We start from the raw sequence: 57,671 nt of genomic DNA, 5'->3' as shown, positions 1-57,671 counted from the left end.
AACGCGTCGTCCAGGACGGTGACGTTCTCCACGTCCGGCGCGAACCGCAGGCCCTTCTCCGGGGTGGACCCGGCGACCGCCTCGGCCGTCGAGCCCGACTCGGTGGAGCCGAAGCGGTCCAGGATCATCGTGTTCGGCAGCAGCTTCTGGATGCGGTCCCGGACCGTCCCGGTGAAGATCGCGCCGGTCGAGACGTAGGCCAGCAGGGACGAGGTGTCGTAGTCCCCGCGCGCCAGCTCCTCGGCCATCGGGATCGCCATCGCGTCCCCGGTGATCGTCACCGAGTTGACCTTCTCGCGCTCGATCGTCCGCCACACGTCGGCCGCGTCGAACTTGCGCGTGTAGACGAGCGTCGCGCCCATGAACCAGGCGATCCAGGTGGCCATCTGGGCGGCGCCGTGCATGAGCGGCGCGATCGGCATCATGGTCATCGGCCCGCCGTTGCGGGCGTTGTCGACCACGTCCTCCGGCCTGGTCGGGCGCGGGTACGTCGGGTTCCAGAACGCGAGCAGCATCTGCTCGGTCGTCCACATGACGCCCTTGGGCATCCCGGTCGTCCCGCCGGTGTAGATGATGTAGACGTCGTCCTTGGAACGCGCCGGGAAGCCGCGCGCTCCGGAGGCGTCCTTCAAGGCCTCGTCGTAGGCGACCGCCCCCGGGATGGACGGCGTGCCGCCCACCGCGACGAGGTGCCGCAGCTCGGGCGCGTCCGGGACGGTCGCCGCGACGCGGTCCTCGAACTCCACGTCGTACAGCAGCGCGACGCTGTCGGAGTCCCGGTACACGTAGAGCAGCTCGCTCTCCACGTACCGGTAGTTGACGTTGATGGGCACGGCCCGGATCTTCAGCGCGGCCAGCAGCGCGGCGGCGTACTCGACGCCGTTGTAGAGCTGGACGGCGACGTGCTGGCCGGGGCGCACCCCCGCGTCCGCCAGATGGTGCGCGAGGCGGTTCGCGTGCTCGTCCAGCTCGGCGTAGGTGAGCCGCCGGTCGCCGCACACCAGGGCGAGGCGGTCCCCGATCGCGTCCGCGACACCCTCGAACAGGTCAGCGTGGTTGAACTCCATCGGACGGACCTCCGGGAATCAGGGTTTGTCGCTGCCGACGATCCACATGGCGAAGAACTGGGCTCCGCCGCCGTAGGCGTGGCCGAGCGCGCGCCGCGCGCCGTCCACCTGGTGCTCGCCCGCCTGGCCGCGCACCTGCAGCGCCGCCTCGGCGAACCGGATCATCCCGGACGCCCCGATCGGGTTGGACGACAGGACGCCGCCGGACGGGTTCCACGGGATGTCGCCGTCCAGTGCCGTCGCGCCCGCCTCGGTGAGCTTCCAGCCCTCGCTCTCGCCGCAGAACCCGAGGTTCTCCAGCCACATCGGCTCGTACCAGGAGAACGGGACGTACACCTCGGCGCAGTCGAGTTCGCGGCGCGGGTCGGAGATGCCGGCCTGCCGGTACACGTCCGCCGCCGCGTCCTTGCCGCCCTGCGGGCTCACGGTGTCGCGCCCCGCGAACTGCATCGGCTCCGAGCGCATCGACGTGCCGTGCACCCACGCGGGCGGGGCGGGCGCCTTCTTCGCCGCGTCCTCCGAGGCCAGAACCATCGCGCACGCGCCGTCGGACGACGGGCACGTCTCCAGGTAGCGGATCGGCTCCCACAGCATGGGCGTCGACTCGACCATCTCGCGGGAGATGCCGGGGATCTTCAGGTGCGCGTACGGGTTCTTCAGCGCGTTCTGCCGGTCCTTGACCGCGACGAGCGTCCCGATGTGGTCGGGGGCGCCCGACCGGCGCATGTAGGCGCGGATGTGCGGCGCGAAGTAGCCGCCCGCGCCCACGACCAGCGACGTCGTGAACGGCGAGTTCACGGTCAGCGCCCACGTCGCGTTCGACTCCGACTGCTTCTCCCACGCGATCGTGAGGACGCGGTCGTGCACGCCGCCCTGGATCAGGCCCGCCGCGACGATGGCCGTGGAGCCCCCGACCGACCCCGCGGTGTGCACCCGCATGATCGGCTTGCCGGTCGCGCCGAGCGCCTCGGCGAGGAACGTCTCCGGCATCATCACGCCCTCGAACAGGTCGGGGGCCTTGCCGACGACGACCGCGTCGATGTCCTTCCAGGTGAGCTGCGCGTCCTCCAGCGCCCGCCGGGCCGCCTCGCGCAGCAGCCCCGCCATCGACACGTCCAGCCGCTTGGTCTTGTACGCCGTCTGCCCGACGCCGATGATCGCGCAACGGTTAGCCATGGTTCTCTCCCGACAGGACGCAGACGAGGTTCTGCTGGAGGCAGGGGCCGGACGAGGCGTGCCCGAGCGCGCGGGACGCCGACCCGTCGTGGATGCGGGAGGCGGCCTCGCCGATCCGGATGAGGCCGGCGGCCATCATCGGGTTCGCCGACAGCGGCCCGCCAGACGGGTTGACCGCCACGTCCTCGCCCAGGCCGAGCGCCTCCCGGAGCATCAGCTCCTCGTGCGTGTACTGCGCGTGCAACTCGGCGACCTCGATCCCGGTCGCGCCCGCCTTCTCGCCCGCGAGGCGCGCCGACTCCGAGCGGCTCAGGTCGCGGACGCCCGGCGCGTGCGCCTCGGTGCGGTGGTCGATCCCGGTGATCCACGCCGGGCGCTCGCACAGCTCGCGGGCCCGGTCGCCCGCGGCGAGGACGATCGCGGCGGCGCCGTCGGTGATGGGCGCGACGTCGTAGGGGTGCAGCGGGGCGACGTCGTAGTCGTCGCCGTCCGGCTCGGGCAGGTGCAGCGCGAACGGGTTGCCGCGTCCGGCCTCGCGGGACCGCGCCGCGACGGCGCGCAGGTCGTCCTCCTTCGTACCCGACCGCTCCATGTAGGCGCGGGCCTGGAGCGCGGCCAGGGACACCGCGTCGATGCCGAGCGGCGCCAGGTGGTACGGGTCGAGCTGCTGGGTGAGGACGGCCCGGAGGTTGCCCTGCGACGACTTCCCGAACCCGTACACGAGCGCGGTGTCGATGTCGCCGTGCTGGAGCTTCACCCACGCCTCGTACAGCGCCCAGGCCGCGTCCATCTCGACGTGGCTCTCGGAGATCGGCGGCCACGCGCCGAGGGCGTCCAGCGCCGACACGAACGCGAACGGCGCGCCGGCGAGGTAGTCGCAGGACCCGGAGCAGGTGAAGCCGAACTGCTTCTGGCCCGTCCGCTCCTTGATCTCGGTGATGACGGGGGCGAGGATCTCGATCTCGGCCGTCCCCCGGTCCTCACCGCTGTGCTCGGTCTGCGCGAACGCGACCACGGCTACGGGACGAGGCATCACATGAAGTCCTTGATCTCTTCGAAGGGGACGTCGGGCTCGTCGATGGGCTCGAACCACTTGATGTTGCTCATCGACCGCTCCCACTCCTCCCGGGGCCGCCACGCCGCCTTCACCCGCATGCCCATCCGCACCTGGTCGGCCGGGATGCCCGCCACGAGCGTCAGCATCGTCAGGCCCGCGCCGTCCAGCAGGACGTAGGCGGACACGAACGGCACCTCGGGCGCGCGCGGGTCGGGGATGTTGTTGACCGCGAAGGTGGTGACGGTGCCGGTGTCGGGCAGCTCCACCTCCTCGGCGGTGGGGACGCCGTCGCGCGGGCACAGCCCCTTCATCGGGACGATGACCTGCTCGCACACCGGGCAGCGGTGGCCGAGGATCCGGCCTTCGGACATGCCCTCCAGGAAGCGCCGCAGAGCCTGGCCGCCCTTCAGCCGGTACTCCAGCCGCGTCGGCGCGTTGATCATCGTGACCTCGGGCTGGAAGCACTCGATGTCGCCGATCCCGCCCGTGCGCTCGGCCCGCCACCGGGGGCGGACCCGCATGCCCGTCTTGAGGAACTTCGGCGGTTTCGCGCCCTGCTCGAAGACGCCGAGGTCGAGGGCGTGCAGGAGCGCGGTGTCGGCGCCGTCCGGCCGGATCAGCGCCCAGGCGAACGGGCGGTCCAGCGGGTGCTCCTTCGCCGGGTGCGCCACCCACGACCAGGTCGTGACCGTCCCGACCGGGCCGACCTCGACGAACTCGTCCGTCACGTCCTCGCCGGTCTCCGGGTCGTACTCCGACGGCGGGACGAGGACCCTGCCGTCCGCCGTCCGCACGCCGACCAGCCGGCCGTCGCGCAGCTCGCTGAAGAAGCGGCCGATCACCGGGCCGACCGAGCGCGTGTAGCCGCCCGGGAACTCCAGGACGTGGTTCGGCTCAGACTGCGCGGTGGCTGCCTGCGCGGTGCTGCCTGCGGGCGCCGTGTCAGATGGCGCGGTGTCAGATGGCACTGTCGCGGTCCTTCCAGTACGGGTCCCTGAGCTTGCGCTTGAGGAGCTTGCCGTTGGGTTCGCGCGGCATCGTCTCGATGAAGTCGATGGTCCTCGGCCACTTCATCTTGGCCAGCCGCCCCTCAAGCGACGCGAGGATCTCCTCCGCGAGCGCCGGACCGGGCTCGACGCCCTCGGCGGGCTCCACGACGGCCTTGATCTGCTCGCCCCACTCCTCGTCCGGGATGCCGAACACGGCCACGTCCCCGACCTTGGGATGCAGGATGATCTCGTTCTCGATCTCGGCCGGGTAGATGTTCGCGCCGCCCGAGATGATCATGTCGGCCTTGCGGTCGGACAGGAACAGGAACCCGTCCTCGGTCAGGTACCCGATGTCGCCGACGGTGAAGTAGTCCTTGAGACGGTTCTTCTCCGTCTTCTCCTTGTCGCCCTTGTACTCGAACTCGACGCCGGCCATCTTCATGTAGATCGTGCCGTGCGTCCCGGTCGGGACGGGCTCGCCGTCGTCGTCGACGATCAGCAGCTCGCTGATCGGCCACGCGTTGCCGACCGTGCCGGGGTGGGCGCGCCAGTCGGCCGGGCTGGCGATCGTCCCGCCGCCCTCCGTCGCCGCGTAGTACTCCCAGATGCAGTCGCCCCACCAGTCGAGCATCTGCTGCTTGAGGGGCACCGGGCACGGCGCGGCCGCGTGGATCGCCCACTTCATGCTCGACACGTCGTACCGGGAACGGACGTCCTCCGGCAGCGACAGGAGCCGCTTGAAGTGCGTCGGCACCATGTGGGTGTTGCTGACGCGGTGCTCCTGGATCAGCCGCAGGGTCTCCTCGGCGTCCCACTTGTCCATGTAGACGAGCGTGTGGCCCATCTGGAGCGCCGTGCCCCCGAACTGGGTCACGGCCGTGTGGTAGTTCGGCGAGGTGACCAGGTGCGCCTGGTGCTCTCCACCGGCGGGGAGGCCCGGCGGGATGCCGAACATGCCGAGCAGGAACGTCATCAGCTCGGCGCTGTCGTCGGGGTCGATCCCGGCCAGCGCCCGCTTGACGCCCTTCGGCCGTCCGGTCGTCCCGGACGTGTAGTGCATCGTGGCGCCGTTGCTGCGGTCGTCCGGCAGCGTGTCGGGCTGCCCGTCGACCAGCTCCGCGACCGGCCGGAAGCCCTCGACCTCCCCGAACGCGAACCGCCGGTGGGCCTCGATCTCCTCGCCCGCCCGCGCGCCCTCGGCGGCGTACCGCTCGTGGACGAAGAACGCCTTGGCCTCGCTGTCGGCGACGATGTAGCCGATCTCCGGGCCGGTCAGATGCCAGTTGATCGGCGTGTAGTACCAGCCCGCCTGGAGCGCCGCCAGGTAGAGGACGACCCCGTCCGCGCCGTTCGGGACGAGCCCGCAGATGCCGTCGCCCTTCTCAAGGCCCAGCGCACGCAGGCCGTGGACGAGCCGGTTCGCGCGGGACAGCAGGTCGCCCGCCTTGTGTCGCGTCCCGTCCGGATCGACGGCGGCGACCCACTCGGGATCGGCCTGCGCCAGCCGCCAAAAGCCCAATGACCCCATCGGATCTCCCTACGTGAGCACACGGAGCACTGAAACCACAGAGAGCACAGAAACCACAGCGCGCCGACACCCGCTGAGGGCGTCCGGCAGCCAAAGTAGATCACGTTCTCGTTTTGCAGTTCAACCCCTACCGGTAGGGCAACGGCTTAACTAGAATCTGTTCTCGTTTGATATCTGAGCTGGAGGAACCATGACGGAACGGCTGCCGATCAGCACCGAGCACTGCATCGTCGAGCGGGACGGCCACGTCGTCATCGTGACGATGAACCGCCCGGAGGCGCGCAACGCGCTCAGCTCGTCCATGCTGGTCGGCCTCGCCGACGCCTGGGCCTACATCTCCGACACCCCCGAGGTCCGCGTCGGCATCCTCACCGGGGCCGAGGGCACGTTCTGCGCCGGCGCCGACCTGAAGGCGATGGGCCAGCAGCCGTCCGATCCCCGCGTCCAGGAGCGGATGGCGCAGATCCCCGACTTCCACTGGAAGGGGCTGCTGCGCGAGGGCCAGCCGACCAAGCCGTTGATCTGCGCCATCGAGGGCTACGCCGTCGCCGGCGGCACCGAGCTGCTCGTCGGCACCGACCTGCGCGTGGTCGCCGAGGGCGCCACCCTCGGCCTTTACGAGGCGAAGCGCGGCCTGTTCCCCATGGGCGGCTCCGCGATCCGCCTGCCCCGCCAGATCGGCTACGCCAACGCGATGGACATCCTGCTGACCGCCCGCTCGGTCACCCCGCAGGAGGCCCTCGCGATGGGCCTGATCAACAAGATCGTCCCGGACGGGCAGGCGCTCGCCGCCGCCCGCGAGCTCGCCGACCAGATCGCCGAGTGCGGCCCCCTCGCCGTCCAGGGCATCCTGCGCACCTACCGCGAGACCCAGCACCTCTCCGAGGAGGACGCGCTCAAGATCTCCGACGAGATCGGCTGGCCGGTCATCGGCTCCGAGGATGCCAAGGAGGGCTCCCGCGCCTTCAAGGAGAAGCGCCCGCCCGTCTACCACGGCAAGTGACCGCCCCCGGCACGCACCGCCGGCCCGGCACCCGACCAGCGAACGCGACCCGTAACCGGGCCCCGGCACGCGACCGGCGAACCCGGCGCGTGACCGGGCAGCCCGCACGCGGCCGGGGAGCCCGGCCCCTGGAGCCGGAGAGCGGATAACGGGCTGTCCGTAAACGGGGGTCGGGTTTGCGGGATTCCTTGCGTGGCACCGCCTGGGGCGAAGGCGAGCACGGAAGGACGAGGCCATGGCCTTGCATCTAGGACGCAAGCAGCACGAGACCCCGGAGCAGACGGCCGAGCGGCCGCCCCGGCGGGCGCTCTGGCGGCGGACGGACGGCACGGCCGTCGAGCGCAAGCCGCCGCGGTGGCGGCGCAGCAGGGCGAACCCGGTCAGCGCGATGATCATGGCGGCGGGCTGGGCGGCGGTCGCGATCCTCGCCCTCGGCATGCTGCTGACCTGGGGCGACGCGAATCCGGGGAACACCCTGGTGGACGCGACCCTCGACGCGGGACGCTGGCTCGCCACGCCGTTCCACGACGTGTTCACGCGGCCCGACCCCGACGAGCAGCTCTACATCAACTGGGCCCTCGCAGGCGCCGTCTACTACGTCCTGGCGCGCGCCCTGTCCTGGATGACCCGCTTCTGATCCGCAGCTGAGAAAGCGCGCGGCCCCGGCCGGCGTCGGGAGGAACGACGCCGACCGGGGCCCGCGGGCGGTCAGCCCTCGGTGATGGTGTTGAGGCGCTCGATCGCCTCCACGTACTCCTCGATCAGGTCGTAGACGACCTGGGCGGCCGGCTTCACCTGGTTCATCGAGCCGACGATCTGGCCGACCGGGAAGGTGACCAGTTCGCCGTCGCCGGACCGCTGGATGCGGGGCAGGGCGTCCGCGATCAGCATGAACTGCATGGGCATCGGCAGGTAGCCCGGCGAGTTCTCGCTCTCCCACGCCTCGGTCCACGCGGTCTTGAGGAAGCGCGCGGGCTTGCCCGTCCAGGCCCGGGAGCGGACGGTGTCGCGGGACGTGGCGTTCAGCAGCTTCGGCAGGGCGCGCTCGGGGGTGTCGGCCTCGTCCACCGTCAGCCAGATCGAGCCCGTCCAGACGCCGTCCGCGCCGAGCGCCATGCCGGCGGCCATCTGCCGGCCCCGGCCGATGCCGCCCGCCGCGAGCACGATCGTGTCCTCGCCGACGGCGTCCACGACCTCGGGGATGAGGACCATCGTGGCGACGTCGCCGGTGTGCCCGCCCGCCTCGGTGCCCTGCGCGACGATGATGTCCACGCCGACGTCGACCTGCTTGCGGGCGTGCCGGGCGTTGGAGGCCAGGCCGGCGACCTTCACCCCGTGCTCGTGCGCCTGCTCGACGACGTCCGCCGGGGGCGGGCCGAGCGCGTTGGCCAGCAGCGCGATCGGGTGCTTGAGCGCCACCTCGACCTGCGGCCGCGCGGTCACGTCCGTCCAACCGAGCAGCGCCTTGCCGGCCTGCTCGCTGGGCGGGTCGACGCCGTGCTCGGCCAGCAGGTTCTCCAGGAAGTCCTTGTGCTGCGCCGGGATCATGCCCTGGAGCTTGCCGAGCAGCTCCTCGGCGTCGCCCACGTCGGCGCCCTCGTACTTGGCGGGCATCACGACGTCCACACCGTACGGCTTGCCGCCGACGTGCTCGTCGATCCACTTCAGCTCAAGTTCGAGCTCCTCGGGGGTGAAATGCAGGGCGCCGAGGACGCCCATGCCGCCGGCGCGGCTCACCGCCGCGACCACGTCGCGGCAATGACTGAACGCGAAGATCGGGTACTCGATGCCGAATAGTTCGGTGACTCGTGTCCGCACAGCCTCGACCCTAGGCGCGCACCCGCAAAACTGCAACAGGTTCTAGTTAGGAATCTCATCCCGCACGCCCACGAGCCTTGCTTCTAGAACACGTATCAGCCCGTATCCCGAGCAACGGACCGCTCCCGGTTCCCACCACGCCCCACCCCCACCGGCACGGGCCCAGCACGCGGCACGGAAGCCTGCACACAAGGGCGATACACGAGTCGGTGCGCGGGACCGCAAGACTGTCGCCACGCGGGCCGACGCCCGACCCGCCCGACAGCGCCAGTCGGCAGGGCGCACGGGGCAGCAGCCGGCCAACCCGCGGCAGGTCAACGCGAGGCGATGGGGCGCTGGCCGCCACGTCGGGCGCGGCCCTGAGCGCGGGCGGACCGGCGGCGCAGGCCGCTGAATGCGGCGCGGGCCAACCAGACGACACGCGGACGGCGAAAGGACTGCGGAGGGCGATACAGGCTGTGCAGGGCGGCGGCCAGGAGCACGCGGCGAACACGCGGACGGCGGAGGGAGAACGTCGGGGGACGACCTGGAGCACCCGCCGGTGCCAGGCAAACGGGCGGCGGACGGCAGCGCAGGGTGGAGCGCGGCATCTCAGGGCGGTGGGCGGGCCGTGTGGGGCGATGCGCGCGGGAGGGGTCGTCGCGCGGCTCAGCGGCGTTGGCGGGGCCGGCGGCCTTCCGTTGCCGGCGCTGGCCGCCAGGGACCCTGCGGCGGAGCCGGGGGTGTGGGCTCGGTCGAGGCCCGGGCGGCGAGCGGATGGGAGGGCAGCGCGGGAGGGGTCGTCGTGGCGGCTCAGCGGCGTTTGGCGGGGCCGGCGGCCTTGCGTTGCTGGCGTTGGCTGGTGGGGGGTGTGCGGCGGGGCTGGGGGGTGGGGTCGGCCTGGGCCGCGGGGGCGGCGGGTGGGGCCGGGGGCTTGGGCGGGCCGGGCGGGGTCATGTCGCCGAACTTGCCGTCGGGGCGGCGCGGGGCCGCCAGGGGCGGGGGCTCGCGGCGGGCCATGCCGAGGTAGCCGCCGACGAACAGCAGGACCAGGCCGAGGAGGACGCCGGCGGCCGGGATGTAGCTGCGCACCATGTCGATCTTCAGGGCCTCGCCGTTCGCCATGTCGACCAGGGCCTTCTGGTCCTTGTCGACGGTGATGAGGTCGGCCTGGGCGACGATCATGGAGCCCTTGCCGTCCGGCGTGCGGACGCTGCTGCGGATGTTCTGGCGGTGCTTGACCGGGATGCCCGTGCGCGGGTCGACCCAGACGGTGTTGTAGGCCTCGGCGTACCGGTCGACCTTCTGGTCGCCCGCGTCGTCGGGCAGGCCCAGCATCTTCGGCGGCAGCTTGGCGTCCAGCGCGGCCGTCTTGGTCAGCGGGATCGTCTGGGTGAACCGGTACGTCGTCAGGCCGTGGACCGTCTCGACGGCGTTGAACTGCATCGGCGCCGTCTGCTTGGTCGTCATGTCGAAGAACGGGTAGTCCCGCTTGTGCACGTTCGCGACCGGGAACAGCAGCCCGTACCCCGACATCCTCACGCCGTTGTCGCCGTCGACGTTGGTGCCGCAGCAGTTGGTCAGCGCGCCCGTCCGGCGGTCGAAGGCGATCCGGAAGCCCTGCATCTGGACGGGCTTGTCAGGCTTGTCCTGGTTGTAGATGTTGGTCGTGGAGTCCCAGACGGCGATCTTGTCGTTGCCCTCGTTGGCCCGGACGTCGCCGCGCACGGTGTTCCTGGCCAGCAGGGTCACCCCGGACTTGAACTTCCGCTCGGCCTCGTCGAAGTACGTGGAGTCCTTCGACTCCAGGCTCGTCACCTGGTAGCGGTTCAGCGGTGCGACGACCACCTGGTCGGCCACATAGAAACGGACGAGCGGCGCGAGCGTGAGGAAGAACGCGCCAAGGCCGATCAGGACCAGGCCGACCGGTCGCCGCATGAACACCTCCGGGGCTGCCGTCGTTCTCACGGCGGGCGGGGGCCTCGCCGTGCCGCGGGCCCCGCACCTCCAGCATGTCCGGGTCACCCTACCGGACGTGTGTACTGGTCGGTAAGCTCCCCGTTACCTCGGCGGCCTATCGAGGGCCCCCGGTCCCGCATGGCATCGCACCACACCGCAAGAGCGACGCGGCTCGGCACGGACGGCATAGCAAGAACGGGACGAACGGCTCGGCACGGCTCGGGTGACACGGCACGGTACGACACAACGGCTCGGCACTGCTCGGGTGACACGGCACCGCAAGAACGACACGGCACGGAGGGTGGGGTGGGGATGGCGGCGGCGCCCTCCAGGCGGGGTGAGCGCCGGGACGGGGGTGCTGTGGCGCCGCCCATCTCGGGGCATCAGGACACCCTGGACGGGGTCCGGGCCGTGGCGGCGCTCGCCGTTCTCGTCTTCCATGTCGCGAGCGCGGCCGGGTCCGTGACCGACCCGAACGGCATGGGGTGGCTGTTCAACGGCGGTCAGGTCGGCGTGCCGATCTTCTTCACGCTCTCGGGGCTGCTGCTCTACCGCCCGTGGGCGGCAGCCGTGCTGGACGGGCGGCCCGTCCCGCGGACGGCCGAGTACCTCCGCCGGCGCGTGTTCCGCATCATGCCCGCGTACTGGGCCGTGGTCGCGGTCTTCATGGCCACGGCCGGACGGGACCATGCCGCCGACCCGGTGACCTGGATCTCGCTGCTCACGCTGACCCAGACCTACCTGCCCGACCCGTGGTGGCCCGGCGACCTCGGCCCCGCGCATCTCGGCCAGATGTGGAGCCTCGTCGTCGAGGTCGGCTGGTACGTCACGCTCCCGGCCACCGCGGCGGTCCTCTCCTGGTACGCGCGGCGGACGCGCGCCCAGGACGTCGGCGTCCGCGCCCGGCGACTCCTCGTCGGCATCGGCGTCTACGCGGCGCTGTCGCTGCCCTGGACCGTCTCCATGTTCGTCCCGGAATGGCACTCCAAGATGGGGGTCTGGCTTCCGCGGTACTTCGTCTGGTTCGCGATCGGGATGGCGCTCGCGGTGGTGACGGTGTGGGCGCGGCTGGACGAGCGCCGTCCCGTGGCCGCGGTGTGCCGCGCCGTGTCGGACTCGTGGGCGGCGTGCTGGGCCGCGGCGGTGATGCTGTACGTGGTCGCGGCGACGCCCGCCGCCGGGCCGATCGGCCTCAAGCCGGACGTCTTCTGGACGTCCCTGCTGCACCTGATCGTGTTCGGGCTGTGCGCGGCGGCGTTCGCGGCGCCGGTGGTGCTCGCCCCGCCGGGGCACCCGGCGCTCGGCCCGATGCTCGGGAACCCGGTGATGCGGTTCCTCGGGCGGATCTCCTACGGCGTGTTCCTGTGGCAGCTTCCGATCATCGTCGGTTGGTACGACGCGACCGGCCGGGGATTCCGGGGGAGCGTTCTGACGGATCTGCCGCTGCTGGCCGCGGCGACCATCGCAGCGGGGGCACTGAGCTACTACCTGGTGGAGTGGCCGGTCCAGCGGCTGACCCGCCGCCGGGCCCCGGCCCGTCCGGCGGACCCTGCCCGGGCGCCGTCCAGCTGAGCGAGATCCGGCCGCCGGACTCACCGCCGCCGGGCGGCTTGGGCCGCCACAGCTCGATCGCGAGCCTGCCCACGATCACGAGCCCGAGGAGCTGGGGCGCGATGTCGCCGACCGGTCCGGACGGGGACGCCGGGTTGTCGAGCAGGTCGAGCCGGACGGCCGCGGCGAGGCAGCCCGCCCCGGCGAGCATGGCGAGCGCGACCGGCCACGGCGAGGCGAGGGCGCGCGGCACGGCGGAGCGGCGGGTGCGGGCCCAGCCGCAGACGGCCGCGACGGCGGCCGTGACGGCGAGGCCGGGAACCCCCGCGATCCAGCCGCCGAGCGCGGCGGCCAGAGCGAGAGCCGCCCAGGCGGGCCAGCCCGTCCCGGCGACGAGGGCGCGGGGGGACGGGCGTCGCCGGCGGCCGCGCCCGCCCGGCCAGAAGGCGGCGACCAGCAGCACGAGGAGCAGGGCGAGGCCGGATACGACGGCGATGCGCTGCGCCCGGTCGGGCGTGTAGGCGAGCTCGACGACGCCCCTGGTGCCCTGCGGGACGATCCAGCCCTGCTTCCATCCGTCGAGGCGGACGGCGCGCAGCTCGGTGCCGTTGACGGTCGCGCGCCACCCTGCGTTGAAGTTCTCGTTGACGGTGAGGAACGAGGAGGCGGCGGCGTCGACCTCCAGCCTGCGCGCGCTGGGCCCCCAGTCGAGGATCTTGACCTCCTGCGGCGCCCGGGCCGCCGCCCGGCCCGGCTTCGCGCCGACCGTCACCGTGTCGAGGCGGTAGGGGTCGAACGGCGCGGAGGCCAGCCGGTTCTGGCCCGCCCGCAGCGCGGCCGGGGTGCACGCGCTGAACCGCAGCGGCCGGCCCGCGAGCAGGTCGCCGAGCGTACCGGTCGCCTTGGTCTGGACGGCCTGGACGGTCTGGACGGTCTGGACGGCACCGCCGGCGATCCGCAGCTTCGGGCCGTACCCGCACGGCAGCCGCAGCGGGAAGGCGCGGACGTCCGGGAGCGGCCTGACTCCGGGGATGGCGAGGTCGACCACCTGGATGGGCTGGGCCTGCGTCTCCCTGAAGAAGGTGAACGTCAGGCGGTCGGTCGCCATCGGGGCGAACGTCAGCCTCCCCTGGGCGTCCGACAGCCCTTCGCGGACCTGGCCGTTCTCGCCCTCGACCCGGATGCGCAGCGGCCCCGACGCGGTGGGCGGGCGGGTGACCGTGACGGCGGACAGCTGCTTGCGCCCCTTCCACCGGACGGTGTACGTGGGCGCCTCGTCCTTCTCCCCGGCGATCCAGGACGTCTGCGGGTCGCCGTCGAAGGCCGACCGGGGCTGGTCGGCGGGGTGGTCGGACAGCGTGGACCCGGCGGCGACGACCGGGCGGCCGCGGGCGGCGGTGTAGCGCTCGATGAGCCGCCGGTCGGTGAGCACGGCGGTGCCGGTGACGGCGGCCCTGCCCGCGACGGCGGCGGTGAACGTCCGGTCGAACCCGTCCCCCTCCTCGTCGCCGGAGCCCAGGGACGGCGAGCACACCCAGCGGCGGTTGCCCTTCACGCACTCCCCCGCCGCTCCCGGCGCCCGGCTCATCACGTATGTCGCAGGCCCCCGGGAACCGGCGGGTGCGGGCATCGTGTACGTGCGGGCGGGCCGCACTCCGCCGATCGACAGCTCCGTGACGGCCGCGTGCGCGAAGCCGGGCACGGCCGGCTCGGAGGCCAGCGCGAGGATCCGCAGCCGCAGCCAGCGGGTCGGGCCGGCGGGCGCGCGGAGCGGCTGCCCGGTCGCGATCTTCTGGACGTCCTGCCGCACCGAACCGTTCTCGGTCTCGACGGCGACGCGCGCGACTGCGGGGCCGAGGGACGCGTCCTGGAGGAACGTGGCGGTGAGGCTCTGGACCTCGCGGGGCTTGTCGAAGTCGACGCGGAGCCACTGCCCGACCGGTCCGTTCCAGCCGCCCGTCCGCCAGGCGGTGAACTGGTCGCCGTCGAGCGCGGCGAACGGGGTCGCCTCGGGCTTGCGCGCCTGCGGGACCGCGTCGTCGCCCGCCGCCGACGTGGACGCGGTGACGTCGCGGACGCCGCCGCCGTAGGTCGCGTGGGTCGTGTAGCGCTTCCAGCCCTCGTCCAGGACGTCGGCGGCCTCGCCCTTGCGGGCGGCGGGGAGCGTCGGGGACGTCTGGTGCAGCTCCCCGAAGTTGCGGCGCAGCAGGCGGGGCGAGTCGGTCACGACCGGGGCGCCGCCGAGGTCGGCCGCGTCGTCGTCGAGCAGGACGGGCCCGTCGGGGAGCGCGCCGCCGTCGGCCATGGCGAGCAGCGACTCCGGCCCTCCGTACACGCGGACGGGGCTCACGGCGTCGGCGAGGTTCGCGACGCCGGCGGCGCCGCCGACCTCGTAGACCTCCAGCGCCGGGTACTTCTGGTCGACGGCGCTCACCGCGTCGTCGGCGGCTCCCCCGACGGGCGCGCCGAACGCGGCGACCCTGCGCATCCCCGGCGAGTCGGCGAGCGCCTGGTGGAGGCGGGCGGGCCAGGCGCCGCGCAGCGTCTCGCGCCGCAGGTCGTTGCGCACCAGGACGTACCGGACGCCCATCCGGCCGAGGAAGGCGCTCAGGCCGGGCGACCCCTGCCCGGACCGGACCTGCTGGTCGATCGCGTCCAGCGCGCGCGTGTATCCGGGCGACCCGGCCGGGACGAGCTGCCGGACGCCCCAGCGCGCCGACAGCAGCGGCTGGACGATGTCGTCCATCGGGCGGCCCCACAGGTACTCGCCGAACGGCGCTCCCGGGACGGCCAGCACGCCCTGCCGCCCGGCCCGCGCGTTGATCCAGGTCGCCGCGTCCCGCCAGTAGCGGGGCACCTCGTTGAACTCGCCCGACCCGGTCAGGCCGTTCGAGGCGGCCGTGAGGCCGATGCCGCCGAGCGCGACGGCGGCGGCCACCGGCAGGCTGAGCAGCGAGGCGGGCCGGAGGCCGGACGCGGGCCCCGCGGCAGGACCTGCCCCGGGGCCCGGGCTCCGCGCGCCGTCCGCCGGGTGCGCGCGGCGGGCCGCCGCGACGATCAGATGGGCGAGGCCGAGCGCGAGCGGCAGCCGGACGACCGCGTCGAACTTGTGGAGGTTGCGCATCGGGGCGAGCGGGCCGTCCAGCAGGTCGCGGAGCTGCCCGGCGAACGGGCTCGGCACGTCGCTGATGTGGCCCGTCGACAGGATCGCCAGTCCGGCGAGCAGCGTGAGCAGCAGGAACGTGCGCTCGGGCAGCAGCCGGCTCAGCAGCCCGGCGAGGCCGAGCGCGGCGGCGAGGCCCGTGCAGACGATCGCCACCGGGCCGAGCGACAGGCCGTGCCCGACCGGCGCCCAGACCTGCCCGTCCACGACCAGGTAGTTGACCCAGCGCTCCGCGCCGCGCAGCACGTTGACCAGGCCGGTCGGCCCCGCCGTCGTCTCGGCCTTCTCGGTGTAGGTCAGCCAGGAGAACCCGTACGTCCCGGTGAGCAGCAGCGGGACGAGCCACCAGGCCGTGGCCGCGCCCGCGCCCAGCGACCACCACGCGAGCATCCGCGCCCGGAACGAGCCGCGCGGCCGCGTCACCACGTACACGACCGGGACGACCAGCACGGCGACGGTCGCGGTCGCGTTGATGCCGCCGCAGCAGGCGATCGTGAGCCCCGACGCGGCCGCGGCCCTGAGCCGCCCGGTATCCCCGGTCGCCGCGCCGACCAGCGGAAGGACGATCCAGGGCAGCATCGCGACCGGCAGGTACTCCGAGGAGATCTGCCCGAGCGTGGCGAGGCCGTTGGGGGCCAGCGCGTAGGCCATCGCCGCGAACAGGCGGGCGCCCTGCCCGGGCCCGCCCGCGGTGGAGGGGCCGCCGACACCGCCGGCGCCGCCGATGCCGAGCCGCCCCGCGAGCCGCCAGGTGCCGAGGAACGCCAGGCACATCAGCAGCGCCAGCCAGAACCGCTGGGTGATCCAGGCGGGCATCCCGGCCACGTCGCCGAGCGCGAAGAACGGCCCCATCGGGAACAGGTAGCCGACGGCCTGGTTCTGCAGCTGGCCGAACTGCTCCGGATCCCACAGGTGCAGGGCGCGGCCGAGGAACCCGAGCGGGTTCACCGCCATGTCGATCTTGGTGTCGGCGAGGATCGCGCCGGGCCGGGTGCCGAACGCGAGCGCGGTCAGCGCGAGGCAGCATGCGAGGACGCGCAGCCGCTCCCGCACGCGGCCCGCGATGTCCGGGCCGTCCGGCGCGGGTCGGCGGGACGCGCCGGCGCGGGGCGGATTCGCCTCTCCCACGGCCATGCTCGCCCTCTGCCCCTCTCCTGTGGTCCCCGGGGCCCTGCTCCCCGGGTGCTGCCCCGGACGTCAGCCAGGGTGTTCGTCACCGTACCTTCGGTCGCCCCGCGCACCGCCCGGATCGCCCCGGACCGCGGAGTCGATGAGGCCCCGCATCCGGGCGGCGGTGTGCGCCCAGTCGAACTCTGCCGCCCACCTCTGACATTCCGTGGCGACCCGATCGCGCTCCGTGCGGTCGGCCAGGTCCTTGAGGGCGCGCCGGACGACGTCGGCCTGGTCGTCGCCCGCTCGGACGAGCCATCCGGTGGTCCCGTCGCGGACGGCGTCGCGCAGGCCGTCCACGTCGTGGGCGACGGTCGGGACGCCGAGCGCCGCGGCCTCGATGACGCTGAGTCCCCAGCCCTCGCCCTGGGACGTGCTGAGATGCAGGTCGGCGCGGGCGACCAGGGCCGCCTTCACGTTCTCGGGGACGTAGCCGTGGGCGACGACGATCTTCTCCAGGCCGCGGTCTTCGATCCCGGCGGCGAGCAAGCCCGCTTCAGGGCCGTCCCCGACGATGTGGAGCTTCAGCCCTGGATGGGTCTCGGCGAGGTCCGCGGCGAGGTCGAGGAGCAAGGAAAGGCGCTTGTGCGGGACGAGCCGGGTCACGCAGACGAGGTCAGGGTCCCCGGCGGGCTCCGTGACCACGCCGTCGGGTTCGGCGACCACCGTTCCGTTGTGGACGACGTGGGTCGGCCCCGTCCAGCCCAGTCGCTCCCTGACGGCGCGCTGCGTGGATGGCGAGACGACCACGAACGCATGCCGCCGGTACGTCCAGCGGCTCACCGGGCCCTCCAGGACCTGGCCGATCCAAGCGAGCCATCTGGGGAAGTACAAGCCGAACTGGGCGTCGTGCACATGGTGGATGACGCAGAACACCGGTACGCGCCGTGGCAGAACCCACGGCGTGAAGAACGGGATGCCGTTCTGGCAGTCGATGACCGCGTCGAAGCGTCCCCGCCCCAGGCGGAACCCCAGCATCCACAGCAGCACGAGGGGGTAGACGGTGAAACGGCCGCCGAGACGCACGAACTCCACGTCCTCGACCCGTTCCCTGCGCTTCTGCCCCGGCGCCCTGCTCGTCACGTAGTGGACGCGGGCTCCTTCACCGGCGAGCCTGCGCGCCAGTTCCCAGGCGTAGCGCTCGGCGCCGCCGGCGGCGGGATGCCAGGGATCCCGCCAGTTGACGACCGCCAGCCGCAGTTTCTCGCTCATCCCGTCTTCGCGCGCGACGTGGAGGCGTTCTCCGGCAGGGCGACCGGCTTCGCCAGGGCGACCGGGTTCGCCAGGGCGACCGGGTTCGACAGGGTGGTCGAGTTTGCCAGGGTCAGGGACTCCGCCAGGGCGACCGGCACCGGGACCGGCTCCCCCAGGGCCGCCCGGAGCGGGACGATCGGGATGTTCGACACCACCGGCACGAAGGGCAGCCGGAATCCGGCGCGCGCCCGGATCCGGACCAGGTCGAGCAGGCATTGCAGCGAGTGCCGCCGGACCGAGAACGTCGACCCCGGCCGGTCGCGCCAGATCACCGGGATGTCCGTGACCGACGCCCCCCGCCGCACGCAGTGGGCGAGGAGCTCGACGTCGAACGAGAAGCCGACCGTGCGCAGGTCCGCCGCCGCGGCCCGCCCCAGCGGGCCGTAGAAGAACTTGAACCCGCACTGGGTGTCGGGGATGCCGCCCACGAGGTCGCGGACGATCCGGTTGAACGTGATGGCGCCGAGGCGCCTGACGGGCAGCGCGTACCCCTGGACGACCGACCGACCGTGGCGCCTTGACCCGACCACGACCGGGCGGCCCTCGCGCAGCAGGACGATGGCTTCGTCCAGCGCGGCGAGGTCTGTTGCCATATCGGCGTCCATGAACCCCACGTAGGGGGCCCGTGTCTCGAGCAGTCCGGCCCGGACCGCCGCTCCCTTTCCCCGGCGTTCGCAGCGCACCAGCCGGACGGGGACCGGCCCCGCCCAGGCCTCGACGATCCCGGCCGTCCCGTCGGTGCTGGCGTTGTCGACGACGATGACCGCCGCCCGCACCGGCAGCGCGGCGAGCTTGGCGCACAGCAGATCCAGCCCCGCCGGAAGCCGGTCGGCCTCGTTGTGGGCGGGGACGACGATCTCCAGGAGCGCCGGCCGGTCACGCCAGGTCCCCATCAGGGCCTACACGTCACCGGGAGCCGTAGTTGTACAGCGGCTTGATGACGGGGTCCTTCTGGGAGGCGTTCGCGAGCTGGACGGCGCCGAACGACGCTCCGGCGGCCAGCAGGACGCCGACGATTGCGGCGATGGCGATGCGCATCAGGGGGTCCTTCGTCGGGGGTCGGATCTGCGGCGCGTGATACCGCCGAGTAACGGGAAGCTCAGAGTAGTCCCTGAGGGCAGGATTGACCAGAAAACGGCCAGACTCGTCACCGCCCACGCGGCCGCCGCGGGCGCGGCCGGGACCGCGTCCCGGACTCCCCCACCGGCCCCCTCGATCCGGTAGACGACCAGGTCAGGGCCGCGCAGGACCTCGGTGGCGGCGCCGGAGGGACGGTTGGCGCCCGGCTCCGCGTCCACGACGACGTACCGTACGCCCTCGTCACGCAGCGTCGCCGCGGGCGGTGTTCCGGTCCGCGCGGCGGGCGCGAGCCTGATCGCCCTGGGGTCCTCGGGCGCGACGGTCGTCCCGCCCACGGTGACGGCGTCGTCCACGATGACGCGGCGGTGCAGGTAGCGGGGCAACGGGTCGAGTACCCGGCGGCCGTGGTTCCACGGGTAGCTCCGGTAGGACGCCCACGGCAGGACCAGCACGTCCCCGGACGCCGGGTCGCCGTCGATGATCTGCCGTGCGCGGGCCCAGTCGCCGGGGTATCGGACGGACCGCAAGTCCCCCGCCGCGCCCCACGCCAGTGTCGGCAGCAGGAGCACCGGAACGGCCGCCGCGCCGGCGGCCACTCCCGGCCACCTGGCCTCGGCCGCCCGGTCGGCGGCCGCACCGAGCCCCACGGCGACCACGACGGCGAGCGGGGCCGCGTACTGCTGCCCGTCGCGGAGGACGGCGAACCCCGGCCAGAGGTCGATGAGGACTTGGAGGACCGGGGCCGCCACCGCGCCGAGAGCCGCCACGGCGAACCCGATCGCCGCCGCCACGGCCGCGCCCCTCCACCAGACGGGCTCGCGGCACCATCGCCAGTAGGCGGCCAGCGCGATGAGCACCACGAGCAGCCAGAGCGTCGCGGTGACCGGCGCCCCGTAGCCGCGCGGCACCGTCTCGCCGTTCCAGACCCCGCCGAGCAGGAGCAGGCTCCCGAGCGTCCCGAACGGTGTGTCCGCCCTGGCCGCGAACAGGTCGACGGCCGTCCCGTCCCCTGGCACACCGGCCGGACGCAGCGCTCCCGGTATCAGCCACGGCAGGCTCAGCACGCCCGCGGCGGCCACGACCCGCAGGCCGGCGCGGAGGCGCTGGACCCTTGCCGAGCTCACGAGGGCGACGGCCAGGGCCGTCAGGGCCGAGACCGTCAAGGCCGCGAAACCGCCGATCGCGGCGGGGAGCAGGGTCCGGACGAGGCGGCGGCCGCCGCCGGGCTCCTCCGTCCGCGCGGCCGCCGCGACCACCCAGGGCAGGGCCGCGTAGCCGAGGAGGAGCGCCCACTGCCCCAGCAGCAGCCGCTCGGCGACGAACGGGTTCCAGGCGTAGCAGACGCCGGCGGCCAGGCGCGGCGGCAGCCGGGGCGACGGGACCAGCGAGGCCGCCGACGTGCACGCCGTCACGAAGACCGCGAGCAGGACGAGCTTCTGCACCGCGTCCGCCGGGAACACGGTGGAGAGCGCGGTGACGAACGCGTCGCTCGGCACGTGCCGGGGCACGACCCCGGTCAGCCCGAACGTCATGCGGGTGAACGCCGGATCGGGCACGAACACCATGTCGTAGGACAGCACGAAGCCGGGCGCGAGCCCCGGCCCCAGTGCCGCGAGCCCGAGCCCGAGGCCGGTGAGGGCGGCCACCAGGTGCCGCGTCCGGTCGGTCAAGCAGTCCGCTCCCGCATGTGAGCCTGGACGCTACCCGACCGGCTCGGGGTCCCGGGGCAGGCCGAGGATCCGCTCGCCGATCACGTTCAGGTTGACCTCGGTGGTGCCGCCGCCGATCGTCATCGCCCGGGACGCGAGCAGGTAGCGGGTCCAGCGGGCGCGCAGGGGGTCGCGCCGCCCGCCGGTCAGGGCGCCCTCCTCGCCGAGCAGCGTGAACCCGAACTCGGTGACCTGCTGGCCGTGCTCCATCGCCACCAGCTTGCGGACGTTCGCCGTCGCCCCCGGGTCCGTGCCCGACAGCCGCTTGAGCGTGGCGCGCAGCCCGAGCAGGTTGAACGCGTGCTCGTCGCAGGCCAGCCGGCCGACGGCGGCGCGGACGACCGGGTCCCCGTCCAGGCCGAGCTCGGCCGCGAGGGCGAGCAGCTTGGGCAGGTCGCCGCCGAGCTGGAAGCTGCTCGTCAGGCCGACCCGCTCGTTCGCCAGCGTCGTGCGGGCGACGCGCCAGCCCTCGTTGACCGGCCCCACCACGAGGTCGTCCGGCACGAACACGCCGTCCAGGAACACCTCGTTGAACACGGCGTCGCCGGTGCACTCGCGCAGCGGGCGGACCTCGATGCCGGGCGAGGACATGTCGACGAGGAAGTAGGTGATCCCGTCGTGCTTGGGACGGTCCGGATCGGTGCGGGCGACGCAGATCCCCCACTGCGCCTCGCGGGCCAGCGACGTCCAGATCTTCTGCCCGGTGATCTTCCAGCCGCCCTCGACGCGCTCGGCGCGCGTCCGCAGCCCGGCGAGGTCGGAGCCCGCGCCCGGCTCGGAGAACAGCTGGCACCAGATGATCTCGCCGCGCAGCGTCGGCGGCAGGAACCGCTCCTGCTGCTCGGGCGTGCCGTACTGGACCAGCGACGGGACGACCCACGCCGCGATCATCAGCGGCACCGGGCGCACCTTCGCCGCCTTGAGCTCCTGCTGGATCACGATCTGTTCGAGCGGCCCGGCGCCGCGACCCCACGGCGTCGGCAGGTGCGGCGTCACCCAGCCGCCCTCCGCCATCGCGGCGCGCTGTTCGAGCGGCTCCATCGCGGCCAGCTCGGCGACGCGGGCCCGGATCTCCTCGCGGACCGGCGCCGCGTCCTCGGCCAGCTCGATGCTCATCGGACGCCGGACGCCCTTGACCGCCAGCGCGGCGAGGGTCGCCTGGTGCTTGCTCGTCCGTCCTAGGAGCGCGCGGAGGGTCAGGGCCCGCCGGTAGAGGAGGTGGGCATCGTGCTCATAGGTGTAGCCGATGCCTCCATGAACCTGGATGTTGCCTTCGGCGCAGGTCACGGCGGCGTCCGCTGCTAGGGCGGCGGCTACTGCGATGGCGTAGTCGCGCTGTTCTTCTGGCTCGTCCAGAGCGCGCGCGGCGTCCCAAACGGCTGCCCTGGCGCGCTCCACGGCGATGAGCATGCGCGCGCACTTGTGCTTGACGCCCTGGAACTGGCCGATCGGACGGCCGAACTGCTCACGCAGCTTCGCGTACGCGACGGCGTCGTCCAGGGCCCGGCCCGCGACCCCGCATGCCTCGGCCCCAAGAAGGACGACGGCGAGGGCATGCACGTTCACGCCGCTCATGACACTCTCGTCCGGTAGAGACACGTCCGTGACCGTGACCGATCCGACCGGGCGGGTGATGTCGAGGGACTCCAGCGGCTCGACGGTGACGTCGTCCCGCCGCAGGACGACCCAGCGGTCACCGGCCGGGAGCACGAAGAGGTCGGCCAGGGGCGCGCCCAGCACCGGCTGCACCGTCCCGGAGACGGTGGAGCCGTCGATGTCGAGGCCCGCCGAAAGCCCGACCGCCGCCTTCCCGGTCCCGTCGACGAGCCCGCGCACGTCGGCCCCGGCCGCGTGCATGATCGCCGACGCCAGCACGGTGGGGGTGTACAGGCCGGGGGCGAGCGCCCGGCCCAGCTCCTCCAGCACGACGGCCTGCTCCAGGATCCCGAATCCGTCGCCGCCGGCGTCCTCGGGCAGGTGCAGTCCGAGGAGGCCCTGCTCGGCGAGCGCGGGCCAGAACCCCGCGTCCGCGTCCCGGACGGCCTGCCGCGTGACGGCACGCTCGGTGAAGCCGCGCACCGACGCCGCGAGCGCCTCGTGTTCCTCGGTCAGCCCGATGCCCATGACCACACCTTTCTCGGAGGTGGCCACAGCCTATTAGAACGGCATTCGGTTGTCAGGAACGGGCCCGGGCCGAGAGGGCCGGGTCAGGCGGCGATCTTGAGCTGGCCGAGGAACTCGTTGATGTCGGGCCACCGCTGGCGGTGCGTGTTCGGCATCGACGCGAACACGACCGCGGGCGACTTGCGGCCGGTGTCGACCACCGCCATGGCGACGATCTCGCCGGTCGCGCGCACCCCGGCCCGCTTGTAGGTGAGGTAGGAGGCGACCAGCCAGCCCTTGTGCCCGTCGATGTTCAGGGCCTGCGACGCCAGGGGCGCCGACTTGTGCGGGAACGCGTAGTACTGCGCCTCGTAACCCTTGGCGGCCAGCCCGGCCACGTTCTTCACGCTGTCGGGCCCCTGGTAGGCGCTCTGCAGGGTGGGGATCAGCGTGCCGGTGAGGAACTGCCCGTACCAGAGCCGTTCCGCCTGCCGCTCCGTCACCAGGACCTGCTGCCCCGACCAGCCCGGCGTGCCCAGCTTGTTCTTCTTGGTGGGCACCTGCCAGGGGGCCGCGAGCCGCGGATACGACAGCCCGGAGTGGACGTCGTTGACCCGCCCGAGCATCCGGCTCGGCTTGCCGCGGAACGTCGCGAGCGGCTTGTCCGGCGGCATCTCCACCTGCGCCGCCTCGGACTGCTCCGCCGCGGCCCGCCGGTCGGCGTTGCCGGACGTCTCGGACGTGTCGGCCGGCTCGTCGTCGCCGTTCTTCATGAAGTACACGCCGCCGGCCGCGAGCAGCGCGACCACCAGCAGTCCGATCCCGCCGAACAGCACGAGCCGGGAGCGGCCGCCGCCCTCGTCGAGGGCGTCGCGCCGCGGCTTCGGCGAGCCGCCGAGCTTGGCGTCGGCCGCGCTCTCGTCCGCCATCCAGTCGGGCATCTGCCAGTTGCCGCTGCTCGGCTTGCCGGGCTTCGCCGGCTGCCCGGACCCGGTCGGGACGGCCGGCACGTACCGGTCGTCGCCCTCGCCGTCGTCACCGGCGCCCTCGTCGAAGAGCGAGCCCTCCCACTGGGGCGCCTCCTCGGTCACGGGGGCGACCTTCACGTCCTCGGCGGCGGCCTCGTCGCCGGGCGCCGCCTGCTCGGCGGGCGCGGCCTTCTCGGCCGGCGCGGCCTTCTCGGCCGGCGCGGCCTCCTCGGCGGGCGCGGACTCCTCGCCCAGCGCCTCCGGCCGTCCGGTCTCGACCTTGCCCCAGACGTCGTGCGTCCCGGCGCCCTCGCCGGGCGCGGAGAACTCGGTGCGCCCCGTCGGCGGGGGCACCGGCACCTCCGGCACCTTCGGCTCGGAGAAGGCCGCCTGCGGCCCCGTCGCGCCGTCCGCGCCGTCCCGCGGCTCGCCCTCGCTCATTTCGGTCCAGCGCACGTTGCGCTCCCCCTGATCGGACATGCGGCACACGTTACGCGAAGATCACCCATGGCGTTCCGGCCGGTAATCACGCTCAGGACACATCTTCTTATCGCCTCAGTGTTGGTTTCGCGCCGCCTCGGTGCGGGTCTTTCGGACGCAGGGCCATTCGCGGCCAGGACGGCAGGGGCCTCATTGCGCGCTGGTCAGGGCCGCCTCGGCCGGCGGCTCGCCGGCGAGGCGCTCCCGGGCCAGCAGCGTCGCGCCCGCCACCGCGCCCGGCATCGCCAGCACCGCGCCCAGCGGAATGAGAAACACCACAAAGGTCGCCGCGCCGAACCCGACGACGAGCGGGCGGTCCGCCTTCAGCCGCGCGAACCGCTCCCGGCGCCGCAGCCCGCGCCGCTCCAGCGCGATCGACGTGAGCTCGCCCGCGAGGAAGTAGCCCGACACCAGCGCCGCGACCACCGGCACGACCGTCTGCCCCACCACCGGCAGGAACCCGCAGGCGAAGAACACGACCGCGAACACCAGCGCCACGGCGCCGAGGATCAGCGTGTCCTTGACCGCCCGCCCGATCTGGACCAGCAGCGGGACGTCCGGGTCCGGCGGCGCGCCGCCCTGCGACTCCTCCACCCGGACCGCGATGGCCTCGTAGAACGGGTCGCCCACCAGCAGCGTCACCGCCGTGAACGTGATGACGGCGAGGAACAGCGCCGACCCGTACAGGGCGAGCCCGGCGACGACCCGCGCCGACGTCCGCGCCGCGTCCGGCCAGCCGTCGGCGAACCCCGTCACCCATCCGGCCAGGTCGTCGAGCCGGTACGCCAGGAAGACCAGCGCCGCGACGTACACCGCCAGGACGATCAGCGCGGGGATCAGCCCGAACAGCCACTGGGCCGGGTGCCGCGCCGCCCATCCGATGCCGCGCAGCAGGTACCCCACGCCGTTGAAGAGGTCCTTGAACGCGGACGGGCGCGGCCTCTGCCGGGGCTCGGGCGAGCGCGGGTCCGGCTGCGGGCCTCCCGGCCGCGCGGCTCCGGGCTGCGGGGCCGGCGGCCGGCCGGGCTGCTGCGGCGGGACCGGCCGCGGTGGCGGGGTCGGCCGGGCTGGAGGGGGCGGCTGGGGACCGTTCCATGCGCCGGGCCGGTCCGGCGGGCCGTGCGGTTGGCTCACGCAGCCTGACCCTATAGGGCTGGCAGCCCCACAAGGCGGGCCGAACGGTCCCAAACCGCACGTCTGAGTTGCGGATCCTTCAACGCCCCCACCGTCGGCAGCATCCCGGCGCCCGGCGTCGAGCTGTAGTAGCCGCCGCTGCGGCCCTCGAACTCCTCGTCCAGCGCGAGCCGCAGCGCCATCCGGGCCCCCTGCTCCGGCGTCCGCAGCACCGGAGTGCGCGAGAACAGCCCCATGACGCGCTCGGTCCCGCGGACGTCCCTGCCCAGGCTCGTCGCGGTGAGCCCCGGGCAGACCGCGTTCGCCGTGACGCCGCTGCCCTCCATCCGCCTGGCCAGCTCCTGCGCGAACATGATGTTGAGGAGCTTGGACCGGCCGTACACCCGCAGCGCCCCGGCCGGGCCGTACGACCGGGGCTCGGCCATCCGCTCGACGTCGAGCCGGTCCGCGAACCGGTGCGCCTCGGACGCCACGACGACCACCCGCGACGGCGCGCCCTTCTCCAGCAGCCCCAGCAGCAGGTTCGTCAGCAGGAAGGGCCCCAGATGGTTGGTCGCGACCACGCGGTCGTACCCGTCCGCGCTTACCTTGGCCCGCAGCAGGTACACGCCCGCGTTGTCGACCAGGACGTGCAGCCGGTCGAACCGCTCCTCCAGCGACGCCGCGACCCGCCGGACGTCCATCTGCACCGACAGGTCCCCCAGGAACGTCTCGATCCGCGCGTCCGGGACGTCCTTTGTCAGCTCCTCCACCGCCGCGGCGGCGCGCAGCTCGTTCCGGCAGACGATCCCCACCAGGAGCCCCGCCCGCGCCAGGCCCCGCGCGATCTCCTTCCCGATCCCGGACGTCCCGCCGGTGACAATCGCGATCTTGCGCTCCATCCCTCCACCGAACCACCCGCCGCAACCCCCGGCAAACGGCACGGCGCTTCCGGACGGTAACGGCGCGGCGTCCCGGATATAACGGCACGGCGTCCCGGAGATACGGCGCCGCTCAGCCGCCCCCCGCGACCGCCCGCCGGGCCTTCACCCAGAGCTTGTACAGGAGCCGCTGCCACTCCGGCTGCAGCAGGTGCACCAGGAGGTCCTCCTTGGTGGTCCGGCGCGCCCGCCGGGTGCCCGCCCAGGTGCGGACGAGGTCCGTGAGGAGGGTCCGCCGCGCCGGGTCGCCGCCCGCAACCATGGCGAACAGGGAGACGATCCCCGGCCGCAGGGCGGGACGCGCCGCCGCCGTCTCCAGCCACAGCATGGCCACCTCGGGAAAGCGGCCGAACCCGGTCCCGGTCCTCAGCTCGGCGGCCATGGCGACCGACCACGGCGGCACGCACGCCTGGGCCGGAACGGCCGCCGACGCCGTCAGCACGGCGGCGAGGCCGGCGGTGTCTCGTTCGGCCGCCAGATCCAGGAACAGCGCCGTCGCCAGTTGCGCGCGGACCTCGGCCTCCCGGGGCGGGCTGCCGTCGGCGTTGCGCGCCCAGGCGAGCGTCAGGTCGAGCATCGCGCGTCGGTCGTGCGCCGCCAGTTCGCGCGCGGCGCCCAGCGCCGCCGCCCGGAGCCGCTCGCCCCCCTGGCGCGCCAGACGGTCGACGGCGCCCAGCGTGATGTTCCACAGCCACGTGTCGCGCGCCGGCGCGTCCGGCAGGAGGTCGAGCAGGACCCGCAGGCCCGTCCGGGCGCGCCGCTCGGCGTCGGCCTCCACCCTCAGCGGCACCGACGACCCGCACCACGCGGCGGCCGCGCGGACGACCTCCCGCCGGTTCGCCTCCGCGAGGGTCCGCACCACGTCCAGTACCTCGTCCCGCACCTGCTCGTTGCCGTAGGTCGCGAGATGCTTCAGGCGGGTCAGGGCGACCGTCGCGTAGGACTCGCCGACCACCTGGCACACGCGCGCCACCGTCAGCTTCAACGTCTGCGGGGCGTTCCGGTTGTTGGCCCATTCGTAGAGGCCCCTGCGCACCCGGCCCCCGACCAGCGGGTCCAGGCAGGTCCGCGCCAGGGCGACGTAGGCGAGGTCGGCCTTCCCGTCGGAGGCCCAGCCCCCGGCCACCTGGACGATCTTCGCCGCCGCCCCGCTCTCGGCGGCGAGGTCGGCGAACACCTCGACGAGCTTCTGGCGGCGTCCCGGGTCGAGCGCCAGCACGGTGTCGCTCGGCAGGGCCGACAGCCACTCCAGCAGGTCCATCCGCACCAGCGGGTAGTCGTCGCAGACGTGCCGCAGGACCGAGGAGGCGTAGCCGTGCCGGCGGAACACGATCCGGTCGTCCGCGCGGTCGGCGCCGAGCAGCTCGCTCAGCCCTGTGGACGGGCACCAGGCGAGCCCGCCGCCCTCGACGTTGATCTCGAGGTGCCGCGCCAGCGACATCGCGGCGCCGTACACGCTGGTCTCGTCGGCCGGGCCGATCGCCGCGGCCGCGATCAGCAGGGTCTGGTCCCGCAGCCCGGGGTGCTCGGCGAACCAGCCGCACAGCTGGTCCTTCCAGCCCCGGTAGGCCCGCTCGACCTCCCCCTCCTCGCCGATCTCGATGACGAGGTCGGCGAGCCGGCGGGCGTCCCCCGGTAAGGCGCCCCGCAGCAGTTCGGCGGTGCGCGACCAGGCGGGCCAGCGCGTCCCGCCGAGGCCCGCCCGGTGCAGCCGGCTCCGGTAGACGAGGTCCGCGGGCGGCGGCTCCACCTGGACGATCGGCAGGAAGCCGGCGAACCGGCGCAACTCGGTCTCGTTCCCGACGACGAGCAGGAAGCCCCCGGCCCTCTCGATCCTCTCCTTGCATGACCACAGCCGCTTCTCGTCGTCGTCGGTCCCGCGCACCAAGTACCCGAGCTGCGCGCTCGGGCCCTCCTCCACGTCGTCCTCCTCGGGAGAGAACAGGTGGACGGGCATCCCCGGACGGAGCTCCCGCAGCGCGGCGATCGCCGTGGTCGACACCCCGGCTCCCGGGGGGCCGGCCAGCCCGATCGCATGGTGACGCCCGAGGACGGTCACGATCTGGTCGTGGTTGCGGGCGCGCACGTACCCGGCGACGCGCTCGTCCACGTCGGCCTCCCCCAGCATCATCGACCGGCGCTTGTGCACCTCGACGAGCTGCTGGACGATCAGGTCGCGGGACACCGTGTTGCCGATCACGTTCTGGGCCCCGTCGCCGCTGATCGTGAAGTCCTCCATCGACGTCATCGGCGCTCCTGCCGGAAGTCGCCGCCGACGGTGTTCCCGATCGCGTTCTGGGCGCCGTCCCCGTTGATCGTGACGCCGTTGACGGACGTCCCGCCGGACGGGGCCGGGGGCGCGGAGGGGGCGGCCTCCTGCGGCGGTCGCTCGCGCCGGTCGGGCCGCGGCCCCTCGGACGGGACGGGCACGTAGAGGTAGGCGGGCCGGTCGAACTGCTTCACCTGGACCCTGACCTCGGTGAACTGGCTCTCGCGCAGGCCGCTCCGCCCGCCCGCGACGTAGGGGGTGAACAGCTCCGCCGAGAGCAGGAAGGCCGCGAAGGTCACCTCGGGGTCGCTGTCGTCGAGCGCGGCCCGCAGCGGCTTCCCGTCCAGCAGGCGGCAGGCGTCGATGACGGCGGTGGAGATGCCGGGCGCGTCGGGGCGCTCGTCGTCCACGAGCCCGACGTGCAGGGCGGCGCGCAGGCGGAGCCGCATCCCCCGCGCGCGCAGCCTCGGGGCGCACTCGGCCAGGGCGTCCTGGAGGCGCCGGGGGAACGGATCGATGAGCGCGGGCACCGCCTCGTGCGGCAGGACGGCGAGGATCCCGTCCCCCGTGCTCTCCATGAACCGGACGTCGTCCCATGCCTGGCCGAGCCCGCTCTCGGCGCAGGCCGCGGCCAGCACGCGCCGGATCTCCAGGTGGACGTCCGGCAGGTCGGCGTCGCGATGCGCGCTGAACTTCTCGGCGTCCACGACGAGAACAGCACGGTATTGCTCCATAGGGCCCCCTCCACTCATGCGGACGGCAACCACTGTGGAGCCGAAGCGCCGGAAGAACTGTCGGAATTCAGACAGAACCGCGGCCCGATGCGGCCAGCTCGCGGAGGCGGGGCAGATCGGTGATGACGGTGCGGCCGCGCTCGGTGGAGACGACGCCGAGGTCGCGCAGCCGCGCCAGCTCGGCCGCGACGACACTGCGGGAGAGCCCGACCGCCTGGCCGATCTCCAGTTGGCCGAGCCCCACACCGGGCGGCCCGTCCCCGGCCGGCACGGCGAGGCGCAGGAGGGCCCGCATGACACGGGGACCGGCGGACAGGGCCGCCGTCTCCGCGCGCCAAGCCTCCCCCTCGCGCAGGCGCCGCATCGCACGCCGCAGCATCTCCTCCTCCGCCCCGGCCGAGCGCAGCAGGGAACGGAAGCGGTCCGCGGGCAGGACGCGCGTGACGCACGGATCCATCGCGACGGCCGTCGCGGAGCGGTCGTCGCCGCCGAGCACGGCGATCTCCCCGAGGATCTCGCCCGGCCCCCGGACGGCGAGCAGGAGCACCTCGCCGTCCGGAAGGGTCAGCAGCGCCTTGATCCGGCCCCGCGTCAGGAGCAGGACGTGCGTCGCGGGGTCGCCCTGGCGGAGCAGGACGTCGCCCGCGGCGAACCGCCGCTCCGCGCCGGCCGCGACGAGCGACTCCCAGATGCCCACCGTCCCATGATGCTCCCCGCCGGCGCCCCTGGCACCGAAGTGGAACACGTTCTAGTATTTCGGCCATGAGGTTCACCTACGCCGAGGCCATGACCGATCCGTCGTACTACCTGCCGCTGGCCAGGGCCGCCGAGGCGGCCGGGTACACGAGCATGTCGGTCGCCGACTCGCTGGTGTATCCGAAGGAGTCGGACTCGGTGTACCCGTACACCCCCGACGGCGACCGGGGGTTCCTGGAGGACAAGCCGTTCATCGAGACGTTCACGCTGATCGCGGCCATGGGGGCGGTGACCGAACGGCTGAGGTTCACGCCGTTCGTCCTCAAGCTGCCGGTACGTCCGCCCGTGCTGGTGGCGAAGCAGGCCACCTCGGTCGCGTGCCTGACCGGCGGGCGGCTCGGCCTGGGCGTCGGGCTCAGCCCATGGCGGGAGGACTTCGAGGTCATGGGCGTCCCTTGGGAGCGGCGGGGCAGGCGCATGGACGAGGCCATCGACATCGTGCGGGGGCTGAGCGGCGGCGAGTACTTCGAGTACCACGGCGAGCACTTCGACGTCCCGGCGCTCAAGATCTGCCCGGCGCAGCCGTTCCCGATCCTGGTCGGCGGGCACAGCGAGGCCGCGCTGCGCCGCGCCGTGGTGCGCGGGGACGGCTGGATGCACGCCGGCGGCGACGACCTCGACGACCTGCTCGCCAGGCTGGGCCGCATCCGCGAGGCGGAGGGCAAGGCCGGCGACCCCTTCGAGGTGCACGTCATCTCGATGGACGCCTACACGCCCGACGGGGTGAAGCGGCTGGAGGACAAGGGCGTCACCGACGTGATCGTCGGCTTCCGGATGCCCTACGCCAAGGGCCCCGACACCGAGCCGCTGGACAAGAAGATCGAGCACCTCGAACGGTTCGCCGAGGCCGTCATCGCGAAGACGGCCTCCTGACCCCGAAACGAGAACACGTTACAGTGGACGCCATCAGCTGGGACGCCCCCGACGCGGACCACCCGGCCCGCCGCGCCGCCCGCGCCTCCATGACCGCCGTCGCCGAGGGCCGCAAGGCCGACTGGCTGGCCCTCTTCGCCCCGGACGCCCTCATCGAGGACCCGGTCGGCCCGTCCTTCCTCGACCCGGCGGGCGCCGGCCACCGGGGCCCGGACGGCATCGAGAACTTCTGGAACTCCTTCATCTCCACGATCGCCGGCTTCCGCTTCCGCGTCGCCGACTCGTTCGCCAACGGCCCCTGCTGTGCCAACGTCGCGACGATCACGACCACGACGCCGGACGGCGCCACGATGACCATCGACTGCGTCCTCGTCTACACGGTGGACGACGCGGGCAAGATCACCTCCCTGCGCGCCCACTGGGAGCCCGACCGCGCCATGGCCACCCTCACCACCTCCTGACATGCGATGACGCCGGGCCGGCGCGCGGGCCCGGCCGCTTGACAGGCCGTACTGTCCCCCGATACAAAACCAACTGGTTATAGAACCGGAAGGTTTGATCAGTGGACACCAGCACCCTGGACGCGACGTTCGCCGCGCTCGCCGACCCGACCAGGCGGGCCATCCTGGCCCGGCTGACCCGGGGCGAGGCGTCGGTGGGCGAGCTGGCCGCGCCGTTCGACATGAGCCAGCCCGCCGTGTCCAAGCACCTGCGCGTGCTGGAACGCGCCGGCCTCGTCACGCGCGGCCGAAACGCGCAGCGGCGGCCGTGCCGGCTCGAGGCCCGCCCGCTCCGGGACGCCCTGGCCTGGCTCGCGGACTTCCGCGAGTACTGGGAGGAGAGCTACCAGCGGCTCGACGACCTGCTCGCAAGGCTCGGGGAGCAAGACGAGCAGGACGACCCGTGACGACCTGGCCGCCTCGCGGCGCGGGCCTCGTCGTCAGCGCGCCGTCCGACACCGAGATCCTTCTCAGCCGGACGTTCGACGCGCCCCGGCACCGGGTGTTCGACGCGTTCACGCGGCCCGACCTGCTGAAGCAGTGGCACGGCGCCCGGGGCTGGCGGCTCGTCGTCTGCGAGGTCGACCTGCGTCCCGGCGGCGCCTGGCGCTTCGTATCCCACGGTCCAGGCGGCGCCGAGATGGGCTACGGCGGCGTCTTCTTCGAGGTGGACGCACCGGCGAGGCTGGTGCAGAGCGAGATCCACGACGGTTGGGAGGCCGGCGAGGCCCTGGTCACCACCGCCTTCGACGAGCGGGACGACCGCACCGCCGTGAACATCACCGTCCGGTACCCCACGCGCGAGACACGCGACAGTGTGCTCCGCGGCCCCATGCGACGCGGCGCGGGCGAGTCCTACGACCGGCTCGACGCCCTGCTATCGAAAGGACGCCACCCATGACCGAGTCCCAGCCCGCCGGCAACCCGGTGCTGCCCGTACGCCCGGGAATGCTCCTGCTCGAACTCGTCCCAGTGCCCGTCAGGGACATAGACCGCGCCAAGGACTTCTACACCGGCCTCGGCTTCAACGCCGACGTCGACGTGCGGCCCTCGGACGGCGTCCGTTACGTCCAGCTCACCCCACCCGGCTCGGCCTGCTCGATCGCACTTACGGAGGGCCTGCCCGGCATGGACATGCCGGTCGGTTCGCAGCGCGGGCTGCACCTGGTCGTCAGCGACATCGAGCAGGCCAGGTCCGACTTCATCGAGCGCGGCGCGGACGTCGCCCCCGTCGAGGACATGGGCGGCGTCTTCTACGCCTACTTCGCCGACCCGGACGGCAACACCTGGACCCTCCAGCACATGCCCTGGCGCGACTGAGCGGAACGTCCCGACCGGACCGGTCCTTCGGGGGCGCCGAACGGCGGGCCGGCGGAAGGCACCTCCCGTGAGAAGATCCACCGCAGTTCGTACCGGTTCTGACCGTGGAGGCGATGATGTACGCGGTGCCCCTTGGCGATGGCGCGGAGTTGCGGCCGCTCGAACCATGGCAGGCCGGAGAGTTCCTGGACCACATCGACCGGGGACGGGAGTTCATCGGCCGGCACGTCGGGCTCCCGGACCGCGTCACGGACCTGGAGTCCAGCCGTTCGCACCTGCAGGCGTACGCCGACAAGGCCGCAGCCGACAAGGGACGGATCTACGGCATATGGGCAGGCGGCAGGTTGGTGGGCGGCGTCCTCTTCGTGACGATGGACGTCGGGCAGGGCACCGCAGAGGCCGGCTGCTGGCTGGAGCCGTCCGCCGCGGGCAAGGGCCTCGTGACCAGGGCGGTGCGCGTCATCATCGACTGGGCCGTCGAAGAGCGGGGCATCCACCGGGTGGAATGGCTGGTCTCGTCCGCCAACCGGGCCAGCATCGCCGTGGCCGAGCGGCTCGGGATGACAAAGGAGGGCACGCTCCGCGAAAGTTACCTCTATCGCGGGAAGCGGCAGGACATGGAGGTCTGGTCGGTGCTCGCCCCAGAGTGGCGAGCGAGCAGGCAGGCGTCCTAGGTTCCTCAGTCCGCGGCGGGGGTCTTGGCGGGAGCGGGGACCGGTCCGGGCGCCCCGCCGGCCGTGATCTGCTCAAGTCGCCTGTGCCGTGTCTCCGGGCCGAAAAGGGCGAGCACGACGACCGCCAGCAGCATGGGGACCGCGCCGACGGCGGCGGTCATCCGGATGGACGGCGCGGCGAACGCCACGACCGCCAAGGCCAGGATCAGGACCCCGCCGGCCTTGACCGATCCCGCGGACAGCCCGCTGCCGCGGGATCGGATGGAGGTCGGGTACACCTCGGCCGTGTACGCCGCCAGCACGGCGTTCATGATGCCGATCCCCCACACCGGCACCACGAGGAACACGTAGAGCAAGGTGCGGTTGGCCGTGATCTCCTCGCCCAGCAGCACGAAGGCGCCGAGTGCGGCGCCGATGAAGGCGGAGACCACCAGGGCGGTCTTCTTGCTGGACCACCAGTGGTAGGCCATGGCGACCGGCACGGTGAACGGGAGCCCCATGATCGCGGCGTTGCGCATCAGGCTGCTCGCGTCGACCGTGGAGAGACCGAGCCGTTCCAGGTTGGACGGCATCCACTGCTGGAACCCGTACTGGGTGCCGCCGACGCTCAGCGCGAGGAGGAGAACGCCCGCCGTCAGACCGAAGAACGGTCTCGCGAACAGATCTCCGAATCCGCGGTGCTGCTCCGTGCCCACGGAGACTTCCTCCGGCCTCTCGACGGGAACGGCGCCGTAACGCCGCATGACCGCGCGTGCCTCGTCGTCCCGGCCCTGCTGGAGAAGGAATCGCGGAGACTCGGGAATCCAGTGGTTGAGGACTATCAGCACCGCGCCCGTGGGCAGGCCCACGAGCCACAACATCCGCCAGCCGAAATTCTCCGGTGCCGCCAGGGTCGACGCCAGCCAGCTCACGGCGACGTAGGCGGTGGCGACGTTGCTGCCGATCAGAAGCATCATCCAGCCCCGGTGCCGCCTCGGCACCGTCTCGGCCAGCAGCGAGAAGACGACGGGGATCATTCCCCCGGCTCCGAGACCCATGATGAAACAGCAGACCAGGTTCATCCAGTACTCGGGCATCGCACCGCACATCGAGCTCCCGATGAACAGCATCGCCGCGAGCAGAATGGAGGCTCGGCGCCCGATGCGGTCACCCAGCCAGCCCCAGAGAAAAGAGCCGACCATGGTGCCGAAGATGCCCGACAGAGGGTAGAGCCCGATGGGCAGCGCGTCGGCCGCCGGGTGCTGCGGCCCGCGCAGCCCGTATTCCGCCTCCGCGCCGACCACGACGAAGCCGAACGAGGCCGGCTTCATACCGTCGATGACGACCGCGAACGCCAGGACGGTCAGCAAGGCCAGATGTGAAGGCCTGACCTTGGCGTCGTCGAGAGGTGCGATGCTGATGTTGCTCAACTCGGGCTTGGCCGGCCGCGACCGCGGGAACAGGCTGTAGGTGGTGAGGCCCAGGCCGATGAACACCAGGGCCATGCCGACCCACATGCCCCTGGTCATCGCCATGCCGGCGATGTGGTAGTCCATGTCGCGCGCCATGAAGTACATCGGCGTCTGCATGACGGTGCCGACGGTGGTCAGCACGAAACCGACCCAGAACGCGGAGGCGTGCTGGTACGAGGCCCCGGTGTGGCGTTTTCGAGGTGATCCGCCCTGGCGGATGAGGGCCATCACCCCCTGAAGTCCATCCCTGAGTTCGCGCAGGATGCGCATGACGGGCTTCCCCTTCAGTCGAATTCGTTCGGCTGATCACTAGGCCCACTGTTCGCGGAGACCCTGACGGATGAGGGTCCGGAAGCGGGCCGCGCAGAAGCGGTAGGCGTCGAGCGGCTGCCCGGCCGGGTCCGGCACGTCGGCCTCCGAGTCGAGGCACACGGTGCGGTCGGCGGCGGACGGAGCGAGCTCCACCACCAGGTCCCGCTGGGCGCGGGTCATGCAGTAGATCATCTTGGTCGCGGCGCACATGGCCGGGGTCAGCTGCCGCGACCGGTGGTCGAGGGGCGGGTCGATGCCCAGCTCGGCAAGAGCCGTCGCGGCCTCCGGGGCCAGCGGCGCCCCGGGCGAGCGCACCGAGACGCCCGCACTGCCGATCCACCGGCCCGGCGTGCCGCCGTTCGCGGCGAGCTCGGCGCGGGCGATCGCCGCGGCCATCGGCGACCGGCTGGTGTTGCCGCCGCAGACGAACATGATCCCGTCGAGCACGGCCGCCCGCCGCGTCCGCCTCCGGGCGAGGAGGACCCGGACCGATTCCCAGCTCAGGATGAAGGCGGCGGCGACCACCATCACCGCGGTCACGTACTGGGCGGAACTGGGCAGCGGCGAGTCGAAGACGCCGTGCAGGACGAGAGAGGCGGCGATGCCGGCCAGCATGCTGGCGCAGACGTGGACCGGCGTGCCGAAGGAGAACTCCCGCCGGTTGATGAATATCAGGCTGGTCATGATGAACAGCCCCTCGTAGCAGACGCCGATCAGCAGCGCCGGGAACACCGCCGGGGTGGTGAGAAACGACGTGAAGCCGACGCGCAGGTCGTGCATCCACGAGCCCTGACCGATCAGCGCCGGTACGCCGACCATCAGCAGGAGCACGAAGGGCGCCGTCATGTGCTCCTCGACGAAGTACCTGCGATCGCGCAACGGATCGCCGGTCTTCGCGTGCGCGCTCATCAGGCGGAACCGGTTGTGGTAGCCCATCGCGTAGCAGCCGAGGCACAGCAGGGCGGCGGCCGTGAGGGTGTAGTTGGCGGCGTCGGCCAGCGCGATGACCGCCGACAGCAGGCACAGCACCAGGGCCGCGGCCGAGTACCAGTGAATCTTGTGCCGCCGTATCAGGTCCACGGCCGGTGCGTTGACGAGGGTGCTGATGCGCATGAGCACGAGCATGAAGACGATGGAAGCGCCGGGAAACGTGAAGCTGAGCGTCGTCGTGCCGATGATGAGGGCCATCCAGAACGCCGACCATGCGGTGTGCCGGGAGGGAAAGGGGATCGAGCGTCCCGCGATCTCGCGCCGTCCCGAATACTTCAGCCAGCCCCCGAGGTACACGAAGACGGGCATGGCCAGTACCTGGCCCAGCACCGCCGCCGGAAGCAGCACGAGACCGCCCACGGGTTCGTCGGCACCCGGCAGCAGACCACCTGAAAGGCCCTTGGCCAGGGCACTGTACGGCGTGTACCACAAGAAGTACCCGATGCCGAGCCCGAGCATTCCGAGCCCGAGAACTCCCCGTCTGCTCACGAGATCTCCTCCGGTTCTCTCCACTGCGTGGGGCGGGCGCGACCGGCGGCGCGTGGTCCGGATGGTCTCCCGGCGGCCGGCGGCCCACCTGGTCGGGACGAGGGTCAGCGGTGCGCCGGCCGGCCGTCGGCGGGGTAGCGGACCGCCAGCAGATCGGCGTCGAGGCCGTTGCCCGCGAGGAACGTCCCGACCTCGGGTTCGATGTCCGGCCGCACCACGGCGACGAAGCGCTGCACGAGCGACGCGACGGCGCAGCAGACGATGAGTTCGGTGATGGCCCGCTCGTCGTACATTTCGACGAGCGGCTCGACGAACCGCCGCGGAGTGACCAGCGGGCTCTGGGCGGACAGCCACGCCAGGCGCAGCGCGCTCTGCTCCTTGGCGTCGAACGGCTCCATCGACTCCGGGTCGCCGATCGCCGCCCGGTAGGCGTGCCGCGCCCGCGCCGCGGCGCGCTCGGGGTCCTCGGCGACATGGGCCGCCATGAAGCCCTCGACCGCCGCGAGGTAGGTGTGGCCGCGGGAGGCCGCGGCCACCCTGGCCATGAGGTGCTTCAGCTCTCCAGCGATCACTGCGTCGCCGTCGCCGTTCATCAGGGTCGCGTACATGTAGGCGTGAAGCGACCTGGTCCGGTCCGGCCAGGCCGCGATCCAGGCGGGCATCAGCCCGAGATGCCGCGTGGTGAACTCCGTGACGTCGCCGACCTCCGACGCGTACCGGGCGAGCATCTCCTCGGCCGCCGGCCCGCCCTCGGGCACGCCGTGCGCCAGGTTGTCGGGGTTCTCGTCCTCGGCGGCGTGCCGCCCGCCGTCGATCCCCTTGGACTTCGCCACCTGCGCCCAGTCGCCCTCGATGGCGAGACCACTGAGGTCGTTGAAGACGTTGAAGAACCCCATCGAGGCGCCGATCTGGGTGACGGCCTCCAGCGCCTCGTCGGGGTCCACCGCTTTCGTGCGCCCCTGGTCCGCGGTCCTGCGGACCGCCTCGACGGCCTTGTCCGTTACGGCGTTCCTGGTCGCCTGCGCAGCGAGGTCCACGACCGCCACCTCGAAGGGACCGAACGGGTTGCCTGGACCGGCGTCGCCCCGGCGCGCGGCCTTCAGGGCGTCGACGTCGACGTCGAGGCCCTTGAACATCGTGATGCTGTGCGTCATGCAGTACGTGCAGCCCTGCGCCGCGGACGAGCCGTAGCCGATGATCGAGACCACGGGCGTGCCGACGGTCGCGGCGGCCTTCTGCAGCGAGGCGATGTTCTGGCAGTACACGAACAGCTTGTAGGCGGTCGGCCAGCGGTACAGGTAGGCCAGCGTGTTCGGCCAGAAACCGAAGATCCGTTGGTAGAAGCGCAGGATGGGCCAGGATTCCGGATCGGAGTCGTGGGTCCCGTCGGTCCGGGACAGATGGTCGACGAGTGGGACGTCCTGCGCGCCCCTGGCCAGATCCTCGTCGGTCACCGAGTCGAGCGGCAGCGCGCCCCGCGCGGACTCGACGACCTCGCGGAGCCGGCCCGCTTCGGCGAGCGCCTTCAGATCGTCCTGCCCGTCGATCCACTGCCCGCCGACGAAGACCTGCGGCAGCGTGGGGCGTCCCGAGAAGTACGCGGCCGAGTCGGCGAGCCGGGTCGCGGTCGCCGTGTCCAGCTCCTCGTAGGGGATTCCGGCCGTGTCGAGCACGCGTTTGGAGTTCTTGCAGAGTACACAGTCCGGCTTGGTGAAGATCTGGACCGCCGGTGTCTCGGTCATCGGAGCTCCGCTGGGAAGTGATTCGGCTGAGGGTCGAAGAAGGCTGAGGTCGAAGAAGACGGCGCGCTTCCCGGGCGATCGCCCGGGAAGCGCGCCGTTCGCTGAAGGGCCGGAGAGATGGAGGGGGCGGTCAGGACCCGGGAAGCCCTAGACGGCTTCCGGCTTCCTGGAGTCCGCGTACATCAGGGTCAGCTTCGGCTCGATGGCCAGGTAGAGCCCGGCCAGCGAACGGCCGGGGTCGTCGGGCGGCTGGAGCATGTTGACGTTGTGGTTGGCCAGCGGGTTGCCGGCCTCGGCGTCGGGCCCGACGAGCTCCTTGGCGACGGCGTCGTACGCGCGCTCCTGGTCCATGGCATCGGCCAGGTCCTCGACGCCGGCCGTGATGTGCAGGAACGCCTCGTGCAGCTTGAGGTTGCTCTTCTCCCGCCGGCTCAGCCGCTGTGCGTTGAAGAAGTGCTCGTCGCGGCCGCGGTAGGCCTCGTAGAACACCGAGACCAGGACGAGGAGGCGCTCGTACGCCGTCCTGTACGCCTGCGTGTAGAAGCTCGTCGCGTCCGCCTCGTCCACCCCGTCGCGCAGGATCGAGGACAGCGTGGCGGCGGACAGCAGCGCGCTGTACATCGCCAGGTGGACGCCGGTGGAGAGCAACGGGTCGAGGAAGCAGGCCGCGTCGCCGGCGACCAGGTACCCGGGGCCCGCGAACCGGTCGGTGACGTAGGAGTAGTCCGTCTCCGCCTTCACCTCGCTGCTGAGTTCGGCGCCCTCCACCAGGTTGGAGATCAGCGGGCTCTCCGCGATGTGGCCGCGGTAGATCTGCGCGATGTCCGACTGCTTCGCCTGCTGCTCCCGCAGGTGCTCCTTGGTGATGACCGCGCCCACACTGACCGTCCCGTCGTGCAGCGGGATCTGCCACAGCCAGCCGTGCGGGATGGAGCACACGCCGATGCCGCCCTCAGGTCCGTACCCGAAGGGCTTGGTGTTCTTCCAGTACCCCCACAGGGCGACGTTCTTGAACACCTCGTGGTGGCGGCGGCTGTGGTGGTGCTTGGTGGCCAGGAGCCCCGCCCGGCCCGAGGCGTCCAGGACGTAGTCGAAGGCGACGACCCCGCTGGTCGCCTCCTCGCCCTCGCCGCCGGCGCGTTCCCACGTCGCGCTCACCGCGCGTTCGCCCTCGAAGCCGATCTGGCGGACCGTCACGCCCTCGTGGACCTCCACGCCCTCGCTGCGGGCGTGCTCCAGGAGCAGCTGGTCGAAGTCGGCCCGGCGGACCTGCCAGCTGTACTCGGTGCCGAAGAGCTCGCTGAACCGGAGCTCCCAGTTCTCCTCGCCCCAGGCGTAGTAGGCGCCGCCCTTCCGTTTGAACCCGTGCGCCTCGACCTTCTCCCGGGCCCCGGTCAGGTCCAGGATCGGCAGGCACGAGGGCAGCAGCGACTCGCCGATGTGGTACCGCGGGAAGTGGTCCTTCTCGAGCAGCATCACCGAGAATCCCTGGCGGGCCAGCAGTGTCGCGGCGGTGGACCCTGCCGGCCCGCCACCGATGACGAGGATCTGGACGGATGTGCGCATCATGTCGATGCTCCTCTTCGTGTTCCGTGTCGTCTTCGTGTTCCGTGGCGTGTGGTCGTGGTGGACGGGGATGGCTAGGGCTGCGGCCGGGCGGCATGCCCGGTGCCGGTCTCGACGGCGTCGCGGTAGCTGCCGGTCACCTCCTGCAGCACGGCGGCCTTCGTCGCGTCGTCCGCATCGGCGCGGGCCGCCAGGTCGCGCTCGGCGGAGTCCATGTCCCGGTTGGCCTGGACGATCGCGGTGGTGGCCGGGCGGCGGACGCTCTCGTAGCGGCGCAGTGCGGCGGCGACCTCGTCGTCCCGGGCGAGTTCCGCGGCCAGGGCGACGCCGTCGAGCACGGCCTGCGACGCGCCGTTGGCGCCGATCGGGTACATCAGGTGAGCGGCGTCGCCGAGAAGGGTGACGCGGCCGGTCCCCCACTCGTCGAGCGGGTCGCGGTCGACCATGGGGTACTGGAGGATCCGGCCGCTGCGGGTGAGCACGTCCGGGACGCTCAGCCAGCCGAAGTCCCAGGACGAGAAGTGCGGCAGCACGTCCTTCAGCCGCCCGGAGCCGTCGGCGTCGCCGGACGCGTCCGCCGCGGCCGAGGAGACCAGGCATACCCAGTTGAGGAGGACCTTGCCCTGCCGGGCATGACGTGCCGAGCACGGATAGGCGACCAAGCGGGCCCCGGCCTCGTCATTGGCCAGGATCATGGTGCGCCCGTCGAGGAACTCGTCGAGTTCGGTCAGGCCGCGCCACATGTGGATACCGGCCGCGGAGACCGCGGTGCGATCGGGGTGGAGCCGGGACAGGACCGCGGAGTCCATCCCGTCGGCGCCGATGAGCGCCGTGCCGTGGATCGTGGACCGGCGGCCCGCCCGGTCACGGACGTGCACGCGGACGCCCCCGGCGTCCTGCGCGAAGCCGGTCACCCGGGCCCCGGCGCGCACCGCATCCGGACCGAGCCGGTCGCGCACCGCGGTCAGCAGCATCATCTGCAGCTCCCCGCGGTGCAGCGAGTACTGCGGACTCGGATGGCCGGCGGCGACGCCTCGCGGCTCGGTCCACAGCAGGGTGCCCGCGCGGTCGAGGTAGCGGTGCTCGCGGGTGGCTATGCCGATCTCCGCCAGAGCGTCCCCGAACCCCAGCGAGGTCAGTTCGGCGATGGCGGCGGGCTGGATGTTGATCCCCACTCCAAGCGGGCGGATCTCGGGGACGGCCTCCAGCACGGTCGCCTCGAGCCCGTGGGCGTGCAGGGCCAGCGCGGCGGTCAGCCCGCCGATCCCGGCACCGGCGATCACTATCCGAGCGTTTTCAAGGGTAGACATGATGCCTCTTGCGCTCCCTGTCCGCACCTATTTCGACACTCCATGAATATCGCGCGGCAAGCACACGTCCAATATCCATGAATGGAGCCGTAATTTTCTTGACATGAAGGGCTGCGATGGTTTTCGTAAAACTGTGGGCAGATCGTCGGCAGCCGAGTCCGGCGCACGTCGAAGGGAAACAGATGATCACTCATCCCCGGCTTTCGGTGCTCTACGTAACGGACCAGAAGAGCACCCTGGAATTCCTGACCGAAACGCTCGGCTTCGAACTGGCGGCGGATGTTCCCTACGGTGACGGCCGGCGGTGGGTCGAGGTCAGGCCACCGGGAGCGCAGACCCACGTGGCGCTCGCCGCCGTCGAGCCGGCCGTCCTGGCGGCACTGCGCGAACGGACCGGGCGGATGACCCACGGCTGGTTCGACTGCGACGACCTCGACGCCACCTGCGCCGACCTGCGCGCACGGGGTGTCGACATCACCGTGGCACCGCAAGCCGCGTCGTGGCGGGAAGGCGCCCGGTGGGCGCAGATCCGGGGACACGACGGCAATCTCTACGGACTGACCGAGCGAGACCTTCGGTAGCCGACCCCGCCCCGGGCCCGGGCGGCCGGGCCCGGGGCCCCGGGGCGGAGCCGGACCCCGCTACGGCTCCAGGTGCTCCTGCATGAACTCGTAGGCCCGCGTACCGATCTGCGTGGCGAACTCGGACACGTTGCTGATCGCCGAGCGGAAGTGCACGCCGCCCCAGTGCCTGCTCATGCCGCAGTCCGCGGAGAGGTCCGTCCACGTGTCCCAGCTCAGGGTCATGTCCTCGACGGGCGTGATCCCCGGCTCGACCACCGACGACCCGGCCTTCACGTGGATCTCGGAATTGATCTCGTCGCCGCCGAGCAGCAGCCGCGCCGCCTGGGTGTAGGCGCCGCAGAGCGAGGTGGAGACCGAGGGGTACTCCGGATGGTCGGGGGTGGTCAGGTAGCTCTGCCACTCGTTGCCGGTGATGTCGTGGACGGTGCCCTTGCCCGGCCCGCCCCAGGCGGTCACGGGCTTGTCGCCGTAGAGGTAGCGGATGGCGCTGAAAGGCCGCACCGAGTGGTAGAGGGCCTTGTAGTGCCAGTCCACGATGGCGGCGTCGAAGATGGCGACCTCGACGGTGGCGAGGTACTGGACGAACTCGCCGATCTCCATCGGCTTGGTCCTCAGCGCGGTCGTTCCCGCGATGACCCCGAGGGTGAAGAACTTGTCGTTGAACAGTTCGGCCAGGACCTTCTGCCGGTCGGTGAGCCCCGCCGACGCGGCCAGGACCTCGTCGGCCTGCTTACGGTACGCCTCGATGTTGCGCACGTCGCTGTTGACCGGCGGCTCGAGCTTGAACTTGGACGGGTCCGAGAAGGTGAACGGCGTGGCCAGGCGCATCTGCGGGGTCACCGCGTGCTGGACCGTGAAGACGCCGTTGCCGTAGGGGTTGACGTTGGGCTGCCAATGCGACGGGTCGTGCAGCTCGAACGCCGTGTTGACCGGCTGGAAGCCGGTGTAGTCCCGGTAGGGCTGCGGGTGGTACTTGCGGCCCTCGTAGCCCAGCCGGTTCATGCCGTCGTCCGCGCGGGCCTCGATCATTCCCCGGGCGGCGAGGTTGCCGATGCCGGCCGGCGTCTCCTTGTCCTCGGAGTCGTCGTCGGGGTTCAGCCCGACCGACTCCATCATCTTGCGCCAGTCGTCCCTGCCGTGGGGAAGGCGGTCGTTGAGGATGCGGTAGGACGCGTAGAGGACCGCGACGTTCTTGTTCCGGTTGTTGCACTCGCTCTTCGGACGGTGGCCGAGGTCGGAGTAGATGCCCTTGGCCGGGTAGTAGTAGGGCGCGACCGCATCGAACCAGGTGACCTCCAGCGCCATGGTGAAGTCGGCGACCAGCGAGGCGTCGCTGCCCGATTCGGAGACACCGAGGCGGGACTCGGCCTGGAGCGCCGGGAAGATCACTTCGACGGCCGCGTTCCCTCGTTCGAAGTCGAACGGCCCCGTGTCGGGCCGGAAGTGACGATCTGAGTAATCAGCCACGGGTCAATCTCCTCTTCGATTCTGTTTTGCCGTATGCCTGCCAGCCGAGTGGGGCCGGATTCTCCGTCATGCCATCTGCCGGTCCTGCGATTCCGCGGGAGCATCGAGGACGAAGCCTTCGTAACCGGCGCCCATCACCTCCTCCAGCTTCTTGCGATAGGCCGCGAGCCCCGCGACGTAGAATTGCAGCCTCTTCTTCTTGCCGGGGATGTTGCCGCCGTTGATGAACGAATCGACCTTCGAGAAAAGGCTGTGCTCGGCGATCTGGTCGCAGGTCGTGGTCCACGTCCGCTCGGCGTCCTCGGTGGCTTCGATCCACGACTTGCCGTCGTCCAGCGCCGTCTTGATCAGGCCTGCGAACCAGTCGACCTGGGTCTCGATCCCCGGCGGCAGGTTGCTGAAGACGGTGCACGGGCCGAAGACCATGAACATGTTCGGGAACCGGTGGCAGGACATGCCCAGGTAGCTGCCGGAGCCGTCCTTCCAGTGCTCCTGGATGGTCACGCCGCCGCGGCCGCGGATGTCCATCTGGCGGTAGGTGCCGTCGAACGCGTCGAAGCCGGTCGCGAAGACCAGGACGTCGAGCTCGTGCTCGACCCCGTCCTCGGTGAGCACGCCGTTGGGCGTGATCTCCCTGATCGGGGTCTCCTTGAGGCTGACCAGGGAGACGTTGTCCTGGTTGAAGACCTCGTAGTAGTCCTCGTTGCTGACCGGACGCCTGGCGTAGTAGCCGCTCGGCATGAGCTTGCGCGCGGTCTCCGGATCCTTGACGATCTCCTTGATCTTCGAGCGGATGAACTCGCCCGCGGCCTCGTTGGCCGCCGGGTCGCGAGCGATGTCGGAGAACGTCTCCAGCATGAAGCGGAACGCGTTGCCCTTGTCCCAGGCCGCCTGGAAGATGCGCCGGCGCTCCTCCTCGGAGACGCTCATCGCGGCCACCTGGCTCTCCCGGAACCCGCCTCCGACATAGGAGGTCCAGACCTCCGCCCAGACGTCCTGGTGGTTGGCCCGGTACTCGGCCTTCTCCTCCTCGGTGAACGGCCGGTTGCCGTTCGGGACGCAGTACTGCGCCGTCCGCTGGAAGACCGTCAGCCGGTCGACCGTCTTCGCGGCCGCGCAGATGAACTGCGTGCCGGTCGAGCCGGTGCCGACGACGCCGACGCGCTTGCCCTCGATCGAGAGGTCCGCGGGCCAGGCCGCGGTGTGGACGAGACGCCCGCGGAAGCTGTCGCGGCCCTTGATGTCGGGCACGTAAACCGCCGACAGCGGACCGAGGGCGGTGACGACGAAGCGCGCGGTGTGGCTCTCGCCCTCACCGGTGGTGACGGTCCAGGTCCCCTGGACCTCGTCGAACACCATGGAGTCGATGCTCGTGTCGAGCTGGATGTGCTCGCGCAGGCCGAACTTGTCGACCACCGACTCGAGATAGGCCTGCATGTCGGCCTGGTCGATGTAGCGGTTGTCGCCCACCGGCTCCGCGATCGTGTCCTTGTCGAACGAGAACCGGTAGACGAGGCCCTCGCTGTCGGACTTGGCGCCCGGATAGCGGTTCCACCACCAGGTGCCGCCGATGCCGGCCGCCCGATCGAACGCCCGGACGTCGAGGCCGAGCTCGTTGCGGAGCTTGTGGAGCGCGTAGATGCCTCCCATCCCGGCACCGATGACGATCGCGTCGAATTCGGGGGGTCTGTCCACCATGGGGAACTCCTCTTATGTCCCAGACTGATGCGGGCATGAAGCGCGAACGGCACCGCGATCACACGGATCGCGGTGCCGTTCGGGGCGATGTGAAACGGACCGGGCGGGAGCCCGGCTAGGGCTGCAGCCTGACGGTCTGCCAGCCCGTTGGAGACGTGTCGTAGCGCAGCCTCCGGTGCAGCCTTCCGGAGGCGGCGGACCAGAACTCGACGCTCGCCGGCTCCAGCCGGTAGCCGGCGAACCGGTCCGGCCGGGGCAGCGGACCGCCACGCTCCGACAGGCGTTCGGCCTCCGCGCGGAGCGCAGGGACGTCGTCGAGGGGTTCGCTCTGCCGGGACGCCGTCGTCATCGCGTGCAGCGGCGCCGGCCTGGCCGCCCAGAGCCGGTCCGCCTCGGCCGCCTCCAGCAGCACCACCGGCCCCGACACGATCAACTGCCGGGCGAGCTCGCGCCAGTACAGCAGCCCGGAGGCCCAGCCGGTCTGCGCGATCTCCCGGCCCTTCCGGCTGGTGCTGTGGCTGGTGAACACCAGACCCTGATGGGTGACCTCCGTGATCGACACGATCCGGTTCGAGGCGCGGCCCCGGCCGTCGGCCGTGGCGAGCGCGAGAGCCAGCGGTTCGCGCACCCCCTCGGCGACCGCCGCCGAGATCCAGCCCCGCGCCAGGGCCATCGGCTCGTCCGGCGGATCGGCGTACTCCGGAAAGGACTCGTCGAGTACACCGGTCAGGCTTTCGTACTTCGCGCTCACTGCTGCCTCCGCTGCCGCTCAGGCGTAGATCAATCCACGCGCCACGGGGACGCCCGAACCGGCCACCCGCACCGTCGCGATGCGGCCGTCGGCGAGATCCGCGCGGCCGCGCATCAGCGACGGCCGCCCCATCTCGACGCCCTGCTGGATGCCGATCCACTGCCCGAAGCCGATGCGGCCGTGACGGGCGAGATGGATGGCGAGGGGCCCCGCCGCGGAGCCCGTGGCCGCGTCCTCGGTCACCCCGTAGGCGGGCGAGAACATGCGGATCCGCCAGGTCGTGCCGGCCCCGGCGAAACAGTTGGTCGCCATGTCGGGGAACGCGGCCAGGGCACGGTGGTCGGGATCGACCCGCGACAGCGCGGCCATGCTCTCCAGCCCGACGAACACGTGCCGGGGCCCGTTGGAGTAGATCTCCACCGGAAGCTCCGACGCGGGGAGGCCCAGCGCCGCCAGCAGCTCGTCCGCGCGGTCGAACTCCCGCCAGGTCGGCACCGGCTGGACCATCTGGGCGGCGACGACCGTCCCGTCGGCGCGTTCCAGCTCGAAGGGGATCACTCCCATCGCCGTCTCCAGCCGGAGCCGGTCCCCCTCGACCGACTCGCCGAGCGCGACGGCCGTGCCGAGCAGCGGATGCCCGGCGAACGGCAGTTCGTTGACCGGGGTGAAGATGCGGATGCGCGCGTCGCCGCCCTGCTCCGGCGGGAGGACGAACGTGACCTCCGACAGGTTCATCTCCTTGGCGATGCGCTGCATGCGCTCCGCGGGGATGTCCTCCGCGTGGAAGAAGACGGCGACCGGATTGCCCTGCAGCGGCGTGTCCGTGAACGCGTCGATCACCGTGTACGGGTGCGTCCCGTCCGGCCCCGCCTGTCGCGGCCTCATCCGGCCAGCGCCGTTCTGATCACCGAACCGAGGATGCGCGGCCCGTTCTGGGTGAGCACGGACTCGGCATGGAACTGGAGGGAGGCGAAACGGGGACCCCGCAGCGCGTGCACGTCGCCCGTGTCCGGATCGCGGCAGATCTCCACCGCGCCCACACCGTCGATATCGATACCGTCCCGCGCCGACCGGGCCGCGAACGTGTTGTAGAACCCCACCGTCTCCCGGCGGCCGAACAGGTCGATCTCCATCTGCACCCCCTGGTTGGGCGTCTCCCGGCGCCGCACGCCGAGTCCGAGCCGCTCGCAGAGGACCTGGTGGCTCAGGCAGACGGCGAGAAAGGGACGGCGCTCCGCCAGCAGGGCGTCCGCGGCCGACGACAACCGGGCGAGCTTGCGGAGGCCGGGGTCCGCGGGATCGCCGGGGCCCGGTCCCAGCACGACGAAGTCGTAGGCCCCGAACGGCGGGATCTCGTCGTGGCGGCGCACGGTCACCCGCATGTCCAGGCTGCGCAGCTGGTGTTCGAGCATCGAGGTGAAGGTGTCCTCGGCGTCCACGATCAGCGTCCGGCATCCCGCCAGCTCCGGGAAGGGCGACGCCGACTCGGCGCCGGCGCCCAGCCAGTAGCCGGCGATCGTCGCGTTGCGCTGCGCCAGCGCGTCCCGTACCCGGGGGTGGGCCCCCAGCCTGGACGGGGCTTCGGCCCTCAGCGCGGTGAGCATCCCGGCCACCTTGGCCCGGGTTTCGGCGACCTCCGAGGCCGGATCGGAATGGCGGACGAGCGTGTTGCCCACACCGATGCGCACCTGGCCGCCGCTGTCGATGTCGGCGGTGCGGATGAGGATGGCCGAGTCGAGGGACTGGCGACCCGACGCGTCGCGGCCGATGCAGGCGACGACCCCGCTGTAGTAGCCGCGGCCCGCCGGCTCGTGCCGGCTGATGACGCGGCAGGCGTTCTCCAGGGGACTGCCGGTGACGGTCGGGGCGAACATGGTCTGCCTCAGGATGTCCCGGACATCTCGCCCGCTCCTCCCCTCGATGAAGTACTCGGTGTGCGCCAGCCGCGCCATCTCCTTGAGCCGCGGGCCCACCACCCGGACGCCCGGTTCGCAGATCCGCGTCATCATCTTGAGTTCCTCGTCCAGGACCATGTAGAGCTCCTCGGACTCCTTCCGGTCCGCCAGGAAGTCCATGACGTCGGGCAACGAGGGGCCGGACGCCGGATAGCGGTAGGTGCCGCTGATGGGGTTCATGGTGGCCACGCCGCCGTTCAACGTGACGTGCCGCTCCGGCGTGGCGCCCACGAACGTCCGGTCGCCGGTGTGGACGACGAAGGTCCAGTACGTCCCCGACTCGACCTCGAGGAGCCGTCGGAAGACCGCCAGGGCGCTGTGCGGCGTGTAGTCGGGGATGCCGGTGATGTAGGACCGTTTGATGACGAAGTTCGCACCCTCCCCCTCGCCGATCGCCTCCTTGATCACTCGGCGGACGTTCTCGGCATAGGCGTCGTCCGTCACGTCGAAGTGCCCGTCGGGGACGGCGATGGGCGGATCGGGGATCCGGGCGATCGCCTCGGCGAGCGGCACCGTCGCGTGTCCGGTCACACTGATCGTGATCAGCGGAGCGCCGTCGTCCGCGCACGCGAAGCCTCGTTCGCGGATCTGGCGGTAAGGAATGATCGCCAGCACGTCGGGGCGGCCCGCCGGGCCCTGCGGGACACCGCCGGAGTCCGGAAGCGGGATGTCCGCCAGCGCCTCCACGTGCGAGACGTCTCCCACGAGGACGTCGAGTGATCCGGGCCCGCTCGTCTCCGGGCGGTGCAGCAGCGCGAAGGCGGGAGGGCTGGGCGCCAGGACGGCATCGAGCAGGTCGCCGCCGGAGCCCGACCGCCCGGCACCGCCCGGCCCGGTCACAAGAACACTTCCTTCGCGCTCACCACCGCCGCGCAGGACTCGGCCGCGTACTCCAGGGCCATGCGGTGGTGGGCGGCGCTGAAATCAGCGACGGCGTCGCCGACCACGAACGTCTGGATGTCATTGCTGTAGGCCTCGACGGCGGTGATCAGAACCCCGAGGTGGGCGTACACCCCGCAGATGATCAGCTGGTCGCGCCCGCTGCGCCGGATGCGCTCCAGGAGGTCACAGCCGAAGAACGCGCTGTAACGCCGCTTGAAGAACATCCAGTCGCCGGCTTCGGGGGACAGCTCGTCGGCCACCAGGCGGTCGTCGGGCGTGCTGCTCATCCCCGGGCCCCAGAAGTCCCTGAGCAGCCCGCGCTCCTCTTCGCTCATGTCGCCGGGCTGAGCCGAGTAGGCGACCTGGACGCCGAGGGCGACGGCGCGCTCACGCACCGAGGCGATGTTCCGGACGAGCTCGTCCCGTGTCGGGGCGGGCAGGGGCCTGATGAAGAAACGCTGCATGTCGTGAATGAGCAGGACGGCGCGAGAAGGGTCCGGCGTCCAGTCGGCGATGTTGTTCGGCAGGTCGCCCACACCGGGGATCGGGTAGGTCTCGATGGCGGGGATGCCGGGCATGAGCGCCCTCCTCTCGATCGGTCATTCAGTTCCCCCAGGCCGAGATCACGGCGACGGCCTGCCAGAGGGTCAGCCGCGGGTCGCAGAAGGTCCGGTACCGGTCCCCGACCCCGCCGAAGTCGGCCTCGTCGACGACGCACTCCGTGACGTCGTCGGGGGTGGTCTCCAGGTGCAGGCCGCCCGCGACCCCGCCGGCCGCCTGCACCGCGGGCACGAAGTCCTGGACCTCCCGCATGAGCGTCTTCACCAGGCGCGTCTTCCGGCCCTCCGGGGTGCGGACGGTGTTGGCGTGCATCGGGTCGCAGATCCAGATGACCGGATGCCCCTCGCCGAGCACCGCTTCGACGAGGGGCATCAGCCGGTATGCCGCCTGCTCGGCTCCCATCCGCGCGATCAGGGTGAGCCGGCCCGGTTCGCGTTCCGGATCGAGCCGCCGGCACAGGGCCCGCAGTTCGTCCCTCGTCGTCGCCGGGCCCACCTTGCACGCCACCGGATTGGCGACCTGGCTGAGCAGGTCGACATGAGGGCCGTCCGGCTGCCGGGTGCGCTCGCCGATCCACGGCCAGTGCGTGGAGCCCAGCACGAGCGCTCCCGACTCGGCCCGGCGGACCAGCGGGACCTCGTAGTCGAGAAGCAGCGCCTCGTGACTGGTCCAGATGGGCGGGTCGCTGTGCGGGAGGCTCCGCGCACCGCGCCAGCCCAGGTACTCCATCATCTCGCTCGCCGCCATGAACCCGGTGAGAAGGCGCAGCGGGTCGGGCCGCCGGCTCTCCGGCGTGGGCGCCGGATCGTTGACGAGATGGCCGCGGAAGACCGGGAGCAGCAACTCGCCCGCCTGTTCGGTGGGGCTGCTGCGGGGCTTGGCGAACTGGCCGCCGATGCGTCCGGCGCGGTGCACCGGTTTGTCGGTGATGACGGTCAGTGCGCCGGCCAGCGTGTGCAGCGCGGCCGATTTCTTTCTGAGGTGCTCCGGGGTGCACTCGTCGGGGTCTTCGGCGCAGTCCCCGGCCTGGAGGACCAGGGACCGCCCCTCGGCGACCTCGGCGAGAAGCGAACGCAGACGCATCACGTCTCGGGCCCTGACGAGCGCAGGGCGGGATGCCAGCAGCTCACGCATGCGCCGGACCTGAGCTGGATCGCTCCAGTCGGGCTGCTGCGGGGCGGCCTTCGAGTACAGAGTCAGTTGCAGATTGCGGAGATCGTGTGCTGACCTGGCCTTGTTCATCGGTCTCCACCCGTCGAGGGTGCGGCGTTCCCCGGCTTCATGACGGCTGTCCGCGTCGGCGGACTCTCCCGGATCACATCCGGCTCCTAGGTCGGGATTCCTTCCCGCTTGACCTCCGGCACCGGGATTCCGAGCGCGCGCAACTGCTCGAAGGGGTTCATGAACTCGCGCTGCTGCCTGATCATTCCGTCCTCGAGGCGGAACGAGTGCAGGAAGTGGTTCTTGTAGTGGCCCTCGGGGTAGCCCGGGAACCGAATGGCCCCCTCCCCGTCGCACTCGACCCAGATGAAGTTCGGATCCTGCGTCTCGAAGATCTCGATATTGGTCCAGACCCAGTCGGGGAAGCACTTCAGCGACCAGATGGCGTGCTCGGCGAGCCGGTCGCGTCCGTGGATCGCGATGGGCCGGCCGGTGTCGTTGGTCCACAGGCCGCCGACGCCGTCCTCGGTGAAGAGCAGGTGCCGCCGGAGACGGTCCTGGCCCGTGGTGTTCATGTACTTCTCGACTGTGGCGCGATTCTTCCTCCGAAGGTCGGCTTCGTTCTCGGAGCCGGGGAATCGGGCGTTGTCAGGCATGGTGGATCCTCCGACGATCGTCGTCGCGCAGGGATGGAGGGTGCGAGTGAGTCCCGCGGTGGGTTCGTGCGGGAAAGCCGGAAGTGCCGGGCTCTCGTGTGGAGGGAATGCTCACCGCGGCCGGGTGCGGTTCCCGGCGCGCTTGCGGGACGAGAGGGCCGCTCAGTGATCAAGAAGGCGGGGGTTTCATCCCATCAAATGCTCACTTCTCGCAAGCATTTGGGCATACCTCTGCCGCCAGAACAAGCGTGACAGTTCGGACTTCCGGCGTCAAGAGCCTTCCGTCCCGCCGTCCTCAGTTTCCGGCATCGGCGCAGCTCACAGCGGTCGACCAAGCTCCGATCACCGGGCCGTGCCATTCGGAGCGCGAAATCCTGCCCCGTCGGCGGGCGCCACCGGCGCCGAGAACTCGGTCCCGGCCCGGTCGGGAGATGCCGCGCAGGCGGCTGGAATGCCGCCGGCCCGGCGCCGCGGGAGCGGCGCCGGGCCGGCGGTACTGATCGGAGATGATGATCGCGGCACGCCGCGGGTACCGCGACTACCGGCTCGGCGTCTTCCGGACGACCAGCTCGTAGAGCTCGTCGAGGTCGTACTCCGCGCGCCTCGGACTGCCGTAGCGGGTGAGCTGGCCGCGGCTGGCCCACTTCCGGATGGTCGCCGCGGCGACACCGGCGGCGAGCGCCGCGAGTTCCGTCGGGACCGTGGTGCGGCCGCTCGGCGCCTGCCTCATGACGTGCTCCTCTCGGCGGGCATGCCGGCGACCGGAGCGTTCAGCCGGCGGAGATCGAGCCACCGCCGCGGCGGCCAGTCGTGTCCGGAGTCGCAGCGGACCTGAGGTACCGCCCCCTGGCCCCCCGCGCCGATCGAGGCACGCACCCTCCCGCCGCATCCGTGCTCTGCGCAGGGGCCGAGGTCGATGGTCCGAACCCTCGTCGGGTTCAGCGCCCGCTCGGCGTCCGCGGCGAGGGCAACGATCTCCTCGGCGAAATCGGCCGCCACGGCATGGCCGACCAGCCAGTCCAGGTGAGCCTGGAGGAAGGCGGTGAGCGCCTTCACATCGAGGCTGCCGAGCCCCGTCACGCCGCGCTCCTCGATGACCAGCTCGCACCATGAGGAGAGCACGCGCACCGTGTCACTGCGCACGGCCGCGGCCACTTCGTCCAGGCGGATCCCGCTCGGTCGCCGGCCGCGCATCATCCTGATCGGATGCTGGCGAGGCACCTCAAGGCTCTGCTCGCAGGCCAGGTACAGTCCCGGCAGGCTGGCCAGGCGTGCGGTGAGCACGTCCCGGCACAAGGTGCACAGCCGTATCCCGCGGGATGCCGCTCCTTTGGGCAGGGGCGCCCCGCAGCTTCGGAACGCACAGATCTGCTGCATAGCCAGTCCCCGTCTCACTCGTTCCTACATGGGCCGACCGTCTGAAGCGGTGCCCTGAGAACGATCGAACAAGCGGGAATCGCGGCGCTATCATGTGCCTATCGGCAGCCTTTCACGGGCTCGCCGGCCGAGTCCTCAGCCGAATGCCGAGGGGCGCTTTCAGCTCACCGCACGCTCCAGGCGGTGTGCGCGAACGGCGTGATGAACATACCGACCCGGTAGTCGGTCTGCGAACCGACGACCCGCACCGCGAACGTGACCTGTTTATAGCCGGCCATGATTCCCTGACTGGCGTAGTACGCGTCGACGTCCACTTCCAAGGTGAAGCCTCCGCCACACGAGTGTCTCGCCGCTTCGGACGAATACGTGAAATCGCCTCGCGAGTCGGTGAGCCCGTGCAGGAGGAGGGCCAACTCTCCAGCCGGTCGACCGACGACGGACACCTCGACGCCCTCCGCAGGGCGGCCGGATACCCCGTCTATTACATTTACCGTAATATTCACAGCGAGTCGACTCCATGCCGAAAGACCTTGAAGCGCGGGATTGGCAGTCGGGTCGACCTTCGTCCGCGCAGCATTTTCCCTTCCTGCACTTGCCCGCCGACCCGGTGGGGAGCGTACCATGCACCCGCCTTTATACCAGTATCGTATCCTTATCATACAGCCTTCACTACGAGGTTGACCAGGATCACTCAACTGGTCATTTACCTTTAAAGCGGGCGGCGAAACCCGCGGTCGTGGGGCCGGGGGCGTGGGACCGGGGTCCATTCTCGAGCCGGCCGCCCCGTGCCGGCCGGGGACGTCGTGCGGTCGCGCTCACCACCTGGCGAGGCCCGGCACGAAGCCAGGCGGGCAGGCGGGCAGGCGGGGTGGACGCGGTCACGCCCCGAGGCCGCTGCACCAATCCGGGCGGCTCGCCTCCACTGTCGCCGCGCGCACCTGTGCCAGCAACCCGGCGATCTGGTCGCCCTGGTCGCCCTGGACGGAGTCGCCGCCGCCCGCGAGTTCCACCGCCGCCTGCCAGGCGCGCGACGCGACGCCCGGCATGCCGACCCGCTCGTGTATGCGGCCGAGGAGGTCCAGCACCCTGAACTGCCAGAGGCCTTCGGCGCAGTGCTCACGGAACACCGCGACGGCCTGCTCCACAAGGGCCAGGGCCGCCTTCCCCTCGCCTCTGACGAAATGGAGCTCGGCGAGCCCGAGCAGTGCGCGTCCTCGGATCAGCCGGTTGCCGGTGCGCCCGGCCAGGTCGAGAGCGGTACCGAAAACGGATTCAGCGCGCGCGAAATCTCCGATAATTCGCCTCGCCTCTCCCAGGGAGGTCAGCACCCGCGCTTGGCAACCGACATCGCAGTGCTCTCTAGAGAAGTGCAGCACCGAGGAAAGAGCCTCCGCCGCCGCCTCCGCGCATCCATTACGCATCTGCAGTTCGGCCAGTGCGAACTCGACCTGCCATCTGAGCCATGGGGAACCGAGCCGATGGGCTATTGATAACGCATCGTCGAGCATGGACTGCGCGGCGCCATATTCACGCCGGTCGGCGCTTATCTGCGCCATGCTCTTGAGAATGTAGGCCTCGCCGATCGGGTCCCCGGTCCCGCGGAACCCGGAGATCGCCTGCCGATGGCGCGCCATCGCCGTGTCATGGTCGCCGTCGAGAGTGCCGGTGAATGCGAGACCGCCGTACGCCAGCGCGCGTCCCCGCTCGTCGCCCACCTCATCGAAGATCTTCAGTGCCTGCGCGAAATGGTTCTCCGCGACGGCTTTCCGCAGGCCCGCCTCCAGCCTGCCGAGTGAGTACAGCAGCGCGCCCTCGCCACGTCTGTTGCGGGCGTCCCGGACGGCACCGAGCGCGTCGGCGTACATACCGCGCCAATCGTCGCCGCGCAGGCAGGACTCGAACGCCTGTACGGCAAGACAGGCCAGATTCCAGCACAGCTCGTCCATACCGAGCCGAGCGGCAAGGCGCACCGCAGTGACCAGTGAACTCCGTTCCGTCCTGAACCATTCGAGGGGGGCCTGCGAGATCATGCTGTACTCGGGAAGCGGCCAGTGTTCGGCGGTTCCGTGAAGTACCGCGAAGTCACCCCCATGGATGCGGCGGTGAGCCGTGGTCGCGATGAACAGCCAGCATCTCAACAGCCGCCGTATGGCATCGAGCCGGTCGGTGGTCGACTCCTCGGCCGAACACCGCTCCGCCGCATAGATTCGCACCAGGTCGTGGAGGCGGAAGCGGATGCCGCCGTCTCCCGTCACCGTGTGCTCGACCAGGTGCGCCGCCACGAGCTGCTGGAGCAGGTGCTCGGCGCGGGCGATGTCCGCGTCGAGCAGCGGGGCGCCCACCCATGAGGCGAAATCCTCGGTGCCGACCAGGCTCAGCCGCCTGAGCAGCCGCTGCGCCGACTCGTCGAGCAGGTCGTATGCCATCGCGATGGTGGCCCGGACGCTGGCTCCGTCGAAGGAGAGTTCGTCGAGCCGCCGAGCCTCGTCCCGGAGCTGGCGGACCATGTGCGAGATCGGCCAGTGCGGGCGGGCGCGGAGCTTCGCCGACACGATCCGCAGGGCCATCGGTATTCCCTCGCAGAGCCGGACCAGTTCCCGCGCGGCCTCCGGCTCGGCGTTCATCCGGCGCTCGCCGATCGAGGTCAGCAGCATGTCCTGCGCAGCCTCATCGTCCAGAGGTCCCACACGGATCTCGTGCACGCCCTCCAGCCTGCCGATGTGCTGGCTGCAGGTGACGATCGCGGCACAACCGCGGGTCCCGGGGAGGAACGGGGTGATCTCGTCACTGTGGCGGGCGCCGTCGATGACGACGAGCACCCGGCGGCCGGCGAGCACGCTCCTGTACAACGCCGCACGGCCCGCGAGGTCGGGCGGCATCGTGTCCGAGGGCAGCCTCAGCGACCGCAGCAGCTGCTCGGCGAGCGAGGCACCGCTGTCCGACATCCCCGGGCGAAGCTGCAGGAACAGCTGGCCGTCCGGGAACTGCGCGCTGAGCAGGTGGGCGACCCGCACGGCGAGCGCCGTCTTGCCCACGCCGCCCCGGCCGGTGAGCACGACCACCGGCACCTCGGGCGGGTCGCTGCTCGCGTCCTGGCCGGTGAGGACCCGCGACAACTCGGCGAGGATCTCCGCGCGCCCGCCGAAGTCGGGGATCGTCCTCGGCAGCTCGCGTGGGACGGGCGTGGCGGTGCCACGCGCGACGAGGCCGGCGGAGGGACGCGGAGCCGGCAGCTCGAGCCGGGCGTCGCGGCTGAGTATCGCCTGTTCCATACGGCACAGATCCGCGCAGGGGTCGATGCCCAGCTCGTCCTGCAGCGCGTGCCGTCCGACGCGGAACGTCTCGAGCGCGTCCGCCTGCCGGCCCGCCCGGTACAGCGCGAGCATGAGCTGGCCCCTGAGACGTTCGTTCAGTGGATGCTCCGCGACGAGTTTCGTGAGCTCGCCTATGATCTCCTGGTGCCGGCCGAGTTGCAGTTCGAGGTCGAGGCACTCCTGGTAGGTCGATATCCGCCACTCGTTGAGCCTGGTCGCCGCACTCTGGATGGCCTCGCTCTGCAGGCCCTCCAGGGCGGGCCCTCGCCACAGGGCGAGCGCTCCGCGGAAGTCGCGCACCGCTTCGGGGAAGCGCTGCTCGGCCGCCGCTCTCGTCGCGCCGGCCGTCATCTCCTCGAAGCGTGCGAGGTCGATGTTCTCCGCGGACGCCCTGATCAGGTAGCCGGGGGGCCTGGTCACGATGACCGACTCGCCGAGGAGCCTGCGCAGCGCCGAAATCGTGATCTGTACCTGGCTCTTCGCGGTCCGCGGCGGTTCGCTCCCCCACAGCGCGTCCACTATGCGGTCCACAGAGACGACGTGGCCGACTTCAAGCAGTAGGAGCGCGAGCACTATCTGCTGTCGCGAAGCTGCGATGGCCACCGGGTTGTCCTTAATCAGGATTTCGAGGGGACCAAGCAGCTTGAACCTCATAACCCCACCCAGGTAGCTCGCTGTAGTCGGCAACGAGTACGGAATTCGGCGGACCGGCCGGAGGCCGGCGCGCTGCACGCCGCCCTCCGCTTTGCAGGAGCTGCCAGAATCACCCAATCCACCAGGCAGGATAAGCCAGAAATATTACTCAGTCAATTCACCCATTGTCACAAAAAGTCACGTTCAGTTAATTCACCTCGACCATTATCCCGTAGAATGACAGGCAACATGAGGGTGCCCGGCAAAAGTTGCTCATCGACACCCCGACACGAGGCGAGCATTCGGGCTTGAATTCCTGCGCCGCGGTGCGGCGGCACACCGCGGCGCGGGGCCGAGGCGCCCGGTCGCATGCCAGGCCGGCGGAATCGCGAGCACAGGTGCGGGCGCGGCGTCCGTCGATCACGCGGTTCGCCGAACTCCCAGAAGAAGTCCGGCCCGCCGTGCGGCACGTCGGTTCCGCGGCAACTGCCCGTGCGAGAGGGCACGCCATCCGCGCATGCACGCGACCACCTGCGGACGACACGGCTGCAACCGGTCTATGACCTGCTGATACGTACGTCGCGAAGCACCGGCATTCGACTTCGCCGATTTCCGGGATCGGGGCCGCATCGACCGCCCGTTTCCACCCGGAACTCAACTCACCGGCCCGCGGGACGGCCGTCACGGCGGCGAATGCCTCGCCGCTCTGTACGGCGCCATGGATCAGGCCGCGCGACTCGTTCTGGCCCGCACTGCGGACCAATGACCCTGAAAAATGACATCCAGGGGAAATTTGTTGAACATCTTCGGCGGGAGCTTAGGAGCTCCGTACGAGGCGGGCGGCGGCACATATCGCCGCCCGCCTCGAAGAAGTCGGTACGCCCGCGGCCGCCGTTTCGGATGATCAGTTACGCTCATCCGAAGCGGCGGGCGGGCTGCCCGGGTCAGCGTCCCGCGGCATCCACGGGCTCATGCACCGGGAGTTCGGCGTCCAGGTCACGGGGGCGGGCCCTGCGCGGCAAACCGAACATCGCAAAGAATACGATGATCAGGATCCCGATTCCATACCAGAGCGCGATGGAGAAGCCTCGGGAGAAATTATGCGCGTTGGCCTTGGCGCCGGATTCGGTCAGCGCCTGGACCACCGCGGAGGGCTGGCCCGGCCCGGGCCGGCAGCTCGCAGGCACGACGGTCGGGTCGTTCGCTTCCGAACGGTCCCGGACACAGGCACGGAATCCGGCGAGGATCTGCTCCTGGTTCTGCTTCGGAACCCCTGCCGCGCTGAGTTGCCTGCTCAACGCGGGGGTGACCTCGTCCACGCCCCGCCCGGAGTCATGCTCCAGCTGAGCGAAGAAGAGCACACCCACCAGCGCGACTCCGAGCGCCCAACCGACCTGCTGGGTGGTGTTGAGCAGTCCGGAGGCGGATCCCGCATCGTGCCTGTCCACGCCCGCGAGGATGACGTCGACGATCGGGGCGATCACCAGTCCGAATCCGAAGCCCGCGAGAACGAGCGGTCCCGCCATCCCCCACGAGCT

At 71.5% G+C, this 57,671-nt stretch carries 46 protein-coding genes and 1 pseudogene (2 of these 47 cut by a window edge); 10 read left to right on the top strand and 37 right to left on the bottom strand.

What is annotated here, in order from left to right:
- The 5 genes from ABWI07_RS00470 to ABWI07_RS00450 all read right to left on the bottom strand — a co-directional run.
- A protein-coding gene (locus ABWI07_RS00470) for an acyl-CoA synthetase (protein ID WP_149259254.1) crosses the window boundary here: on the bottom strand, nt 1-1,067 show its 5' portion. 502 nt of this gene lie to the left of the window's left edge; the window shows 1,067 of its 1,569 coding nt (coding positions 1-1,067); it begins with the start codon at nt 1,065-1,067; its stop codon lies off the left edge, out of view.
- A gap of 18 nt (nt 1,068-1,085) precedes the next feature.
- On the bottom strand, nt 1,086-2,243 hold the full coding sequence (locus ABWI07_RS00465; protein ID WP_149259253.1) for a thiolase family protein: 1,158 nt from the start codon (nt 2,241-2,243) through the stop codon (nt 1,086-1,088).
- Complete coding sequence (locus ABWI07_RS00460) at nt 2,236-3,276, bottom strand: thiolase family protein (RefSeq protein ID WP_353817219.1); 1,041 nt, start codon at nt 3,274-3,276, stop codon at nt 2,236-2,238. The genes ABWI07_RS00465 and ABWI07_RS00460 overlap by 8 nt, the downstream gene beginning before the upstream one ends.
- On the bottom strand, nt 3,276-4,181 hold the full coding sequence (locus ABWI07_RS00455) for an OB-fold domain-containing protein (RefSeq protein WP_500206188.1): 906 nt from the start codon (nt 4,179-4,181) through the stop codon (nt 3,276-3,278). The genes ABWI07_RS00460 and ABWI07_RS00455 overlap by 1 nt, the downstream gene beginning before the upstream one ends.
- A gap of 76 nt (nt 4,182-4,257) precedes the next feature.
- On the bottom strand, nt 4,258-5,817 hold the full coding sequence (locus ABWI07_RS00450; protein WP_149259250.1) for an acyl-CoA synthetase: 1,560 nt from the start codon (nt 5,815-5,817) through the stop codon (nt 4,258-4,260).
- A gap of 190 nt (nt 5,818-6,007) precedes the next feature.
- On the opposite strand from ABWI07_RS00450, the gene ABWI07_RS00445 reads away from it, so the two are divergent.
- Nucleotides 6,008-6,820: a crotonase/enoyl-CoA hydratase family protein gene (locus tag ABWI07_RS00445; RefSeq protein WP_149259249.1), complete on the top strand. Its 813-nt coding sequence runs from the start codon at nt 6,008-6,010 to the stop codon at nt 6,818-6,820.
- A gap of 235 nt (nt 6,821-7,055) precedes the next feature.
- A complete protein-coding gene (locus ABWI07_RS00440) occupies nt 7,056-7,457 on the top strand; it encodes a hypothetical protein (RefSeq protein WP_353817218.1) in 402 nt (133 codons plus the stop codon).
- Nucleotides 7,458-7,528: 71 nt separating this feature from the next.
- On the opposite strand, the gene ABWI07_RS00435 is transcribed toward ABWI07_RS00440, so the two are convergent.
- The gene (locus ABWI07_RS00435) at nt 7,529-8,638 is read right to left on the bottom strand and encodes an NAD(P)H-dependent flavin oxidoreductase (RefSeq protein ID WP_149259247.1); all 1,110 of its coding nucleotides are present in this window, start codon (nt 8,636-8,638) and stop codon (nt 7,529-7,531) included.
- Between the two features lie 792 nt (nt 8,639-9,430).
- Nucleotides 9,431-10,555: a cell envelope lipid trafficking protein PgfA gene (gene pgfA, locus ABWI07_RS00430; RefSeq protein ID WP_353817217.1), complete on the bottom strand. Its 1,125-nt coding sequence runs from the start codon at nt 10,553-10,555 to the stop codon at nt 9,431-9,433.
- Nucleotides 10,556-10,936: 381 nt separating this feature from the next.
- On the opposite strand from pgfA, the gene ABWI07_RS00425 reads away from it, so the two are divergent.
- Entirely contained in the window at nt 10,937-12,148 is a 1,212-nt protein-coding gene (locus tag ABWI07_RS00425; protein ID WP_160160901.1) for an acyltransferase family protein, read from the top strand.
- Between the two features lie 1,063 nt (nt 12,149-13,211).
- On the opposite strand, the pseudogene ABWI07_RS00420 reads toward ABWI07_RS00425, so the two are convergent.
- From ABWI07_RS00420 to ABWI07_RS00365, 12 genes and pseudogenes are all read right to left on the bottom strand, one after another.
- A pseudogene (locus ABWI07_RS00420) lies at nt 13,212-16,424 on the bottom strand (alpha-(1->3)-arabinofuranosyltransferase domain-containing protein); the annotation flags it as partial.
- Between the two features lie 63 nt (nt 16,425-16,487).
- A complete protein-coding gene (locus ABWI07_RS00415; RefSeq protein WP_353817216.1) occupies nt 16,488-17,672 on the bottom strand; it encodes a glycosyltransferase family 4 protein in 1,185 nt (394 codons plus the stop codon).
- Nucleotides 17,669-18,607 (bottom strand): glycosyltransferase, encoded by a 939-nt coding sequence (locus ABWI07_RS00410; protein ID WP_353817215.1) that lies wholly within the window; start codon nt 18,605-18,607, stop codon nt 17,669-17,671. Before ABWI07_RS00410 ends, ABWI07_RS00415 begins: the two co-directional genes overlap by 4 nt.
- 13 nt (nt 18,608-18,620) lie before the next feature.
- Nucleotides 18,621-18,752, bottom strand: coding sequence for a hypothetical protein (locus ABWI07_RS00405; protein ID WP_268843230.1), 132 nt, complete (start codon nt 18,750-18,752; stop codon nt 18,621-18,623).
- Complete coding sequence (locus tag ABWI07_RS00400) at nt 18,752-20,464, bottom strand: MmpA family trehalose lipid delivery protein (RefSeq protein WP_353817214.1); 1,713 nt, start codon at nt 20,462-20,464, stop codon at nt 18,752-18,754. The genes ABWI07_RS00405 and ABWI07_RS00400 overlap by 1 nt, the downstream gene beginning before the upstream one ends.
- Before the next feature lie 30 nt (nt 20,465-20,494).
- Nucleotides 20,495-22,627: an acyl-CoA dehydrogenase family protein gene (locus tag ABWI07_RS00395; protein WP_353817213.1), complete on the bottom strand. Its 2,133-nt coding sequence runs from the start codon at nt 22,625-22,627 to the stop codon at nt 20,495-20,497.
- Between the two features lie 83 nt (nt 22,628-22,710).
- Nucleotides 22,711-24,054 carry a flagellar basal body-associated FliL family protein gene (locus ABWI07_RS00390; RefSeq protein ID WP_353817212.1) on the bottom strand — a complete coding sequence of 448 codons (1,344 nt, stop codon included), beginning with the start codon at nt 24,052-24,054 and terminating at the stop codon, nt 22,711-22,713.
- A gap of 150 nt (nt 24,055-24,204) precedes the next feature.
- Nucleotides 24,205-25,188 carry an EI24 domain-containing protein gene (locus ABWI07_RS00385; protein ID WP_353817211.1) on the bottom strand — a complete coding sequence of 328 codons (984 nt, stop codon included), beginning with the start codon at nt 25,186-25,188 and terminating at the stop codon, nt 24,205-24,207.
- 11 nt (nt 25,189-25,199) lie between these two features.
- Nucleotides 25,200-26,069, bottom strand: coding sequence for an SDR family NAD(P)-dependent oxidoreductase (locus ABWI07_RS00380; protein WP_149259239.1), 870 nt, complete (start codon nt 26,067-26,069; stop codon nt 25,200-25,202).
- Between the two features lie 112 nt (nt 26,070-26,181).
- Nucleotides 26,182-28,356 carry a hypothetical protein gene (locus ABWI07_RS00375; RefSeq protein ID WP_353817210.1) on the bottom strand — a complete coding sequence of 725 codons (2,175 nt, stop codon included), beginning with the start codon at nt 28,354-28,356 and terminating at the stop codon, nt 26,182-26,184.
- Complete coding sequence (locus tag ABWI07_RS00370) at nt 28,353-29,111, bottom strand: hypothetical protein (RefSeq protein WP_353817209.1); 759 nt, start codon at nt 29,109-29,111, stop codon at nt 28,353-28,355. The genes ABWI07_RS00375 and ABWI07_RS00370 overlap by 4 nt, the downstream gene beginning before the upstream one ends.
- Before the next feature lie 67 nt (nt 29,112-29,178).
- On the bottom strand, nt 29,179-29,808 hold the full coding sequence (locus ABWI07_RS00365; protein WP_149259236.1) for a Crp/Fnr family transcriptional regulator: 630 nt from the start codon (nt 29,806-29,808) through the stop codon (nt 29,179-29,181).
- Between the two features lie 65 nt (nt 29,809-29,873).
- Between ABWI07_RS00365 and ABWI07_RS00360 the strand changes: the two genes are divergently transcribed.
- The 6 genes from ABWI07_RS00360 to ABWI07_RS00335 all read left to right on the top strand — a co-directional run bounded on the left by ABWI07_RS00360 (nt 29,874) and on the right by ABWI07_RS00335 (nt 33,234).
- Nucleotides 29,874-30,740: a TIGR03619 family F420-dependent LLM class oxidoreductase gene (locus tag ABWI07_RS00360; protein ID WP_149259235.1), complete on the top strand. Its 867-nt coding sequence runs from the start codon at nt 29,874-29,876 to the stop codon at nt 30,738-30,740.
- A gap of 23 nt (nt 30,741-30,763) precedes the next feature.
- Nucleotides 30,764-31,201, top strand: coding sequence for a nuclear transport factor 2 family protein (locus ABWI07_RS00355; RefSeq protein WP_353817208.1), 438 nt, complete (start codon nt 30,764-30,766; stop codon nt 31,199-31,201).
- A gap of 101 nt (nt 31,202-31,302) precedes the next feature.
- Nucleotides 31,303-31,647 (top strand): ArsR/SmtB family transcription factor, encoded by a 345-nt coding sequence (locus ABWI07_RS00350; RefSeq protein WP_353817207.1) that lies wholly within the window; start codon nt 31,303-31,305, stop codon nt 31,645-31,647.
- Complete coding sequence (locus ABWI07_RS00345; RefSeq protein WP_149259233.1) at nt 31,644-32,141, top strand: SRPBCC family protein; 498 nt, start codon at nt 31,644-31,646, stop codon at nt 32,139-32,141. Before ABWI07_RS00350 ends, ABWI07_RS00345 begins: the two co-directional genes overlap by 4 nt.
- Complete coding sequence (locus tag ABWI07_RS00340; protein ID WP_149259232.1) at nt 32,138-32,560, top strand: VOC family protein; 423 nt, start codon at nt 32,138-32,140, stop codon at nt 32,558-32,560. Before ABWI07_RS00345 ends, ABWI07_RS00340 begins: the two co-directional genes overlap by 4 nt.
- A gap of 116 nt (nt 32,561-32,676) precedes the next feature.
- Nucleotides 32,677-33,234, top strand: a complete 558-nt coding sequence (locus tag ABWI07_RS00335) for a GNAT family N-acetyltransferase (RefSeq protein WP_149259570.1) — start codon at nt 32,677-32,679, stop codon at nt 33,232-33,234.
- A 5-nt stretch (nt 33,235-33,239) separates the two neighbouring features.
- On the opposite strand, the gene ABWI07_RS00330 is transcribed toward ABWI07_RS00335, so the two are convergent.
- From ABWI07_RS00330 to ABWI07_RS00310, 5 genes are all read right to left on the bottom strand, one after another.
- Nucleotides 33,240-34,955, bottom strand: coding sequence for an MFS transporter (locus ABWI07_RS00330; protein WP_353817206.1), 1,716 nt, complete (start codon nt 34,953-34,955; stop codon nt 33,240-33,242).
- A gap of 39 nt (nt 34,956-34,994) precedes the next feature.
- On the bottom strand, nt 34,995-36,476 hold the full coding sequence (locus tag ABWI07_RS00325; RefSeq protein ID WP_353817205.1) for an arsenate reductase/protein-tyrosine-phosphatase family protein: 1,482 nt from the start codon (nt 36,474-36,476) through the stop codon (nt 34,995-34,997).
- Nucleotides 36,477-36,580: 104 nt separating this feature from the next.
- Nucleotides 36,581-38,218, bottom strand: coding sequence for a glutaredoxin domain-containing protein (locus tag ABWI07_RS00320; protein ID WP_149259229.1), 1,638 nt, complete (start codon nt 38,216-38,218; stop codon nt 36,581-36,583).
- 147 nt (nt 38,219-38,365) lie between these two features.
- Nucleotides 38,366-39,787 carry an NAD(P)/FAD-dependent oxidoreductase gene (locus tag ABWI07_RS00315; protein WP_235036772.1) on the bottom strand — a complete coding sequence of 474 codons (1,422 nt, stop codon included), beginning with the start codon at nt 39,785-39,787 and terminating at the stop codon, nt 38,366-38,368.
- A 71-nt stretch (nt 39,788-39,858) separates the two neighbouring features.
- Nucleotides 39,859-41,094 (bottom strand): FAD-dependent monooxygenase, encoded by a 1,236-nt coding sequence (locus ABWI07_RS00310; RefSeq protein WP_149259228.1) that lies wholly within the window; start codon nt 41,092-41,094, stop codon nt 39,859-39,861.
- A gap of 182 nt (nt 41,095-41,276) precedes the next feature.
- On the opposite strand from ABWI07_RS00310, the gene ABWI07_RS00305 reads away from it, so the two are divergent.
- A complete protein-coding gene (locus tag ABWI07_RS00305) occupies nt 41,277-41,675 on the top strand; it encodes a VOC family protein (protein WP_160160899.1) in 399 nt (132 codons plus the stop codon).
- Nucleotides 41,676-41,735: 60 nt separating this feature from the next.
- Here ABWI07_RS00305 and ABWI07_RS00300 read toward each other — a convergent pair whose 3' ends face one another.
- The 13 genes from ABWI07_RS00300 to ABWI07_RS00240 all read right to left on the bottom strand — a co-directional run.
- Nucleotides 41,736-43,145: a vanadium-dependent haloperoxidase gene (locus ABWI07_RS00300; RefSeq protein WP_149259226.1), complete on the bottom strand. Its 1,410-nt coding sequence runs from the start codon at nt 43,143-43,145 to the stop codon at nt 41,736-41,738.
- A 66-nt stretch (nt 43,146-43,211) separates the two neighbouring features.
- Nucleotides 43,212-44,843, bottom strand: a complete 1,632-nt coding sequence (locus ABWI07_RS00295) for a flavin-containing monooxygenase (protein ID WP_149259225.1) — start codon at nt 44,841-44,843, stop codon at nt 43,212-43,214.
- Nucleotides 44,844-44,958: 115 nt separating this feature from the next.
- Nucleotides 44,959-45,594 (bottom strand): phenazine biosynthesis FMN-dependent oxidase PhzG, encoded by a 636-nt coding sequence (gene phzG, locus ABWI07_RS00290; protein ID WP_149259224.1) that lies wholly within the window; start codon nt 45,592-45,594, stop codon nt 44,959-44,961.
- Between the two features lie 18 nt (nt 45,595-45,612).
- Complete coding sequence (locus tag ABWI07_RS00285) at nt 45,613-46,479, bottom strand: PhzF family phenazine biosynthesis protein (RefSeq protein ID WP_149259223.1); 867 nt, start codon at nt 46,477-46,479, stop codon at nt 45,613-45,615.
- Nucleotides 46,476-48,389: a chorismate-binding protein gene (locus ABWI07_RS00280; RefSeq protein ID WP_353817204.1), complete on the bottom strand. Its 1,914-nt coding sequence runs from the start codon at nt 48,387-48,389 to the stop codon at nt 46,476-46,478. Before ABWI07_RS00280 ends, ABWI07_RS00285 begins: the two co-directional genes overlap by 4 nt.
- A complete protein-coding gene (locus tag ABWI07_RS00275; protein WP_149259221.1) occupies nt 48,386-49,009 on the bottom strand; it encodes an isochorismatase family protein in 624 nt (207 codons plus the stop codon). The genes ABWI07_RS00280 and ABWI07_RS00275 overlap by 4 nt, the downstream gene beginning before the upstream one ends.
- 25 nt (nt 49,010-49,034) lie before the next feature.
- Nucleotides 49,035-50,234: a 3-deoxy-7-phosphoheptulonate synthase gene (locus tag ABWI07_RS00270; protein WP_149259220.1), complete on the bottom strand. Its 1,200-nt coding sequence runs from the start codon at nt 50,232-50,234 to the stop codon at nt 49,035-49,037.
- A gap of 86 nt (nt 50,235-50,320) precedes the next feature.
- Nucleotides 50,321-50,809, bottom strand: a complete 489-nt coding sequence (locus tag ABWI07_RS00265; protein ID WP_149259219.1) for a PhzA/PhzB family protein — start codon at nt 50,807-50,809, stop codon at nt 50,321-50,323.
- Between the two features lie 538 nt (nt 50,810-51,347).
- The gene (locus ABWI07_RS00260) at nt 51,348-51,539 is read right to left on the bottom strand and encodes a hypothetical protein (protein ID WP_149259218.1); all 192 of its coding nucleotides are present in this window, start codon (nt 51,537-51,539) and stop codon (nt 51,348-51,350) included.
- Entirely contained in the window at nt 51,536-52,093 is a 558-nt protein-coding gene (locus ABWI07_RS00255) for a hypothetical protein (protein ID WP_149259217.1), read from the bottom strand. Before ABWI07_RS00255 ends, ABWI07_RS00260 begins: the two co-directional genes overlap by 4 nt.
- 257 nt (nt 52,094-52,350) lie before the next feature.
- A complete protein-coding gene (locus tag ABWI07_RS00250) occupies nt 52,351-52,809 on the bottom strand; it encodes a hydroxyisourate hydrolase (RefSeq protein WP_268843228.1) in 459 nt (152 codons plus the stop codon).
- Nucleotides 52,810-53,064: 255 nt separating this feature from the next.
- Nucleotides 53,065-56,154, bottom strand: a complete 3,090-nt coding sequence (locus ABWI07_RS00245) for an AfsR/SARP family transcriptional regulator (RefSeq protein ID WP_149259215.1) — start codon at nt 56,152-56,154, stop codon at nt 53,065-53,067.
- 923 nt (nt 56,155-57,077) lie between these two features.
- Nucleotides 57,078-57,671: the end of an MFS transporter gene (locus ABWI07_RS00240; RefSeq protein ID WP_353817203.1), read on the bottom strand. Its footprint extends 1,158 nt past the window's final position; only the last 594 of its 1,752 coding nucleotides appear in the window; its start codon lies beyond the right edge, outside the window; the stop codon is at nt 57,078-57,080.

The organism is Actinomadura sp. NPDC000600, from assembly GCF_040492135.1.
Taxonomy (GTDB): domain Bacteria; phylum Actinomycetota; class Actinomycetes; order Streptosporangiales; family Streptosporangiaceae; genus Spirillospora.
This window is presented reverse-complemented; position numbering and strand designations above follow the sequence as displayed.

What these genes read in the sequence shown, in the direction of transcription:
- ABWI07_RS00245 (WP_149259215.1), bottom strand. Translation starts at nt 56,154, where the DNA reads ATGAGGTTCAAGCTGCTTGGTCCCCTCGAAATCCTGATTAAGGACAAC.
- ABWI07_RS00335 (WP_149259570.1), top strand. Translation starts at nt 32,677, where the DNA reads ATGTACGCGGTGCCCCTTGGCGATGGCGCGGAGTTGCGGCCGCTCGAA.
- ABWI07_RS00330 (WP_353817206.1), bottom strand. Translation starts at nt 34,955, where the DNA reads ATGCGCATCCTGCGCGAACTCAGGGATGGACTTCAGGGGGTGATGGCC.
- ABWI07_RS00440 (WP_353817218.1), top strand. Translation starts at nt 7,056, where the DNA reads ATGGCCTTGCATCTAGGACGCAAGCAGCACGAGACCCCGGAGCAGACG.
- ABWI07_RS00375 (WP_353817210.1), bottom strand. Translation starts at nt 28,356, where the DNA reads ATGACGTCGATGGAGGACTTCACGATCAGCGGCGACGGGGCCCAGAAC.
- ABWI07_RS00340 (WP_149259232.1), top strand. Translation starts at nt 32,138, where the DNA reads ATGACCGAGTCCCAGCCCGCCGGCAACCCGGTGCTGCCCGTACGCCCG.
- ABWI07_RS00285 (WP_149259223.1), bottom strand. Translation starts at nt 46,479, where the DNA reads ATGAGGCCGCGACAGGCGGGGCCGGACGGGACGCACCCGTACACGGTG.
- ABWI07_RS00265 (WP_149259219.1), bottom strand. Translation starts at nt 50,809, where the DNA reads ATGCCTGACAACGCCCGATTCCCCGGCTCCGAGAACGAAGCCGACCTT.
- ABWI07_RS00360 (WP_149259235.1), top strand. Translation starts at nt 29,874, where the DNA reads ATGAGGTTCACCTACGCCGAGGCCATGACCGATCCGTCGTACTACCTG.
- ABWI07_RS00405 (WP_268843230.1), bottom strand. Translation starts at nt 18,752, where the DNA reads ATGCGCATCGCCATCGCCGCAATCGTCGGCGTCCTGCTGGCCGCCGGA.
- ABWI07_RS00260 (WP_149259218.1), bottom strand. Translation starts at nt 51,539, where the DNA reads ATGAGGCAGGCGCCGAGCGGCCGCACCACGGTCCCGACGGAACTCGCG.
- ABWI07_RS00275 (WP_149259221.1), bottom strand. Translation starts at nt 49,009, where the DNA reads ATGCCCGGCATCCCCGCCATCGAGACCTACCCGATCCCCGGTGTGGGC.
- ABWI07_RS00250 (WP_268843228.1), bottom strand. Translation starts at nt 52,809, where the DNA reads ATGGTACGCTCCCCACCGGGTCGGCGGGCAAGTGCAGGAAGGGAAAAT.
- ABWI07_RS00390 (WP_353817212.1), bottom strand. Translation starts at nt 24,054, where the DNA reads ATGTCCGATCAGGGGGAGCGCAACGTGCGCTGGACCGAAATGAGCGAG.
- pgfA (WP_353817217.1), bottom strand. Translation starts at nt 10,555, where the DNA reads ATGCGGCGACCGGTCGGCCTGGTCCTGATCGGCCTTGGCGCGTTCTTC.
- ABWI07_RS00395 (WP_353817213.1), bottom strand. Translation starts at nt 22,627, where the DNA reads ATGGGCATCGGGCTGACCGAGGAACACGAGGCGCTCGCGGCGTCGGTG.
- ABWI07_RS00315 (WP_235036772.1), bottom strand. Translation starts at nt 39,787, where the DNA reads ATGATGCGCACATCCGTCCAGATCCTCGTCATCGGTGGCGGGCCGGCA.
- ABWI07_RS00415 (WP_353817216.1), bottom strand. Translation starts at nt 17,672, where the DNA reads ATGAGCGAGAAACTGCGGCTGGCGGTCGTCAACTGGCGGGATCCCTGG.
- ABWI07_RS00380 (WP_149259239.1), bottom strand. Translation starts at nt 26,069, where the DNA reads ATGGAGCGCAAGATCGCGATTGTCACCGGCGGGACGTCCGGGATCGGG.
- ABWI07_RS00460 (WP_353817219.1), bottom strand. Translation starts at nt 3,276, where the DNA reads ATGCCTCGTCCCGTAGCCGTGGTCGCGTTCGCGCAGACCGAGCACAGC.
- ABWI07_RS00410 (WP_353817215.1), bottom strand. Translation starts at nt 18,607, where the DNA reads ATGGGGACCTGGCGTGACCGGCCGGCGCTCCTGGAGATCGTCGTCCCC.
- ABWI07_RS00295 (WP_149259225.1), bottom strand. Translation starts at nt 44,843, where the DNA reads ATGGTGGACAGACCCCCCGAATTCGACGCGATCGTCATCGGTGCCGGG.
- ABWI07_RS00445 (WP_149259249.1), top strand. Translation starts at nt 6,008, where the DNA reads ATGACGGAACGGCTGCCGATCAGCACCGAGCACTGCATCGTCGAGCGG.
- ABWI07_RS00370 (WP_353817209.1), bottom strand. Translation starts at nt 29,111, where the DNA reads ATGGAGCAATACCGTGCTGTTCTCGTCGTGGACGCCGAGAAGTTCAGC.
- ABWI07_RS00310 (WP_149259228.1), bottom strand. Translation starts at nt 41,094, where the DNA reads ATGTCTACCCTTGAAAACGCTCGGATAGTGATCGCCGGTGCCGGGATC.
- ABWI07_RS00450 (WP_149259250.1), bottom strand. Translation starts at nt 5,817, where the DNA reads ATGGGGTCATTGGGCTTTTGGCGGCTGGCGCAGGCCGATCCCGAGTGG.
- ABWI07_RS00305 (WP_160160899.1), top strand. Translation starts at nt 41,277, where the DNA reads ATGATCACTCATCCCCGGCTTTCGGTGCTCTACGTAACGGACCAGAAG.
- ABWI07_RS00270 (WP_149259220.1), bottom strand. Translation starts at nt 50,234, where the DNA reads ATGAACAAGGCCAGGTCAGCACACGATCTCCGCAATCTGCAACTGACT.
- ABWI07_RS00465 (WP_149259253.1), bottom strand. Translation starts at nt 2,243, where the DNA reads ATGGCTAACCGTTGCGCGATCATCGGCGTCGGGCAGACGGCGTACAAG.
- ABWI07_RS00320 (WP_149259229.1), bottom strand. Translation starts at nt 38,218, where the DNA reads ATGACCGAGACACCGGCGGTCCAGATCTTCACCAAGCCGGACTGTGTA.